Source organism: Caulobacter sp. S45, assembly GCF_009765965.1.
Lineage (GTDB): Bacteria > Pseudomonadota > Alphaproteobacteria > Caulobacterales > Caulobacteraceae > CAHJWH01.
On the sequence record NZ_LMUL01000010.1, the window covers coordinates 233,294 to 289,584 of the forward strand.

Genomic DNA, 56,291 nt, shown 5'->3' on the forward strand with positions numbered 1-56,291 from the left:
GACGGGACGATGCTGGTGCTCCAGGGCGGAGGAACCTTGGATATGGCGGCCGAACCCTATCCGCCGCCTAGCCATTGAGCTGGGCGCACGCTCCATCCACCAACGTCGCTCTAATCCTAGGCCGCCGGCGCGAGATCGAAGCCGTCTTGGTCGAAGACTTCGAGCCTGCCCGGCCTCGGCAGAGACACATCGCCTTCCAGACGCGCCAGAAGGTAGGCCACCGCCAGCACCATGTCGGCGGCGTCATAGGGCTTGGGGAGCGAGGCGATCGCCACGGTTTTGGCTGAGCTGGCCCGGCTTACCTGCCCGCTGATCAGCAGGACCGGAATCCCCAGAGCCTTCAGATGCGCCGAGAGTTCGATGCCGTCGTCACGCCCGGCGAGCCGGATGTTGACCAACGCCAGATCCGGCTTTTCAGCCTTGGCGACTTCGAGCGCCTCGACGTGACGGTCTGTCAGATCGAGGACCTTGTATCCCGCGTCCTGCAGCTCGTCCCGGAGAAGTATCGCCACCAGGGCCTCGTCCTCGACAATCATCAGGGTCTTGGCCGTCTTGCCATCTTGCCGCGCGCTCATGATCGTTCCTCTGTTCGTCGGCCTATTGAAGCAAGCGGTGGACCGGCCGTCGCGAGCCGCTCGCTCGCCGTTTCAGGGTCATCCTCCACCAGGGCGATCCGAGTGTGTTTGATGGAAACCTGGGTCCCGGGGTGCTTCGGCGTGACTTCGACCGAGGCGTTCAACTGCCCAGCCAGGGCTTGGACGATGCTCGTACCCAGACCTGCCCGCAGCGGCGTGCCTAGCGACATGCCGACGCCGTCGTCGCGTACGCACAGGATCCAGTTGGGCCCATGGAAATTGTAGTCGACGGTGATCTTTCCGGGCCGCCCATCGGGAAAGGCGTGTTTGAGCGCGTTGATCACCAGTTCGGTCACGATCAGGCCAAGGCTGACGGAGGTCCTGGCTTCGATCACGCCGTCGCCGCCCTCGACGGTCAATGAGATCTGATCGATCTCACCGATCATCGAGGCCGAGATGTTTTCGCAAAGGCTGGTGAAGTAGGTCTGCACCTCCACATCGCCGTCCTCTGAGGTGGACAGCAGCCGCTCGAGGGCGGCCACGGACATCACCCTATGGTGGGCGTCCTTGAGATGGCCGCGGGTCTCGTCCGACGTGGTCTTTCGCGCGTTCTGCAGCAACACGCTGGCGATGATCTGCAGGCTGTTGGCGACCCGATGGCGGACCTCCTGCAACAGCACGCTGTTCTCAAGCAGCGCCTCCCCCTTCAGCGCCGCATCGGCCCTCGCTTCCGTCACATCCGACACGGCGACGAGGATGCGCGTCTGTTCAAGATCCAGATAGGTCAGCCGCCGGGCCTGGACAATCAGGTGGCGAACCGGCTGCCGGGGGCGTTTGAGATCGATGTCTCGGGCGCCGAGCGCGCCCTGGCCCGACACGGTCGCTGTCATCAAGGATCGCAGTGCGGGACTGTCCCATCTGACCGCGTCCAGGGCGTAGAGGGGGTGACCCGTTATTTCAGCCACATCGGCGCCGAAGACGTCACAGAACGACGTGCTTGCCGCGATGACCGTGAGTTGCCCGTCCAGGAGCAACAGCGGCGCAGGCGACGACGTCACAACCGCGAAGGTCAGACTTAGGGCCACATCTTCGGAGCTATGGTCTTGGGCGGGCATGGCGAGCCTTCGGGAAAACCGGCGGCTCGCGGTGCGAAAGCCAAGGGCCGGGTAGTCGCGAGGGTCGGAATAAGTGTCAAACGACGCTCTCGGGATCGGTCGCGTAAATCTAGAACGGTCGCCGGCCCGCGAAGTTGCGCCGTTGATCTACATCGCCACGCGCGAACCTCAGCTTAGGCCTCGTTGGAGGATGGCGTCATTCCGCCTGAATTGGGTGGGATGTCGGGAGGCTCGGTTCGGTCCTTGCCGCAATCATGGATTGATCGCGGCGCGGGCGGGGCGAGCGGAGCTTGGCTGATCCCTCCGGGCGCGGTTCGGGGCGACGGCCGTCGATCCAACCCGAGGGAAACCTATCGCATGTCGCTCAAGATCATCGCCGTCGCGGCCATGGCCTGCTGTCTGGCCGCCGCCGGCGCCGCCCAGGCCCAGGTCATGCACTTCTCAGCGGCCCTCAAGGGCGCCGACGAGGTCCCCGCCAACGACAGCGCCGGGCAGGGCGCGCTGACCGCCGACCTGGACACCGCCAGCAAGACCCTGACCTATCACGCCACCTATTCCGGCCTGACCGGCCCGGCCACCGCCGCCCACTTCCACGGCCCCGCCGATCCGGGCGTCAACGCCGGGGTGATGGTTCCGGTGAACAACGTGGCCAACCCGATCTCGGGTACGGCGACCCTGAACGAGTCCGAGATCGCCGACCTGACGGCGGGCAAGTGGTACTTCAACATCCACACCAAGGCCCATCCCGGCGGCGAAATCCGCGGCCAGGTGATGGCGGCCCAGTAACATCGACCCCTACGCCGCCGCTTCGGGTTGCGGAGCGGCGGCGTAGGGACCTGATCGGGGGCGCGGACGGAACGCCCGCGTCGCCCCGCCGTTGCGTCTGGGACCTCAGGGTCTGGGACTTGAGGGTTGGGGCGCGCGGCGATGAAGATGTTCGGGACTGTCATCCTGCTGGCGGTGGCGGCGGGCCTTTCGGGGTGCCACGGCTATGGCCCGCTGGGCGAGCCCCCGACCGGGGTCGCGGGGCTGAAGGCGGCCGAGCGCCAGCACGAGACCGCCAAGATCGGCAAACCAGGGATCACCCCGCGCGGCGGCGGCTCGGCCATCGCCCCCACCGGCCCGGACGGCGATCCCACCGCCGGCCCCACCGACAGCATCGGCCCGCACTAGGCCGCCGTAATGGATGCGGAATGCGGCGCTGGACGCTTCAAATCGCCACAATAGTGCAAGACATTGTTGAGCAATCCATGGTAGATATAGATTAGCTGCGCCATTGTCCTCCGCCGGCCGTTTCCTGGTTCCGGATAGGACGAACCCCCCGGTGCAGTCGGTCAATCGACTGGGATGGAGAGGCCGAGCCTCTCCTCCCCTTCTTGGCCGCGTCTCCCCGGTTTTCGTCTCGCGCTGTTCATCGTCGGGCGTAAAGGCGACGCATATCGCGCGGGCGGACGCAGGGCGGTAGGAGGGGGTATGAACGCCCTGACCGCCTTTGGCCTGTTCGCCGTCTCCGCCATGCTGGTCTGCTATGCGCTGGACAGCCGGTCGCATTGGTGGACGTTGGGGTTCGCCGGTGCATGTATGCTGGGCTCGACCTATGGCTTCCTCCAGGGCGCCTGGCCGTTCGGCCTGGTCGAGGGGGTCTGGAGCCTGGTGGCCCTGGCCAGCTGGCGGCGACGCAGCCGTCTCGGCGCGGGGACGGGCGGCGGGCCGGATGAGGGTGGAGGACCGATGAAGCTCAGCCCCGGCGACTTCCCCCTGCATGTGCGTGGCCGCTTCCTCCATGCGCGCGACGACCGCTTCCTGTTCACCGCCCCCGACGAGCAGGCCGCCGCCGATCTGGTCGAGCGGCTGAACCGCGACGAGGCGGGACGCAAGGGCCGGCCGCGCTGGCTGCGCAACCGCACCGTCAAGGCACGGGCCGGGGGCTAGGGCTCCGCCCACACGCCCCCTGCTTTGCATGCGCCCCGCATCCCTGGAGCCGCTTCGGGCGTTTCATGGCCTCATGATAAGAGGACAAAAAATGAAACGGACCCTTCTGGCCATCGGTGCGGCCGCCGTCCTGGGCTTCCCGCTCGCCGCTTCCGCCCATACCCACGTCCAGCCCGACGAGGCCGGCATGCCGGCGCAGGCGGTCGCCCCGGGCGTGCGGGGGAACTTCACCCTGAAGCAGCGCGAGGAATGGCTCTCCCACCGCATCGACAAGGCCAAGGACGACGGCTCCATCGACGGGCGTGAGGCGGATCGGGTACGCCACGAACTCGACCGCATCAAGCACGACGAGGACCACTATCGCGGCCATCACGACGGCGACCAGCTGACCGACAACGAGACCGCCGAACTGGAAGCGCGCCTCGATCAACTGGCCGACAAGATCCACTGGCTGCACGACAACGGCTTCCAGCGGCCCTGGTAGCGGGCGTCGGCCGGGCGGGTAGGGTGCAGTCGCCTTTCCCGCCCGGCGGCGATCTGAACGGCCCGGCAGGGTTCTGCGGCTTATTCGGTGAGCCTTTGGCGCGGCGCGGCGTTTGATCGAGAGGGGAGACCTCTCATGCTGTTCGCCATCGCCGCCTATTTCGGACCCGACGCCGAGGTCCAGCGACAGAAGATCCACGAGCGCTACAACGAACACCTGCGCCAGCGGACCGACCGCGTGCATCTCGCCGGCCCGCTGTACGACGCCAACGGCGAGCGGACGGGGGTGCTGCTGATCATCGAGGCGGTGGACTTCCCGGCGGCGCAGGAGTTCCTGCGCGTCAGCCCCTATACCGAGGCCGGCCTGTATAGCCGCACCGAGGTCAGCGAGTTCCGGCCCGAGGTGGGTTTCCCGCGCTAGGCCGGGCTAGTTTTCGAGCGCCCGGCTGCCGCCGCCGTGCTCCTCGGCGAACAGGTCCGCCTCCCGCAGGCGGTGGGCGACGTGGTGCAGCAGCGAGGCGCCGTCGTGGGGCCCGTCGCTGCGCGACAGGGCGGTGTCCATCACCACAGCCTTCAGGGCGGTGATGAAGCCGGGGTCCCGCAGCGCCAGCAGGCCGATCACCGCGTCGAGCAGACGCTCCTGCGCCAACAGGCGCACATCCGCGTCGGGAGTTGAGGTTTCGGACATGGACGTCTCCCGCTTGGCTTGGCGTGCAGTGGTGACGGGCGGAACGGTCGAAATAAAGGCCATGGCGCACCGGGACGGGGCGCAGAGGCGCTGCGTGCTTCGAGACGCGGCTTTCGCCGCGCCTCAGCATGACGAAGGTTTCTGCGACCCACCAAGGCCCGTCATCCTGAGGAGCCCCGAAGGGGCGTCTCGAAGGACGCACATCCCAACACTCAACGTTAAGGACAGCCAAAAAGAAAAGGGCGGCGGCCCTTTCGAGCCGCCGCCCCCTGTCGGAGACAATTTCCGGACGCTTAGAAGTCGGCGGTGATGCCGAAGAAGAAGGTCCGGCCCAGCGAGTCGTAGATGCCGGGGAAGGTGTTGCCGTTGGCGACGCCGCCGCTGGCCGCAGGGAAGGTCACGGAGTCGACGATCGGCGGGTCCTTGTCGGCCAGGTTGGCGACGCCCATGCGGGCGGTCAGGCCGTCCTTGATCCGCCAGGTGCCGGAGAAGTCGACGTAGTTGTAGGCGGGAATGTTGGCGTCGATGGCGTCCTGGGTGGCCTTGTGCAGGAAGGTGTTGGTCGAATTGCCGTCGAAGCTGGTGCCGCCGACGTAGCGCCACGCCAGCGACAGGGTGAACGGATAGGGCGGGTTCCAGGTCAGGCGGACGCGGTGACGCCAGTGCGGGATCGGCTCGCCGCAGACATCGCTGCCGTACAGGCCCGCGCAGTTGTAGGTGCCGCCGCCGCTGACAGGCTGGTGGGTGAACTCGGTGGTGTAGGTGCCCATCAGCGAGAGGTCGTAGGAACCCGTATTGGGCACGTTGAAGTAGTCGGTCGGGCGGAAGTGGTAGCTCGACGCGACGTCGACGCCCTCGGTGCGCAGGAAGCCGGTATTGATCTTGGTGGCCACCACGTAACCCTGGCTGCCGAAGATCGTCCCCGCGGCCGGGTCTCGATGGAACAGGCTACAGAAGACCGGGCTGCCGGTGGCGATGCACTGGGTCACCGTCACGTTGCCGCCGCCGACGCCGGTGGAGATGATGTTGCTCACCTTGATGTCGAACCAGTCGACGGTCAGGGTGAAGCCCCGGAAGAAGGTCGGCGTGAACACCGCGCCGGCGGTGAAGGTGTCGCCCACTTCCGGCTGGAGGTGGGTGTTGCCGCCGTTCAGCTCGGTACACTGGCCGGACGGGCACTGGATGATGTTGCCGTACTGGCCCGCGGTGACCCCGCTGCGTTCGCACTGGGCCAGGGTGGCGGTGGGCGCCGCGCCGGCGCAGGGGTCGCTGCCCGAGAACAGGCCGGGGGCCTGGGCGGCGAACAGTTCGTTCACGTTCGGCGCGCGGACGGCGCGGGCGTAGCCGCCCCGGAAGGTCAGGTCGCGCAACGGCTGGTAGTTCAGCTGGGCTTCGTAGGTGTCGGTGCGGCCCGCCGAGGAATACTGCGAGAAGCGGTAGGCGCCGTCGAACGACAGGCTCTTGATCAGGGGCTTGTCCTGGACCAACGGCACGCGGGCTTCGCCGAACAGTTCGTACACGTCGAAGGTGCCGGCGTTGCTGATGGTGGCGCCGCCCTGGCCGGCGAGATCGCCGGTGCTGAACTCCTGGTCGGTGTTCAGCGACAGGTTCTCACGACGATATTCCGTACCGAACGCGACGCCGATCCCGTCCGTGGCGAACGGGCTGCGGATGCCGTACTGGCCGAAGTCGCCGGTGACCGAGGCGCTGGCCACCTGTTCCACGGTGTCGCCGGTCTCGAAGGCCGGGGCGTAGACATAGGCCAGGGAAGCCGGGTTCAGGCCGGTGGCGCTGAAGATGTTCAGCGGCACGCAGCCCGCAGCCCCGCTCATGCAGGTCCCGTTCGGGTTCACCAGCAGGGCGTTCTGGGTCTTGGTGGTGGAGACGTCGTTCTTGTACTCCTCGGCCTTGATCGAGGTGCCGTACTGCAGATAGGCGTCGTAGCTCCAGCCCGGCGCGATCTCACCCTTGGCGCCGATGTCGATCTTGTAGTCGGTGTGGCGCAGGTCGGCGATGCGGGGCTGGGCGCCGTTGTTGATGAAGCGGTAGGCCGCGTTGAGCCGGGCCAGGTTCGCGGTGCCGGCGAGGCTTCCGCACAGGGCCTGGGCTTGGGCCGCCGACAGGAGGGGGTTGTTACAGTTCACCGCGAAGGTGCTGTTCCCCGGCGAGGCGGTGCCGGAGAACAGACCGCTTTGCGCGATCTGCGCGTTGGTCTGGTCGTCGGCGAACATGAAGTCCGAATACAGGTCGACGTGGTCGTTCACCCGGTAATGGGCGAAGTAGCCGGCGGTATAACGGTCGTCGTTGCGCTGGATGTAGTTCAGCGGGGAGGTGTTGTAGGACAGCAGGCTGGTATAGGGCACGAAGGCGGCGCTGCCGTTGGGGTTGTCCGACAGCGTGCCGGTGTTGACGCCCAGGCTGGCCAGGCTGGCGGCGCCGCCGCTCCCCGCGGGGTTGGCGAGGAGCCCCCCGCTGGGGTTCGTCAGCGAGGTCACCTGGAAGTGGCCGAAGTTGGTGTTGCTGGAGCCGGTGCAGGTGTGGGTGTCGGCCACGCCCGGTGTGTTGGTGATGACGCTGGTGATCGAGCAGGCGCTGTAGGAGCGGCTGCTTTCCACGACCGGCTGGGTGTTGCGATACTCCATGTAGGCGGTGACGTTGCCCTTGTCGTCGGGGGTGTTGGCGCCGAAGATCGCCGTGATGTCCATGTTGCGGCCATCGAGGTTGCCGCCCGGATAGGTGACTTTGGCCCCGGGGGTGACGGCGTTGAACGACGAGATCGCGCTGTCGACCGAGCTGTTGGCGCCGTTGGTGTGCTGGGCGAAGCCGCCCTGCGCGTCGATGCGCACACCCTGGAAGTCTTTCTTCATGATGAAGTTGACGACGCCGGAGATGGCGTCCGAGCCGTAGATGGCCGAAGCGCCGCCGGTGGTGACTTCGACCCGGTCGACCAACTGGGTCGGGATGTTGTTCAGGTCGGCGGCGGGGCTGCCGGGGTCGCCCGGCATCAGGCGGCGACCGTCCACCAGCACCAGGGTGCGGTTGGTGCCGATGTTGCGCAGGTTGACCGTGGCGGTGCCGTTGGAGCCGTTGGAGACCGACTGGCTCTGGGCCGCGTAGACCTGCGGCAGGCCGTTGAGCAGGTTCTCGATGTTGGTGGCGCCCTGGAGCTTGATCTCCTGGTCGTTGACCACGGCGAGCGGGCTGGTGCTGGTCAGGCCCTTCTGCGCGATGCGAGAGCCGGTGACCACCACTTCCTTGGTGGAGTTGGCGTCGGGCACGCCGGCGACCGGCGCCGCGGTTTCGACCGCGCCCGTGGGCGTCGGCGTGGTGTTCTGCGCCGTTTGGATCGCCTGTGCGGAGGCGTTGCTGGCGGTCATCGACAGAGCGGCGGCCCCGAACATGATCGTGGAAGCGAGCAGTCGCTCGCGCATGACGTTGGTCTTCAAGATGATCCCCTCTCGTCTCCACCGGTTGGCCGGTGTCGTCCCCGTATTTGCTGGCTCGTATTCCCGAATCCACGCCTCCCGTCCGCTCTCAGCGGCGAACTGGACACGCAGATCTGCTCAAGCGTCGATGAAGCCAAAGCACCGCGAGGTGCAATGGTCGCCTAACGTCTGGACGTCTCAAAAATGAGCGCCTGAGTTTGATCACAGACAAGGTGACGAACGTCATCACGCCATACGGTCGCGGGCGAGTTCTTCTGAGTGGAGTGATTAGATAATGTGCAAACGCGCGCAATTCAGGGCGGAAATGGGTTGAACTTATCGATCCGAGATCATGATCCCCGCTCCGGGGAGAATGTGGAGTCGACCGCAAAGCCGCCCAGATTCGGACGCATCGCCGCCGCCCGCCAGGCCCCGCGAGACTACGGAACGCTCAGCTATCGCTCGTCCCCCCGGGGATTCGGCCCTCCGCGGGATCGCTCCTGTCTTGGTCGAGCCGGGTGTTTCGCCGCGCATACAAATTGGAAACGTCAGACTGCAACTTCTGCGGTATAGTCTTGCAAGCAAGTTGAGTTTGCGAGGCGTCGGTCATGAAGACAGGTATCCAGGCCTTGATGGGCGCCGTGCTGGCTCTGTCGCCCGCCGTGGCGACGGCGCAGGTGTTCTACGGCTCGCCCGGTGGACTCGTCGGGGTGGGCTCGGGGAACGACTGCCCCCGTCTAGGCTTTCGCAGCGCCCATCCCAGGACGGTGTACGACCAGACCTCGCATGAGCACGTCACCATCGCCGGGGGCTGCGTCAGCGGCTACATCAAGGCGGTGAACGACGACACCGGCCAGAAATGGCGGGTGGATTTCTACCCGGCCGGCATCTTCGTCGGCGTCGACGAAGACGGCGACCATTGGCGCTACGACCCCCACGCCAAGCTGTTCATCAACCTGAAGACCGGCCGCTCGTGCCCACGGTCGGCGCCCCGCCACGTCTGCGGGGCCGACGCATCCTAGTCCGTCCCGCCGCGTCGGTCGGCCGTCGTACAGTCCGTCCCAATAGAATCGGTGTCTCCTAGGCGCGCGCCCGGCTGGACGTGCGATAAAACGCTTCCGTCGCATGGCTATGCTGCACTGCAATGCGTATATGTTGCATGTGCGAATGCCGCGCGTTGGAAAGGCCGATCGACATGAGCCTGGGAGACACGGTGGCGGAATTGGCCCTGCGTCGGCGCCGTCTGGCCGAGCAGGAGCTGCGGCCAAGCCATCTGCACGAGGTGACGGACTTCGGTCCCAACCCCGGCGCGCTGCGCATGCTGATCCATACCCCCGACCTGCTGCCCGCGAGGGCGGCCCTGGTGGTCGTGCTGCACGGATGCGCGCAGACGGCGGAGGCCTATGCCGAGGGGGCCGGCTGGCTGACCCTGGCGGATCGCTACGGCTTCGTGGTGCTGGCGCCCCAGCAGACCCGCTCGAACAACCCCAACCTCTGCTTCAACTGGTTCCAGTCCGGCGACGTGGCGCGGGACGCGGGCGAGGCGGCCTCGATCCACGAGATGATCGGCTGCGCGGTCGCCGACCACGGCCTGGACATCCGGCGGGTGTTCGTCACCGGCCTGTCGGCGGGCGGAGCCATGGCCAACGTCATGCTGGCCGCCTATCCCGAGACGTTTGCGGCCGGCGCGATCATCGCCGGCATCCCCTATGGATCGGCGTCCAACATGCAGGAGGCGTTCGGCGCGATGGGCAATGCGACGCGTCGCACGCCCGAGGCCTGGGGCGACGCCGTGCGCGCCGCCTCTGCCCATGCCGGTCGCTGGCCACGGGTCTCGATCTGGCAGGGCGACAGCGACACCACGGTGCGCCCGGGCGTCGCCGACGAGCTGGTCAGCCAGTGGCTCGACGTCCATGGTCTGGACGACGCGGGCGGAGAAGAGGTCGATCTGGGCGACGGGCGCCGCCGTATCGCCTGGCGCGGGGCGGACGGGCAGGCGGCGGTGGAGTTGAACCGCATCGCCGGCATGGCCCATGGGACGCCCGTGGGCGCGGCGGTGCTGGACGGCGACGGGGTCGACGGGTGCGGGACGCCTGGGCCCTACCTGCTCGAGGTCGGGATCTCCTCCAGCCTGGAGATCGCCCAGGCCTGGGGTCTGGCTTCGGGGGGGCTGGCTTCGGACGCTCTCGCCGCGAAGGGATCGGGCGCGCGGGCGGCCAAGACGACTGGCTCCAAGACGACTCGGGGAGCGGTTGCGGATAAGCCGGCTCCGTCGAACGACGAAGGCGCGCCAGTCGGCGGCATCTGGGCGGGCTGGGGTCTGGAAGCGGGTTCGGGGGGCGAGGTCGGGAAGGTCATCACCGACGCCCTGCGCAGCGCGGGCCTGCTGAAATAACGCGGCGGCCTGGATAGCTGGCGGAAGTCTCGACGCGGCGTCCGGTCAGGGCGCGGCGGAGAGGGTGCTCGTCCAGCCGTCCGGGAAACCCAGGCGACTGGACGAGCCGATCAATCAGATCGCCTTGAGTTGGGCGGCAGACATCTTGCCGCTGCGTTGATCGCGTTCCAGTTCGTAGGAGAGCTTTTGGCCCTCGTTGATGGAACCGATCCCCGAACGCTCAACGGCGGAAACGTGTACGAACACGTCTTGGGCGCCGTCGTCGGGTTGAATGAATCCAAACCCCTTGGTCGGGTTGAACCACTTCACAACACCGGTAGCCATATGGATATATCTTTCAGTTCGAGAACACTCGATCCGCAATCGGTCGAGCGATCGGATGGGCGATGAGGATGGCGACGGACTCGGAAGCTCGATCCAAAGAGCGAACGTGGAGAACTACCGAACCAAAACGGCATTCGATCCGAACGAGATGCCATAGTCGGGGGCTGATGACAAGCATGAACCGGTCACGGCTTTGTTATGGCGCTGCTCTCGGACGTCTCTGGCCGGTCGAAGAAACGGGGTCGCAAGCCGACTATAGGGCATGTGTTGCGACGCAACATGCAAGGATGGGCGCCTCGGCATAAGAGCAGCCAACTCCCGAGCACTTGAATTGTTCCTTGATCATCTTGATACTTGTGAGGCGGCGTTAACCAGCCTCGACGGCCGTCGGCGCGCGTGGGAAAAGGCGGCGATGGCCCGTCGTTTCCGCTCTCCATTTCCGTGTCCCGGTCTGGGCGTGCTGGCGATGGGCGCAGTGCTTTTCGCGGCCGGGTTGGGGCAGGCGGCGGTCATGGGCACGCCGACCGACGTGACCTTCAAGTCATTGAATTGCGACATAAACCTGGTTCCGGACTTCGCGGCGGGAACGGTGGCTGGCGTCGAGCGCCTGCGGTTCGAGAGCTTGGCGGACGGGGTGCGGACGCTGGCGTTCACACCCGATCCGCTGGCGGTGAACGCGGTGCTGGCGGACGGGACGCCGGTCTCCAACGCCATCGAGGGCGAGCGGCGGGTGTTCCATCTGGCCCGGCCCCTGCGCAAGGGCGAGGTGGCCACCCTGGTGATGAGCTTCGCCGGCCGGCCCAAGCGGGACGTGGCCTTCGACGCCGACGAGATCCACACCAATTTCTTCACCTGCGAAGTCATGATCTGCGACGACGCGCGTCCGGGCGACCGGGCCACGCTGTCGTTCGCCCTGACCCTGCCCGTGGGCATGGACGCCGTCGCCCCGGGCCGGTTGGTGTCGCGTGGGCCGGCGGGCGAGGGGCGGGAGGTCTGGCGCTGGCGCGAGGACCGGACCTATCCCAGCTATCTCTACGGCTTCGCGGCGGGGCGCTATTCCCGCGCGCGGCTGGACGCGACGGGCGCCCTGTCGGTGCTCTATCGGAACGAGACGCCCGAGCGGGTCAAGGCCATGTTCGCCGACACCGCGCGGATGATCGCCTTCTATGAGTCCAAGGCGGGCGTGCCCCTGCCCGAAGGTCGCTACACCCAGGTCCTGGCCAGCGACGACGCCGCCCAGGAGGACGCCGCCCTGACGATGATCGGCGAAGACAATGTCGCGCCGATCCTGAAGGACCCGCACAAGGACGGGTTGGTCGCCCACGAACTGTCCCACCAGTGGTGGGGCAACCTGATCACCTGCGCCGACTGGAAGGAGCTGTGGCTGAACGAGGGCCTGACCAGCTTCATGGTCGCGGCCTACAAGGAGCAGCGCTGGGGCCGGGCCGACTACGACCGCCAGATCGCCAGCGCCAAGGGCGACTGGGTGGCGGCCAAGGCGGCGGGTCTCGATGTGCCGTTGAGCTATGGCGGCGACTATCCCACGCTGAAGGACAAGCGCCGGATCGCCTATGGCAAGGCGGTGGTGTTCTTCGACGCGTTGCGGACCGAGCTGGGCGAGGCGGCCTTCTGGAAGGGGCTGCGCGACTACACCCGCGCCAACGCCGGGCGCAGCGTCACGGCCCGGGACCTGGAGACCGCGTTCGAGGCGGCGAGCGGGCGCGACCTGTCGCCGATGTTCCGGCAGTGGGTGTTCGGCGATCCGGCCTCGGCGTCCGGCGGACCCGCCGGCTTTTGAGATCGGGCGCGGCGGCGTAAGGACGAGCCATGGTCTCCTACGACGTCGCCGTTGTCGGGCTGGGCGCCATGGGCGCGGCCAGCCTCTACGCTCTCAGCCAGCGGGGCTGTCGCGCGGTCGGGTTCGACCGCTATGCGCCCGGCCACGATCGCGGCTCCTCGCACGGAGAGAGCCGCATCATCCGCATGGCCTATTTCGAGGACCCCGCCTATGTGCCGCTGGTGCGGCTGGCCTATGAGGGCTGGCGGCGGCTGGAGGCCCATACCGGCCAGCGGGTGCTGACCCGCACCGGCATCCTGGAGGCCGGGATCGCGGGCTCGGCGAGCGTGGAAAGTTCGCTTCGCTCGGCGGTGCAGCACGACATCGCCCACGAGGTTCTGACCCCACGCCAGGCGGTGGCGCGGTTCCCGGCCTTCGACCTGCCCTCCGACTGGGACTGCCTGTTCCAGGCCGACGCCGGGGTGCTGGAGCCGGAGAAGGCGGTGCGGCTGCTGGTGGACGCGGCCGAGGCGTTGGGCGCGACGGTCCACACCCAGGCGCGCGTGCGCCGGGTGACGCCCAAGGGCGAGGGTGTGCTGGTCGAGCTGGAGGACGGCCAAACCGTCGAGGCGGGCGCCGCCATTATCGCCGCCGGCCCGTGGATCGGCGAATTGGTCCCCGAGCTGAAGCCGCACCTGACCCTGACCCGCCAGACCCAGACCTGGTTCGCCCCGACCGCGCCCGCCCTGGTGACGCCCGACCGGATGCCGGCCTTCCTGCTCGATACCGGCGAGGCGATGATCTACGGCCTGCCGGATATCTGCGGCAGCGGCGTCAAGGCAGGGCTGCACGGTCCCGAAGGCGTGCTGGACGATGCGGACGCCCCGCGCGCCGCCGCCAGCGCGACCGAGACGGCGGCGCTGCGACGCGTGCTGGAACGCCTCGTGCCGGCGGCGGCGGGTGCGGTGCGGCGGTCGACCTCTTGCGTCTATACCCGCACGCCGGATGAGCACTTCGTCCTGGGTCTGCACCCTGAGGCGGCCCAAATCGTGCTGGCCTCGCCCTGTTCGGGGCATGGCTTCAAGTTCGCCAGCCTCATCGGCGAGGTCCTGGCCGACCTGGCCACGACCCGGACCACCGACAAACCCATCGCGCTGTTCCGGCCCGACCGGTTCCTTGGCGCGGCCGGCCTAGCCTAGCGCGGCCTCCAGCGCCTGCAGCCAGGGGCGGAACGGCTGGGCGCGGCCGATGCTGCGGGTGTGGATGGGCGCGCGGACCTGATCGCGGCTGGCCGAGGTCACGCGCCGCTCGGTCTGGTGGAAGCGCAGGCAGCGCTCGTCCCAGGGCAGGCCGCAGAAATCCAGGATCGCGCGCACCTGGGCCTCGGGCTCGCGCACCAGCGCCTCGTAGTCGATCTCCAGCACGCTTTCGGCCGGCAGGGTCCCGCGCCAGTGGGCTGTCAGCCGACGGTACAGGCCGTAGTAGTGGCCCAGCTCGGTTAGGTCGTAGCTGTATTCGTGCCCGCGCGTGAACAGCAGCGAGTAGATCGACAGGCAGGTGTCCAGCGGATCGCGGCGGCAGTGGATCATCCGCGCGCCCGGCAGGATCAGGGGGATCAGGCCGGCGTACAGGAAGTTGGACGGCGTCTTGTCGACGAGGCGCGCGGTCGACGGCGCGTTCGCCCCCAGCCGTTCCAGATAGCGCCGCCCCAGGGCGGGGAAGGCGTCGGCGGGCAGGGCCGGCGCGCGGGCGATCAGGTCTTCGGTCTGCACCAGATCGGCCAGGTGGGCGCTTTCGCCGGCGCCGTGGACGGCGGGGTGGGAGGCCAGGATCTGCTCGACCAGGGTGGTGCCGGATCGGGGCATGCCGAAGACCAGGATGGGTCGCGGATCGGCGTCGACCGGCGGACGCCTGCGTGACAGCAGGGGGGCGCTGAAGGTGTCGGCGATCGCGGCGAGGTGGGCCGCCTCGTGTTCGGGGTCGTAGTCGATGGTCGTGCGCTTCAGCCCAGCGCCGACATGCAGGCGGGCGAAGGCGCGCGGGCCGTCGCCGAGGTCGAGATAGGCCTTGCCCAGCGCGAAGCCGAGATGCAGCCGGTCGCGCGGCGTAGCCTCAGGCCGGTCGGCCAGCCCCTCCATCCGCGCCAGGTCCGGGTGGCCGGCCGAATAGCGGCTGAGGTTGGCGCGCGCGTACCAGGCGTCGATCAGCTCGGGCTGCAGGCGCAGCGCCTCGTCCAGCTCCGCCAGCGCCTCGGCCTTGCGGCCCAGTTCCGCCAGCAGGAGCGCGTGGTGGGCGATCAGCAGGGCCGGCTCGGCCACGGCCTGCCGGGCGAGGGCGAAGGCGTCCAGCGCCTCCTGCGTCCGGTCGAGGCCCTGGAGGGCGAGGGCGCGGGTGTGGAGCGCCGCCCCGTTCCCCGGTGCGAGGCCGAGCGCGCGGTCGCTGTCGTCCAGGGCCGCGTCCGAGCGGGCGAGCCGGCATAGCATCAGGCTGCGCCGGACCAGCGCGTCGACCTGGTCCGGGGCCAGGGCCACCGCCTGGTCCAGGTGGTCGAGCGCCGCCAGATCGCGGCCGAGGACGCTCTCGAACTCCGCCGCCAGCAGGCGCGCGCCGATCATGGCGGGCGCGGTCGCCAGGATCGCCTCCACCATCGCCAGCCCCTCCCGGTCGCGGCCCCGGCGACGCAGCAGGATGGCGAGGTTGAGCTGGATGCCCGCGACCTCCGATAACTGGCGCAGCGCGAGCCGGTAATGGGTCTCGGCCAGGTCAAGCTCGCCGAGGCGCTGCAGGACCAAGGCGAGGTTGTTGTGCGCGATGGCGAAGTCGGGATCGATCCCGATCGCGCGCTCGAAACAGGGTCGGCTGTCGGCCAGGGCCGCGCGGTTGACCAGGATCGTGCCGAGCAGGTCCCACGCCGGGGCGTTGTCCGGGTCGCGCGCCAGGGCGGCGGCGACGACCGCCTCGGCCTCCGCCGCGCGGCCGTGGCGGAGCAGGATCTCGCCATGGTGGGCGTGGTGGATCGTGCGCGACTCGGGGTGCGCGCACGCCCGGGCGATCAGGTCCAGCGCGGCCTCGGCCTCGCCCCGCTGGAAGGCCGCGATCGCCAGGACGTACAGGGTCGCGGCGTCCGCGTCTTGGAGGGGGGGCATGTCCGTCACGCGGTCGCGGCCTAGAACAGGCTGGACAGGTGGGTGTGGCGAAGCTCGTGGTCGCCGACCAGGAAGCTGTACCGACCGGTCTGCGCCTGCCGCCGAAGCCGGGGGAAGTCTATCCCCTGCGCATCGATCTCCTCGCGGGCCGCCTCGATGAAGTCTGGCGCGTGGTCCTCGATGAAGCCCTGGGTGAGCAGGCCGACGGACAGGTCTTTGCGCGTCTCGCCCAGCCGCATCCGCGCGTTCAGCCGCATCGCCTCTGCATGATGGTCCGGCGTGTCCAGGCCGAGGAAGCGGAAGATGTGCTCGGTCGTCTCGACCAGCTCCCCGTCCTCGATCAGCAGGGCTCGCGGGCCGAGCGCGAGGGCGGACTGGCGGGATTGGGCCTCCAGCGCGCACAGGCCATAGGCGCAGTCCGCCAGCACCTCGAACGCGCCCTCCAGGGTGGTGGCCGCGTCCATCTCGGCCAGATGATGCACCGACCAGTCGACCAGGATGTTGGAGACGCACAGCTCGGTGAGGTCGCGGCGCAGTAGGATGAACTGCGCCCTGGGGTAGAGCCTGGCCAGGAAGGCCATGGTGGCGGGGGCGTTGTAGCGGATTTCCTTGAAGCCCCAGCGCTGGCCGGCGTCCAGGCCCCGGCGGAAGGCCGACGACAGGGTCTGGCGGCAGAGGTCGTGATAGTCCTGGCGCTGGAGCGGGTTGGTCCAGGGATTGTAATCGAACATCACCTCGACGCGCTTGCTGGCGAACATCGAGATCTGGTCGGGCGTCATGTCGTCCCGGCCGCCCCGGTAGATTTCCGAGATCTGGTCCAGCTCCACCAGCTTGTTGATGAAGCCGCCGTGCTCGCCCCAGATGACCAGTTGCGGGTGGGTGTTCAGCAGGCGTTGCAGGAAGGTGCTGCGCGAACGGTGCGCGCCGCAGACGAAGACCGGCTCATCCTGTTCGGGATCGAGGTCCGCAATCATTGGGAAGCTTGCGGTCCGCGCGGCTTGCGCGGCGGCGGTCGCCGCAGGCTCGCGGCCAGCGTGGGGTCCACAAACCATCTGGACGCCATGCCGCTCTGGAGGACGGCGGCGCCCAGGATCTGCAGACGACTGGACATGGCGCGTCTGCCGTCTTCCGCCATCCGTTCACACAGTCCTGTACCAAGCTTACCGCTGCTTCTTACAGGTCATATAGTTCGCCATGATTTCCCGATTGATTCGGAACCGTAACCTTTACCTGGGATGTGGGCGTTTTCTGGTCGACACCTCGATCAGGGTGCGATCTCCTCCAGCCGGCGGCCCTGGGTCTCGACCATGAACAGGGCGGCCAGGCCGCCGAAGACGGCGACGCCGCAGAACATCAGGAACACGCCGCCGGTCCCGCCCTTGCTCAGCAGGGCGCCGACCAGGGCCGGTCCCACCGCCGAGGCCAGCCGCAACCACGAGGTGGCGATGCCGGTGCTCATCGCGCGCATCCGGGTCGGATAGATCTCCGGGGTGTAGAGGTAGAGCACCGCCGCCACCGAGCCGATCACCCCGTAGGCCGCGGTCGCCATCGCGGCGGTGAACACGAACGACTGGTGTGGGACCAGCGCCAGGGCCGCCATCAGCGCGGCGCCCAGCGCGAAGGCCGCCACCGTCCACTTTCGCCGGCCGATGCGGTCGATGCAGAAGGCGCAGGCCAGCAGCACGATCACTTGGGCCACATTGGTCAGCGAGGCGATGTGCAGGGCCGCGCCCAGCTTCAGCTTGTAGTGCAGGTGGTACAGCGTCGGCAGCCAGTTGTTCAGGCTGTTGGAGACGAAGAAGGCGCTGGCCCACAGCGCCCAGGCGACCAGGGTGCGCACCCGGTAGAACGGCGACAGCAGCTCGGTCCAGCGCGTCCGCTTCGCGACGGGCGGCTCGATCGCGGCGGGGACGGGGGCGGCCGGCGTGGGAGCCACCGAGGCGCCGTTGCGCCGCCCGCTCGCCTCCATGTCGGCGACGATGCGCTCCGCCTCGTCCAGCCGCCCGCGCCCGATCAGCCAGCGCGGCGATTCCGGCAGGCGTGCGATCAGCACGGCGACGATCAGGCCGGGCACGCCCGCGATCAGGAACAGGCTACGCCAGCCGAACGCCGGCACCACGAAGGCGGCGACCTGGCCGGTGGCCATCAGCCCGATGGGGAACAGCAGCTCGTAGAGCATGAAGAACCGGCCCCGGCCGGGGGCGCGGGACAGCTCGCTGATATAGGCGGCGGCCACCGGCATCTCGCCGCCGACCCCGATCCCCTGGATCAGCCGGCAGGCCAGCAGCAGCGGGAAGCTGCCCACCGCCCCGCAGGCCAGGCTCATCACCGACATGATGGCGGTGGCGATGGCGGCGCTGGAGGTGCGTCCGCGCGTCTCGGCCATGCGGCTGAACAGCAGGGCGCCGACGAGCTGGCCGATATAGCTGGAGCCGATCAGCCAGCCGATCTGCAACGGCTTGAGGTGCCACAGCCCCACCAGGATCGGCAGGACGAAGGCCAGCGACAGGGCGTCGAAGGCGTCCAGGAAGGTGGCGCTGCCCATGACCACCCGGCCGCGGATGTGCCAGCGCGAGAAGGCCAGGGCCTCGATCCGGGCGATCAGGGCCGCCGCACGCGTGGACGTCGGACCGGGCCCGTCCGCCGAAAGCACGGCGCCCGGCGATGCGATCGCCGGGCCCAGGGTGGAAACCTCCAAAGTCATCCCGTTCCTTCCCTACGTCCTCGTCTGCGCCGCGCCGGCCTTGGCGACCGGTCGTATGGAGGCGTCCCGGCGCGACGCGGCGCCGGGACGCTTGGATGGCCCGATCAGGCGGCCTTGACCGGCTCCTGCACCTTGGCCGTCGCCTCCGCCTCGGTGGCGGCCAGGGGGACGTGCCAGGCGTCGTAGCCGTAGAGCCAGGAGGTGTCGTGGTCGCCGCCGCTCATCCAGGTGTTGGCGCTGGAGATGGCCTGGATCTTGGAGACGCGGGGCTTGCGGTTGGCTTCGTACAGCTTGAACGCGGGAGACAGCTCCATGTTGCTGGCCTGCAGGCAGCGGGCGAGCACGGCGGCGTCCTCGATCGAGGTGGCCGCGCCCTGGGCCATGTATGGGGTCATCGGGTGGCAGGAGTCGCCCAGCAGCACGGCGTGGCCGTCGCTCCAGCGCGCCAGGGGTTCGCGTTCGAGGATGGCCCACTTGTGGCAGTCGGGGCAGGCGTTCAGCACCATCTGCACCTCGGGATGGAAGCCGGCGAAGGCTTCGCGCAGTTCGTGGACGTCGCCCTTGGCCGACCAGGATTCGGTGGTGATCCAGTCCGCCGGCTCCGGCACGCTGGTGACGAAGTAGAGCGAGCTGCGGTCCTTGGCGGTGTAGTAGATGACGATGTGGCGGTCGATCCCCCACCACTTGGTGCGCGAGGGCCTGATCTCGCCGCCGTTCATCAGGGCTGAGTCGAACACCGCGCGATAGGCGATGCGGCCCTTGTGCAGGGGCGCGTCCGGCCCGACGATGATGTCGCGGACCAGGGAGTGCACCCCGTCGGCGCCCACCACCGCGTCGTGCTCGGCCCGGGTCCCGTCGGCGAAGTCGAGCGTCACGCGGCCGTCGGACTGTTCGAGGCCGCTCAGCTTCTTGTTCAGGTGGATGATCTCGCGCGGCAGCACCGAGAGCAGGGCGTCGTGCAGGTCGGCGCGGTGCATGCACAGGAACGGCGCGCCGTAGAGGCTTTCCGGCATCGGCAGCTCGCGCTTGACCTCGCCGGTGTCCCAGACCCGGTTCAGGTGGGAATAGGGCTCGAAGGCGATCTGGCGCAGCTTGTCCAGCACCCCGATCCCCTTCAGCACGTGGCAGGAGTTGGGCAGCATCTGGATGCCGGCGCCGACGCGGGCGAACTGGTGGGCCTGTTCGTAGACGGTCACGTCCACGCCGACCTGGCGCAGGGTCGCGGCGGCGGCGAGGCCGCCCATGCCTGCGCCGACGACGGCGATCGAAGGGGTGGTCTTGGCCATGAAGGTCCTCCGTCGGCCCGACAGCCTGTCGCTGTCTTCGGCCCGCTTGTGTTCGAAGGAGGCTAGGCTTCCCTAAATGGTATGTAAAATATCCATTTTGTTCATTATATGAACTTTTGAGATATAAGGAGATGAGGTGGAGCTTCGGCATCTGCGCTATTTCGTGGCCGTGGCGGAGGCGGGCGGGGTTTCGCGCGCGGCGGCTCGCCTGGGCATCCAGCAGCCGCCCCTGGGCCAGCAAATCCGCGCCCTCGAGCAGGAGCTGGGCCTGGACCTGTTCGACCGGGCGCCCAAGCGGATCGTGCTGAACGCCGCCGGCGACGTGTTCCTGGAAGACGCGCGCCGCATCCTGTCGGAAGTGGACACTATGGTGGAGCACGTCCGCCGCTTCGCGCGCGGGGAGCAGGGCCGGGTCGCGGTGGGGTTCACCAGCTCGGCCTCGCTGCATCGGCTGACGCCGAAACTGATCCGCGCCTTCCGCCAGGCCTACCCGCAGGCCGAGATCGACGTGGAGGAGCGGGAGACCTTCGAGCTGATCCTGGGCCTGCAGCAGCGGCGCATCGACGCCGCCTTCCTGCACATCTCCGCCCAGGGGTTCCCCGATCTGCAGGATCACGTGCTGGACCAGGAGGGGCTGGTGGCCGCCATCCCCGCCGAGCACCCGCTGGCGGCCAGTCCGGGCGAGCCGCTGCCCCTGGCGGCGCTGTCGGGGCAGCGGATGGTGGTCTATCGGCGCACGGACGGCCCCGGCATCTTCGAAGGCGTGTCGGCCGGGCTGGCGGCGGCGGGGGTGGTCCCGATCGTCGTCGACGAGGTCCAGCGGCTGGTGGCCGCCCTGAACCTGGTGGCGGCGGGGCGCGGGGTGAGCCTCGTACCTGCTTCGATGCAGGTGCTGCACCCCGACGCGATCGTCTATCGCCCGCTGGCGGATGGGGCGTTGCCGCCGCTGCCGCTCTATCTGATCCACCGCAAGGAGATCGACCTGACCCTGGTGCGCAACTTCATCGACGTCGCCGTCAGTTTCAACCTGGCCTAGCCTCAGGGCGCGGCGCGATCCGAGGCGACCTCCGCGCGGTCGCCGGCGATGATCCGCCGAATGCGGTGGCGTAGGCGCATGGCGATGGCGTCCGTGGCGAACGAGGTCTCCTGACGCGCGTCCCCCCAGTCGTCGATCATCGGTTCGAGGGCCTCGAGGATGGCGGCGTCTTCGGCGACGATCTTGGCGTTCCGTTCCGAGAACAGTGTGCTGAGGTCCGCATCCTCCACATTGAAATCGCGGGTTTGGGCCAGGAAATAGTGGGTGGTGGTGTCCGTCTCCGGGGTGATCGCGTGGATGAAGTTCATCTGGCCCATAAGGCGCTTCGGAGCGCCCGACGCGTCGGCGCTGTAGGTGCGCGAGCCTATGTTGTTGACCAGCGAGACGCCGAGCAGCTCGATCGTCAGATCGGAACAGGCGTGGGAGCCCAACTCGGCGAACAGGGCCCGCATGGCCGCGTCGACCGGCGTCGGCGCGGTGCGGTGGGTCATGGCGAAGCGATCCGGCGTGTCGGTGATCTCGGCGTCCCTGAACACGTCCGCCTGGCAGCCGCCGAGGGTGGCTGGATGGACGACGTTGATGTGCTCCTCGTCGAACAGGTTTTCGATCAGCAGCTGGGCGCGGGCTCCAAGGCGGAACGGGTGGCTCAGGTCCGTCCGCCAACCCGCGCGTCCCAGACCCAGGGACATCGAATCCGGCAGGAGGGATGGGTCGGCGCGATCCGCCTCGCCCGGCCAGATCCACACGCACGGGCCAACGACGACGACAGGATAGCGCCTCAGTCCGAAACCGGGCGGGACGCGATCCTGGCGTGGAACGGCGACGCAGGTCCCCTGATGATCGAAGCGGGCGCCGTGATAGGGACACGAGATCAGGTCCTGCGTGATCTCCGCCCGCGCCAGCGGCATCCAGCGATGGGGACAGACGCCGGAGAGCGCCGCCACCTTGTCGTCGGTGGTGCGGAACAGGATCACGTCCTGGTTCAGGATGCGGCGCGCGACCGGGGTGTGGCCGATCTCGGTCGTCCAGGCGGCGAGATACCACTGGTTTCGGGCGAACAGCGGACCGTCGTGAAAGGGATAGCCCTTCATCGGAGCGCCATTCGCCGCTGAAATGTCCCCGGCGGCGAGGTCACGACCGGAAGCGATCCCTGCAAGCCCTTACGGCCGCTCAGGATTGCGTTGGCCGCAGCCGGTCGACCAGCGCGCCCGCTTGCAGCACCTCGACGGCGATGCACTCGGGCCAGTCGTTCAGCAACTGGCGGGCGTAGGCCACGGCCTCCGCATCGCTGGGCAGATTGCGGTTTCTGACCAGGGGCTCGCCCTCTGGACGATCGACGCGGAAGACGAAGGGTTTCATCCGCTCTTCATAGCATAGCTCGGCGGGATCGGGGATCGGCTTTGGGTGCGCGGCATGATCACGCGCCTCTGGGCCGCGCCGGATCAGGCCGGCTCCTTGGCTCCGGCGGCGCGGCGGATGGCGATGGTGCGTTCGAGTTCGTCGCGCGCTTCAAGCACCTTGCGCCGGATGTCGATGGGGAGGTCCGGCCGGCGGCTCAGATAGGCGTCGACCTCGGCCAGGGCGTCCGGGCTCCGCTGTCCACGCACGAAGGCGTTGATCCACGAGGGAAGGAAGAAGATCCGCCGGTTGGCGCGAATCCACTCCAGCCGCTCCAGCGCCGGGCGCAGGAAGGCGCGGGTCAGGCCGGTCTGGTCGGGGTCGTTGAAGGCGGCGAGGCTGGCCGAGACCCATTCCTCGTTCAGGCTGGGATCGTCCAGATAGCGGTGGAAATAGTCGCGCTTGATCGCCGCGTCGGGCGTGGCGGCGCGGGCGATGAAGGCGCTGCGTCCCGCTTCCGGGGTGGCGTCGTGCTTCATCTCGGTCGCGTAGAGCGCCTCGGCGCCGGGGTCGCCCACCGCCAGCAGGCGTTCGACGATGTTCCATCGGGTGAGCTGCTTCACCGGCGCGCCGTCGAACAGCCGCGTTCCGGACAGATCGTCGTGCAGCAGGGCGCGGGCGGCCGGGGTGCGCGCGGTGGAGACCAGCGCGTCCAGGCTGTCCTTGCGCAGGCCGTAGGCGAGGGCGCCGTCCTGGGTCCGGGCGGCGAGCGCCTGCTCCCAGGGCGGGAACAGCCGCGCGGCGTTGGCCTCGGACACGTAGCGCACCAAGGCTATGGAGGCGCGATTGAGGATCAGGCTGGCGATCTGCTCGTCCTGTTCGTGGGGCAGGGCGGCCAGGGCGATCTCGGCGAAGCGGGCCGGCGGCAGGCGGGTCTCGCGCACCAGGTCCCACAGGGCGCCCCAGAGCATGGCCCGGAGCAGCCCGTCCCGCGCCTCGCCGACGTGGGCGGCGATCCAGGCGGCGCTACGCGCGTCGGGCAGGAACAGGCCGTAGCCGTAGTCGCCGTCGTTGGCCCAGACATAGTCCGGAACGGGCAGGCCCACGGCCCCGGCGACGGTGGCGGTGTCGCCCTCGAAGCTCGCCGGCAGCACCACGTCGGGCCGGTCGCGGTAGCCCAGCCGCACCTGCACCTTCATCGGCCACCATCCGCCCGGATCGTTCGGCAGGGCCCGCACGGGGCTCTGCGCCAGGGTCAGGCGGGACACCTTGTCCCCGCGCGTCTCCAGCCGCGTCTCCACCCGTGGCATGCCGGCCCGCAGGATGTACTGGTCGCCGAACGCTTTGAGCGAAACGCCGGAGGTGGTCTCGACGGCGGAGAGCAGGTCGCGCCAGGTCGCATTGGCGTAGGCGTGCCGGGTCAGGAACAGATGCAGGCCTCTGCGGAAGCCGTCGTCGCCGGCGAGGAAGGCCAGCTGCTTTATGATCGAGGGGGCCTTGTTGTAGACGATCGGGCCGTAATTGCTCTTGGCCTCGTCGAGATTGGCCAGGGGTTGCCAGACCGAGTTGGTCCCGCGCGTGGAATCGGCGGCGTAGGCCACGGGCTTGTTGCGGATATAGAAGGTCTTCCAGGCTTCGCTCTGCGGCTGCAACTCGGCCTGGATGCGGGCGGACATGTAGGTGGCGAAACCCTCCTTTAGCCACAGGTCGTCGAACCACCGCATGGTGACCAGGTCGCCGAACCACTGGTGGCTGACCTCGTGGTAGATGGTGGCGTCGCGCCCAAGTCTTTGCGTGAGCGTCGGCGGTTCGCGGAAGATAAAGCTGTTCTCGTTGTAGAAGATCTCGCCCACATGCTCCATCCCGCCGAACGGGAAGGCGGGGGCCAGCACGGCGTCCAGCTTGCTGAACGGGAAGGGGACGCCGAACCAGGTCTCCAGCCAATGCGCCGCGTCGCGGTTGGCCTTGATGATGGTGTCCGCATCCACCTCTTTGCGGCGGGACTTGCGGGCGTAGAGGGTGATCGGCCGCTGTCCGGTCGGCGCCGATCCCCACTCGGTCCAGGGGCCGGCGGCGAAGGCGGCCAGGTAGGTGGGGATCGGCTCGGTGCGGGCGAAGGTCCAGGTGGTCGAACCCGCCGCCGTGTCGCGGGCCTCGACACGGGCGTTCGCCACCACAGTCCATTCCGCGGGCGCGCGGATACGCCAGCGGATGCGCGCCTTCAGGTCGGGCTGGTCGAAACAGGGGAACAGCAGGTTGGCGTCCGAGGGCACCAGCAGGGTGTAGAGGTAGGTGCTCGCATCGCTGCGGTCGTCGAACCGGATGATGGCCGCGCCGGTCGGCGCGATCGGCGTGGTGAACCGCGCCTCGACCAGGTTCACGCCGCCCTTCAGGCGATGCGCCGGGAGCCGCAGGTGTCCGTCCCGCCACTCGAGATTCGCGACGGCGCTGGCGTTCGTCCGCACGGCGTCCAGGGTCGGGCCGCGATAGTCGACCACCAGGTCGCCCGCATCGCGCCGACGCCTGAAGGCGATGCGCACGGCGCCGGCGGCCATGTCCGGCCGGGTCAGGTCCAGGTCGAGGTCATAGTGGACATCGGCCAGGGTCGTGGCCCGGGAAAGCGCCAGTTCGTGCGCGATCCCCGGCTGCATCAGACGGCCTGTGGCGGTCTGCGGGGCGGCGTGTCTGGCCGATGTGTTCGGCCGGGGCGACGCGGCCTGGGCGGCCGACGATCCGAACGCGGCCGCCATGCTCGCGCCCAGGAAGCCTCGACGGTTGCTGTGATCCAATGTCTGGCTTCCGGATAGGGACGAGCTAGGCCGTTCTCGGTCAATTCCCGGAAGCCGGCAACGGGAATATCGCGCCCGTCCCCGCCGTCCGTCAGGCGTCCGCGACAGCCTGTTTGCGGGCCTCGGCTCCCCCCAGGGCGGCGGCGAGGGTTCGTTGCTCCAGGATGTGTATCGTCGCGTCTCGAACATCGAGGAAGGCGTGGCGGAGAAGGCAGTTCGTCTCGTCGGGACAGTCCTCGCAGCTCTGATAGAAGTTCAGGCTGACGCAGGGCAGCATGGCGAGGGGACCGTCCGTCGCGCGGACCACATCGGCGAAGCTGATCTGGTCGGCCGGACGCGAGAGCGTGTATCCGCCCTGCGCCCCGCGACGCCCCTCGACCAGCCCCGCTCGCCGCAGGTCCGACATGATCGCTTCCAGGAATTTGCGGGAGATCGACTCGTCCCGCGCGATGGCGCTGACCTGGCGCGCGCCCCCATGCCGGGCGATATCGAGCAGCGCCTTGAGAGCGTAGCGGCCGCGTTGAGAGAGCATATGGCGTTTTTCGTGCGATCGGCGGGGGCCTGCCTGGGCCGTCGCTCAGCTGTAGAGCGGCGCGGTCGCGGCGGCAACGGCGCCTAGCTCGCCCTCACCCAACCAAAGCCTTGCGATCCGTGTAGAGCCAGCGCTGGCCGGCTTCGAGCCGCCAAGCCCGCAGGCCGCCTTCGAGGTTGAAGACGCGAGTATAGCCCAGCTTCTGCAAGCTTTCAGTGGCGAGCGCGCCCCGATTGCCGCCGGCGCAGTAAAGTACGAGCGGGGTGTCCTTGTCGCTCAAGACTTCGGAGATGGTGTATTCCAGCTGGCCGCGGCTCAGGTGGATGGCGGAGGCGAGCGGCGGGTTTTGCAGCAACTCGACGTCGTCGCGGACATCGATGAGCAGGGCCCCGCGCGCGATCTCCAGGCGTGCATCGTCAGGTGTCAGTTCGGTGATCCGCGTGCGCGCGTCGGCGGCCAGGCGTCGGATGTCGGTATAGTCGTACGCAGGCATGAGACGCCTCGGCTTCAACTCTCAAGGGCGCAGTCACAGTCTCCAGAAGAAGACGCCACGGGCAATTCTGGACGCCTACCCAGAGGGGCCATGCATTCCTTTCGATAGGCGACGATCTCATCGGTGCGGTGGATTGGCAAATCAGGGTCTCTCATCCGCAGATCAGAAGATTTGAAAGCTCGACCGCGCGCATTCCACATTCGTCGCCGACCTCGTTGTGCGGTTCAGGGCGGGGATAAGGGATCGAGCCAAAATCCCACCATTGTTATAGGAATTGAGCGGCGGGCCAGATTTTCTCGGTTTCCGCCGCCCGGCTTCGGCGCGAGCAATGCTGCCTCGGCTCGATCGAGCGCCAGCTTTGGAAGCGACCATGCCAGTATTTGGACCCCTCAGCGTCAGTCGTCAGGGATATGGCGCCATGGGCTTGTCCAGCGTCTACGGGCGCGCCGAAGACGAAGCCTCGATCAAGACCCTGCATAGGGCGATAGACCTCGGCATAACCTTCTTCGACACCGCGACCGGCTATGGATCGGGCCACAACGAGGCGCTTCTGGGCCGGGCCCTGCGGGACCGGCGAGACGGGCTGGTGGTGGCCAGCAAGTTCATCCATCGCCCCCACGGCTCGGACGCGCCGCCGATCCGAGCCCGGGACGCCGTCGAGGCGAGCCTGAAGCGGCTCGGGCTGGATCACATCGACCTCTACTATCTGCACCGGGTCGATCCCTCGATCCCGATCGAGGAGTCCGTCGGCGAGCTCGGCCGGCTGCAGGGCGAGGGCAAGATCGGCGGCGTCGGGGTTTCGGAGGCGAGCGCCGACGGCCTGCGACGCGCCCATGGCGTGCACCCGCTGACCGCCTTGCAGAGCGAATACTCGCTGTGGACCCGCGATGTCGAAGTCGAGATCCTGCCGACGGCGCGCGAGCTTGGAATAGGCTTCGTCGCCTACAGCCCGCTCGGCCGCGGGTTCCTGGCGGGTTCCCAGGTGGTGGACGCCGACGACCGTCGTCACGTCCATCCCCGGTTCAAGCCCGAGGCGGTCGCCGCCAACGGCCGGCGGCGCGAGGTGATCGCGGCCGTGGCGCAGCGGTTGGGCGCGACCACCGCCCAGGTCAGCCTGGCCTGGGTGCTGTCCAAGGGCGTCGTCCCCATTCCCGGCACCCGCCACATCGCCCACCTGGAAGCCAACTGGGCCGCCAACGACCTCGCGCTCGATGCCGCCAGCGCGGCGGAGCTGGAGGCGGCCTTCCCCCTCGGCTCCACCGTGGGTGAGCGCTACCCGGCCGAGCAACTGAAGCTGGTGCCGGCGCAGCCCGTCGCCGCCTGATCCCAGATCGAAATTTCACCAAGAGGATTTGCCATGAGCGCCGTCGAGGCCCTGCGGGGCGACATCCGGGCTGAAGACCCGCACAGCTACGCTCGCATCTCCGTCGATCCGGTCACGCCGGTCATCGGCGCGGAGATTTCCGGCGTCGACCTCAGCCAGCCGCTGGACGCGGAGACGGCGGCGGATATTCGCAAGGCGCTGCACAACTGGCGCGTGGTGTTCTTCCGCGACCAGGATCTCACCAACGATCAGCTGAAGGCGGTGGGACGCGCCTTCGGACCCCTGACCCCGGCCCACCCAATCGCTGAGGGCCTGGACGACCATCCCGAGATCTGGGAGCGGTCGGTGGAGGACTACCGCAAGCGCCGCGTCGCCAACGACGCCGCCCCTCCCAGCCGCCAGCCGCCGCGCGACTACAAGGGCTGGCATATCGACATCACCTTCGTCGCCAATCCGAACCGCTATTCGATCCTCTACGGCGTCGAGATTCCGCGCTTCGGCGGCGACACCCTGTTCGCCAACCTGATCGAGGCCTATGCGGGGCTGTCGCCGGCGATCCGCACCCTGGTCGACGGCCTGCAATCGGTGCACCGCACCAGCAGCTACGACTCCGCAGGGAGCAGCAAGCCCCGGCGCGACGGCCGCTCGCCGGGGCCGTTCGCCTCGCTGCATCCCCTCGTACGGATTCACCCGGAGACGGGCGAGAAGCTGCTGTTCCTCAATCCCGGCACCACCAGCCACATCGTCGGCTTGAAGGAGCGCGAGAGCCAGGCGCTGATCGACCTGCTCTACGGCGAAGTGACCCGGCCGGAATACCAGGTCCGCTTCCACTGGCGGCCCGGCTCGCTGGTGATCTGGGACAACCAGGCGGTCGCCCACGCCGGTCCGATCGACTACGCCCACTTCGACCTGCCCCGCACGGTGCGCCGGATCACCGTCGCCGGCGAGCCGCCGGTCGGCCCCGATGGCTTCGTCTCCCGTCCACTGGACGGCGAACTGTTCAACGTGCTGGGCTGATGCCCCGCCGGGTGGAAACGGGCGAGGCGAGGGGCTTCGCGGGCCTGGCGGTCTTCGTCGCCGTCTCGGTGGCGCTCCTGTTCGCCTTCGCGCCCAACCGGCGACATGGGGGTCCGGGGGTGGGGCTCGCCCTGTCGGCGCCGCTGCCGGACAAGGTCCCGCCCGGGACCACGCTGGTGGTCGGCGATCCGATCACCCAGTGGGTGTTCGAGCGCAACGGCTGGGACAAGCAGCTGCCCTTCACCATCAAATGGGCCCAGATCACCGGCGGCCCGGAGGTCACCGAGGCTTTCCACGCCAGGGCGCTGGATGTCGGCCTGGGGGCCAACGTGCCGCCGATCCACGCCGTCTGGGTCGGCCTGCCGGTGAAGATCATCGCCTTCCGCGAGCGGCGCGATCCGCTGGACCACCCCTCTTATGTGCTGGGGGTTGCGCCCAAGGGCGGGGTGGACAGCCTGGCGGACCTGAAAGGCAAGCGCATCGCCTTCAGCCCAAGCCAGATCCAGAGCGAGATCGTGCTGCAGACCCTTAGGGCCGCGGGGCTGAAGACCAGCGAGGTGAGGCTGGTGGAACTGCCCTCCAGCATCGGCGGGGACGTCTACACCACCTCGCTCGCCAGCAATGTGGTGGACGTGGCGCCGCTCGGCAGTGGGATCATCTCGGAGCGGTATCTGCGCAAGTTCGCCAGCGACGGCGCCAAGACGCTCTCCCATCCGCCCTTTCGCGACGACGCGCTTGTCGCCTACACGCCCGTCGAGGTGCTGCAGAATCCGGCCAAGGCGGCGGCGCTCAAGGTCTTCGTGCGCTATTGGGGCATGGCCCAGGCCTGGGAGCAGGCCCATCCCGACGAGCTGGCCGAAGGCTACTATGTCCGGCAGCAGGGCCTGAAGCTGGCGGACGCCAGGCTGATCCTGAAGGCGGCCGGCGACATCGTCATTCCCCAGGACTGGAGGGGGGCGGTCGCCTACCAGCAGGCGGCGATCGATCTGATGGCGCCCCAGATGGGCCATCCGCGGTTCGACGCCGCCACCCTGTTCGACCACCGCTTCGAGCGGCTGGCGGGCGACGCCGCCAGCACGGAGCTCGGCGAGAGATCTCCGCCACGGACCTCCCCTCCGGCCGACAAGGCAGGTCGATCATGACCATCGATATACGCACCTTGCCGACGATCGAGGCCAACGTCCGGCGGCGACCCGCCGCGCGGACCTCGTCCGCCGTCGCCGAGCGGCGCCGCATCCCTTTGGCGCCCGGCGCGCCGCGAAGGTGGGGCTGGATCATCGGGCCGGCGCTGCTTCTGCTCTACTGGTCGGTGCTGTCGGCCACGGGCTTCCTCGACACGCGCATCCTGCCCGCGCCCTGGACGGCTGTGACCACGGCGGTCGAGCTGATCCGCGAGGGCCGGCTGCAGGAGAACCTTGCGGTGTCCGCCGGACGGGCGGCCGCGGGCCTGGTGTTCGGCGTCGCCGCCGGCGTGCTGCTGGCGCTCGTCTCTGGGCTCAACCGCCTCGGCGGCTATGTGATCGACGGCGTGGTGCAGTTGAAGCGCGGCATCCCGATCCTGGCGGTGATCCCGTTCATGGTGCTGTGGTTCGGGATCGGGGAGGGGATGAAGGTCGCCACCATCGCGATCACCGTCTTCTTCCCGATCTACCTGCACACCCACAGCGCGCTCCGCGCCATCGAGCTGAAGCAGGTGGAGCTGGCCGAGACGCTAAGGCTCAGCCGCTGGCAGTTCGTGCGCCATGTGGTGGTCCCGGCCGCCCTGCCGGGCTTCCTGACCGGCCTGCGGTTCGGCGTGACCTCCGCGTGGCTGGCGCTGGTGGTGGTCGAGCAGCTGAACGCCACCAGCGGCGTCGGCTACATGGTGACGCTGGCGCGCAACTACGCCCAGTCCGACGTGATGCTGGTGGGGCTGGTGGTCTACGCCCTGCTCGGCTTCTGCTCCGACGCCGGCGTCCGCCTGCTGGAAAAGCGCGCGCTCGGCTGGAGAAGGACGTTGGGTCAATGAGCGTCGTGGTCCGCGTGCGCGGCCTGACGCGCCGCTTCGCCGTCAAGGGCGTGCTGAACGGGCTGGACCTCGACATCCACCGGGGCGAGTTCGTCGCCCTGCTCGGTCGCAGCGGTTCGGGCAAGAGCACACTGCTGCGCGCGCTCGCCGATCTCGACCACGAGGCCGAAGGCGAGGGGGAACTGGTCACGCCCTCGCGCCTGTCGGTGGTGTTCCAGGACGCGCGCCTGCTTCCCTGGAAGCGGGTGCTGGACAATGTGATCCTCGGGCTGGAGGGGCCCGACGTGCGGGCGCGCGGCCGCAAGGCCTTGGCCGAGATGGAGCTCGACGGGCTGGAGGACGCCTGGCCGCACGAGCTGTCGGGAGGTCAGCAACAGCGGGTGGCGCTCGCGCGCTCGCTGGTGCGCCAGCCCGACCTGCTGCTGGCCGACGAGCCGTTCGGGGCGCTCGATGCGCTGACCCGCATCCGCATGCATGTGCTGCTGCGCCGCCTGTCCGACCTCTACAACCCCGCGATCCTGCTCGTCACCCACGACGTCGACGAGGCGATCGAGCTGGCCGACCGGGTGGTGGTGCTCGACGGCGGCCGTCTGATCGCCGACGTCCGAGTGGCGCTGCCGCCCGAGGGCGCCCCTCGCCGCGAAGCGTCCGCCGTGCTCCGCGGCCGGTTCCTCGGGCTCCTTGGCGTCGAGACATCCCAAGCCGCCAGCCACGAGAGAATCAAAGCATGACCGGGACACGGAAGCTGCGCCTGGGGGCGTTTTTGCAGGCCACCGGCCACCACGTCGCCGCCTGGCTGCATCCGACGGCGCAGGCGGACGCGGGCCTGAGCCTCGACCACTACAAGGCGCTCGCGCAGACCGCCGAGCGGGGCAAGTTCGATCTCGTCTTCGTGGCCGACAGTCCCGGCGGCTATTCGGATTTCACCGACCCCGAGACCTTCCGCCAGAACGCCAAGGCGGCCTATTTCGAGCCCGTGACGCTCTGGTCGGCGCTGTCGGTCGTGACAAGGCATGTCGGCTTCGTCGCCACCTCCAGCACCACCTACGAAGACCCCTACACCACGGCGCGAAAGTTCGCCTCGCTCGACTGGCTCTCCGGGGGGCGCGCGGGCTGGAACGTGGTCACTACCGGCGTCGACGTCTCGGCCAACTTCAGCCAGACCGAGCACCTCGACCATGCCAGGCGCTACGAGCGCGCGGAAGAGTACATCGACGTGGTCAAGGGCCTGTGGGACACCTACGAGGACGACGCCTTCCTGCGCGATCGCGCCTCGGGCGTTTTCCTCGACACCGGCAAGTTCCACCTGCTGGCCCATGTGGGGCCGCACTTCCAGGTGCGCGGGCCGTTGAACATCGGTCGTCCGCCGCAGGGCTATCCGGTCATCGTACAGGCGGGAGCCTCCGAACCGGGTCGCGAACTCGCCGCGCGGACCGCCGAGGTGATCTTCACCGCCAACTTGGTGATCGAGGACGCGCGCGAGTTCTACGCCGACGTGAAGGCCCGCATGACCCGGTACGGCCGCCGGCCCGACAGTCTCCTGGTCATGCCCGGCATCTTCCCGGTGCTCGGCGGCGACGAGGCCGAGGCCAAGGCCAATTACGAGGAACTTCAAGCGCTTGTGGCTCCCGAGATCGCCTGGTCGATCCTGCGCCGTCACTACCAGGGCATGGACCTTTCCGGCCTTTCCCTCGACGACAAGGCGCCGCCGCCGCCGTCGGACACTAACGGCAGCAAGAGCCGGCTGAAGCTGGTGTCGGACTTGGTCGAGCGGGAGCGCCCCACGCTGCGCCAGCTCTACCGCCAGATTTCCACCGCCCGCGGCCACCTGACCGTCGTCGGCACGCCCGAAACGATCGCCGACACCATCCAGCACTGGTTCGAGACGGGGGCTGCGGACGGCTTCAACCTCATGCCGCCGACCCTGCCGGCGGGGCTCGATGACTTCGTGGACCAGGTGGTTCCGCTGCTCCAGGCGCGAGGCTTGTTCCGCACGGAGTACGAGGGCGCGAGCCTGCGCGAGAACCTCGGGCTGACGCGACCGCCGAACAGCCTGGCGCTGCGCGACGCCCCTCGGGCGGTCAGCGCCTGATCTCGACAAAGCCGGAAGATCAGCCATGAACCAGATCGCTCCCTTCAATATCGCGGACGACATCGATCCTCGCGCCTGGGCGCGCTATCGCCAGGCCGACGGACCCGAGCCGTTAGCGTCGAATGCGACGGTGGACCTGTTGCTGGCGCATCGTTCTGTGCGCGCCTTCACCTCGGCTCCGGTTCCCGACGAGGTCCTGACCACCCTGATCGCGGCGGCTCAGTCGGCGCCGTCGTCGTCCAATCTGCAGGTCTGGTCGGTGGTGGCGGTGCGGGAGCCGGACCGCAAGGCCCGGCTGGCGCAGCTCGCCGGCGGGCAGCGCCAGATCGTGGAGGCGCCGTTGTTGCTGGTCTGGTTGATCGACTTCGATCGGCTGACCCAGCTCGCACGGCTCAGGGGCGTGGAGTGCAAGGCGCTCGACTACCTGGAGACCTTTGTGCTGGGCGCGGTGGACACCTCCCTCGCCGCGCAAAACGCATTGGTGGCCCTGGAATCGTTGGGTTACGGCGGCTGCTACATCGGCGGCATCCGCAATCATCCGGCGGAGGTGGCCGCCGAGCTCGACCTGCCGCCCAAGGTGTTCCCGCTGTTCGGCCTGACCGTGGGGCGGCCCGATCCGGAACGGCCGGCCTCGGTCAAGCCGAGACTGCCGCAGCCAGCCGTGCTGTTCCAGGAAACCTACGGCTGGACGTCGGTCCAGCGCGCCGCCGCGGAAACCTATGGCCCGGCGCTGCGCAGCTTTCAGCGCGAGCAGGGGCTCGCGGAGCGGGACTGGATCGACCAGGCCTGCGCCCGCACCCATGGCCCCGACAGCATGGCGGGACGCCACGTCCTGCGAGAGGTCCTTCAAGATCTCGGTTTCGAGTTGCGGTAGTATAGCTGCCGTGGAGTTGGTGCGGTCTTTCGAATTATAGACCGAATTATTGCGATCTGTGGTGGTGTTTTATATATTCGCATGTATAGATGTTCGTGTTGCAAGATTTTCGGCAGAAAAACTGAAGGCGAGATAAGTTTGTTGTGGTTGTGTCGTTGGCCGCCAGCATCTAATTCCTACCGACCCGAGGGGAATTGGCGAGCTAGTCTGATCGACTGTGTCCGCCACCGGGGACGAGAGGCGGACACACGATGCACTTCAAACGATTGCTACTGGGCACGGCGGCCTTGGGCGCCTGGTGTGCGGCGAGTGGGGTTCAGGCGGCGGACGCGGCTCCGGCTCCCGCTCCCGCTCCCGCAGACAACGTCGCGGCGGCGGGCGCTGCGTCTGCGCCGGCCGCGGCGGTGGACGACGTCGTCGTCACCGCCCGGCGCACGACCGAGAAGGCGCAGGACGTGCCCATCGCCCTGTCGGTGGTGACGCCCAGGACCTTGAACCAGACCGGCGCCTTCACGCTTGAGGACCTGCAAGCCTTGACGCCGAGCTTCACCGCCTATCAGTCAAACCCACGCAACTCCTCGATCGGCATCCGCGGCATCGGCGTGTCCTCAGCCTCGGATGGGCTGGACACCTCGGTCGGCGTCTATGTCGACAATGTCTATCTGGGCCGACCCGGCATGGCGCTGGAAGACCTGATCGACATCGACCAGATCGAAGTGCTCCGCGGGCCGCAGGGAACCTTGTTCGGGCGCAACTCCGCAGCCGGCGTGGTGAACGTCGCCACCAAGAAGCCGAGCTTCGACTATGGGGCCGACGCGGAAGCATCGGTGGGAAATTACGGCTACAACCAGGAACGGTTCAGTATCACCGGCCCGTTGATCGACGGTATACTGGCGTTTCGTCTGACGGCGTTCAACACCGATCGCAACGGCTACCTGCCCAACACCACCACAGGCTCGGCCGGCAACAGCGTCGGGCGCGACGGCGGACGGTTGCAGTTGCTATACACGCCGACTTCGAACCTCAGCGTCAGGTTCATCGGGGAGTTCTCCAACGAGAACGACACCTGCTGCGTGTCCTCGATCAAGACCGTGCTTCCGGGCTCGATCACCTCGGCCACGGCGCGCACCCTGACGGCCTTCGGAGAACTTGGCTATACGCCGGTCGCCAGCCTGAACAGCACAGCCAACAACTCGCCCCAGGACATGCGCACCAATCAGTACGCCCTGTCGACGGAGGTGGATTGGAACCTGGGTTGGGGCAATTTCACCTCGATCTCGGCCGAGCGGTACTGGATGTTCAACCCGCTCCAGGACAGCGACAACACCCCGCTCGACATCATCCAGGTGAACGTCGCCGATACGCACGACTGGCAGTATTCGCAGGAGTTCCGCCTGGCCTCCAATCCGGGTCGCTTCAGCTGGCAGGCGGGCGTCTACCTGTTCGACCAGAACCTGCGCGACCACTACGTCCTCAACCAGTTCGGCAGTCAGGCGGGCGCCTTCTACACCGACTACCTGCGCACCGCGACGCCCTCCGCCGCGGCGGTGTCAATCGGAACCGGCTCCCAGTATATCGGTGATACGCGCGCGGTGACCGACAGCGCCGCCGCGTTCGGCCAAGCCAACTACGAAGTCACCGATAAGCTGACCCTCACGGGTGGCTTGAGATATACCTACGACCACAAGCATGGGATCACCAACACATCCAATGTCGGCACGCCCTATACGGCGACGGCGATTCCATTCGATTACAATGTCAGCGTATCCGACGGGAACGTCTCGTGGCTGGCCAGCGCCTCCTACAAGCTGACCCGCGACAGCCTGGTCTATCTGTCCTACTCCACGGGCTATCAGTCCGCGGGCCTCAACCTGAACGCCTCCGTGGCCAACGGTACGCCCTTGGTGCTGCAACCGGAGAAGGTGAAAGACTGGGAAGTCGGGCTGAAGCAGTCCCTGTTCGAACACCGCGTGACGCTGAACCTCGACGGGTTCTGGACCGATCTGACGGGCCTGCAGGCCAACATCGTTCCGCTCAACGGCGCCAAATCCTATCTGGCCAATGTCGGCAATGTGTTGTCGCGCGGGATCGAGGCGGAACTGACCGTCACCCCGTTCACCGGCTTCACGGTCAGCGCCAATAGCTCCTACAATGACGCCCACTATTCGTCCTACACCAATGCGCCGTGCCCGATCGGAGGCGCCTCGGTCTGCAATCTGACCGGCCGGCCCGTGTACGAGGCGCCGCGCTACATCGCCAACCTGCTCGCCGAATATCGCTTCCATCTGGGCGAGCAACTGCAACCTTACATCGTGGGGCAGTATTCTTATCGATCCTTCGCCTATGGCACAGTGGACGATGGACCCTATACCCGCATCCCGGGGTATCCGCTCTTGAACGCACGGGTTGGCACGACGTTCGGGGACGGCCGATACGACATCGCGGCGTGGGTCGAGAACGGACTGAACAAGATCTACTTCCTCAATCTTAGCACGCTCTCGATCCCCGGCGCCGGCACGTTCGGGAGCGGGGGGCAAATCGGAACGCCTAGAACCTATGGCGTCACCGTGCGTGCGCACTTCTAAGCCGGGCCCAGATCAACGCCGGACGCGCGTAGCGGCTGGAGGATAAACGGGGGTCGCGTCAGTGGGGTGAGCCGGCGGAAGGCGGACTGCCGTGGCGGACCCCCGTGGCGGACCTTCGCGAGAGCAGATTCGTCATTCTGCTCGGATCGAAGGTCTGATAGGCGCCAGGGCGGGGGTCCTTATGCGGAGGGGGGATCAGGCGGCGCCTCCAGAGGCATGGCGACGCGCTTGCGCGACGGTGAGCCAGACGGCCGAAATGAGGAAGTACAAGGCGCCGAACGCCGCATACGGCGCGATATCGGTGATGCCGACGGTTGCGCTTCCGATCGCCTGTTTGATGAAGATGGCGCCGACCAGCGCCGACTGGCCCCCAGCCAGGATCATCGCCCACTGCGCGCCGATCTTCCACCGGCGCACGCCGGTGATGAGCTGGAACAGGCCGGCGAGGATGGCCCAGGACCCGAACACCGCCATCACCGCATGCAGGCCTCGCGTGAGGGCGGCGGCGACCGCGATGGTGGCGAGGGTGCTGATGGCGACATTGAACGCCTGGCTGCGATTGAGCTTCAGCCCGCCGCTGCGCTGGGCGTCGACGAAATTGGCGAGGGCGTCCCAAGCCGGATAGGCGACCAGGAGCGCGGCTGCGGCCGGCGGGGAGCTCTTGCCGACAGTGAAGGCGGCGGCGAACCAGACCACGGCGACCGCGGCGCGGGTGAAGTAATAGGACTTCAGCCAGCCGGACGCTGCGTCGCGCCCTGGCTGCGGGAATGTTTGGCTGTTCATAGCAAAGATCCTGTTTCTGCTGGGATGGCGGGAGCCGGTGAGGGGGCGCCGGACGACGGGTGGGTTCGAGTTCCCGTCGCCCGGCTCGGGATCACTCTCCCTTGGCGGCCTGTTCGATCAGGGCGGCGACCTCTTCGGGGTGCGAGACCGGCGACGCGTGGCTGGACTGCAGCGTCACGGTCGTGGCGTTCATCCGCTTGGCGAAGAAGGCCTCGGCCTGCGGCGGCACCATCAGGTCGTTGGCCGCGATCGCGTAGTAGGTCGGCTTCAGATGCCACGCCGCGACGGTGGCCGGGGCGGCGAAGGCGGCGCCGTTGATCGGACGCTGCTTCTGGGCCAGTTCCTCGCCTTGCGCGGCCGGGATGTCGCCGACGAAGACGTGGGCGTAAGCGGTTGGATCGATGGACAGGAAGCCCTTGGCGTCCGGACGAACCGCCTTCAGGCCCTCGGTCGGCGGTCCGTTGCTCGTGAGCGCCTGCAGCGTTTCTCCCTTGTCGGGCGCGAAGGCCGAGACGTAGACCAAGGCCTTGACCTTGGGGCTGTCGCCGACTTCGCCGATCACCACGCCGCCCCAGGAATGGCCGACCAGGACGGTCGCGCCCTTCTGGGCGTCCAGCACCTGGCGGGTGGCGGCGACGTCGGCGTCCAGCGAGGTCAGCGGGATGTCGACTTCGGCGACCTTGAAGCCCTTGGCGCGCAGGATGTGGGCGACCTTGTCCCAGCTGGACTTGTCGGTGAAGGCGCCGGGCACGAGCACCACATTGTGGGCGGTGGCGGCGGAAGCGGCGATGGGAGCCCCAATCGCGAGAACGGTGGCGAGCGCGGCCCCGACAGCAAGCATCTTCATTGGATTGTCCTTTCAAGACAGCGAGCAGGCCGGAAGATCGGAACATTTCCAACCGAACGGGCCTGGCGTAAAAAGAGCGACTACGGTTTCCTGTAGGAAGTGCGTATTGCCTTGTGGTTGCGCACTCGGTACGGCGTATTGATAGATCCGTCGGGACAATCTGGGCCATGACCGAACAACCGGAAAACTTGACCATTCGTCCGGAAATAGAAATCGGCAGTTCCGCGTCGACCGATCTGCTGTCCCACGTGCTGGCGCAAATCCGTCTCACGGGAGACCGGGTCTATTCCCATGCCCTCGCCCCGGAGGGCCGCTTGGAACTCGAAGCCGGGGCCGCGCACGTCTGCGTCGTGACGCAGGGCGTCCTGCACATCGAGGGCGATGAGCACCAACCGTTGGTCATCGACACGGGCGATCTGGTGATGCTGCCGCATGGCGCGGGCGGCCTGCGATTGGCGGCCTCGGGCGTCCCGGCGACCCTGGTTCTTTGCCGCTTCCGCTTCGATCCGGACAGCCTTCGGGGCATGGTGTCGGCCCTACCCAAATGCATCCATATTCGACGGGCGGAGGGCGCGGGTTGGCTTGAGGGGATCGTGCATTTCCTGATGATCGAGGCCGGCGATATCCAGCCGGGCGCCGCCCTGATGGTCTCCCGGCTGATCGACCTGGTGGTCATCCGCACCTTGCGGACCTGGATTCATCAAGGACCCGCTTCCGGATGGCTGGGCGGCCTTGCCGATGCGCGCATCGCAAGCGCGCTGAAGGCCATTCACGAGCGGCCCATGCAGCGGTGGAGCATCGAGACCCTCGCGGCCATTGCAGGCATGTCCCGCTCCAGCTTTTGCGAGCGTTTCACCGCCTTGGTGGGCCGTTCGCCGCTGCGCTACCACAACGAGTGGCGCCTGGCGCTGGCGCGGGACCTGCTGGCCAAGCGCGACGCGCGGGTCGGCGAAATCGGGCTCAGCATCGGTTACGAGTCGGAGGCCGCCTTCAGTCGCGCCTATAAGACGTTATTCGGCCACTCGCCGCGGGTCGATTACAGATTGCGAAAAGATACTGATCGATAGAGGTGATCCACTCGCCAAATCCATGATCAAACACCAAAGGTGACTATGGATATAGTTCAGTTCTGGCGACGGCCGTCGCCGCCTCGAGCTCCACGATTCCCGTCTTTCTCATTATCCGGATTTCTGCATCACTCCATGAAGGATAATGCAGATTAATCCAGGCGTTCCCCGGGCCCATATCCGACGCGGCGGCGACGGCCCGGAGAGCAGAGATGCAACTGATCACCCACATCTACATGGACGGCCGGTTCGTTGAGCCGCACGGAACCGAACTGTTCGATCTCCATAACCCGGCGACCGGGGAGGTGTTCGGTCGTGTCAGGCTGGGAGATGTCGAGGATACGCGAGCCGCCATCGCCGCCGCGAAACGGGCTTTCCCGTTATGGTCGCGAAGCACGAAGGCGGAGCGCATCGCCCTTTTGCATCGCCTTCACGAAGCGATGGAGGCCAGGAAAGCCGCCCTGCTGGATGCGATCATCCTGGAATACGGCGCCCCCATCTCCCGAGCGGCCTGGATGGCGGCGCACGCATCCAACAGCTTCCTGGACGCAGCGCGCACCCTGGAAGATTTCGACCTGACACAACGGATCGGCACGGCGGAGGTCATCATGGAGCCCGTCGGCGTGGTCGGGTTGATCACACCCTGGAACAGCGACGCCGGCTTCATCTGCAACAAACTCGCCTATGCGCTGGCGGCTGGATGCACGGTGGTGATCAAGCCCAGCGAAATGAGTGCGGCCCAGACGCAGGTCGTGCTTGAAGCGCTGCACGCGGCGGGCGCGCCTGCCGGCCTGTTCAACGTCGTCAATGGACGGGGCGAGGTTGTGGGCGCAGAAATCACCGCAAACCCCGACATATCCAAGATTTCCTTCACCGGCTCGACCGCCGTCGGCAAGGCGATCCTGCGCGCCGCCGCCGACACGCTGAAGCGCGTGACCTTGGAACTCGGCGGCAAGTCGCCCACGGTGATCCTCGACGACGCCGACTTCGCCAAGGCGATTCCTCTGGCGCTCGAGGCCGGCTTCGCGAACAGCGGTCAGGCCTGCATCGCCGGCTCTCGTATCCTCGTGCCGGCCTCGCGGCTCGATGAGGCGATCGCCGCGACGAAGATCGCCCTTGGGAACGTAAGGGCCGGCGACCCGCGCGACGCCGGTACGACCATCGGCCCGATGGTGAGTCAGGCGCAGTACGAGCGGGTCCAGCGCTACATCCGGCGCGGCGTCGAGGCCGGGGCGAGGGTCGTCGCCGGCGGCGAAGGCCATCCCGACGGGCTCGGCGGCTACTTCGTGAGGCCGACCGTCTTCGCCGATGTCACCAACGACATGACGATCGCCAGGGAGGAGATCTTCGGCCCGGTGCTGTGCCTGATGACCTATGAGGACGAGGCGCAAGCCATTTCGATCGCCAACGACACGACCTATGGGTTGCAGGCCTATGTCATCTCCTCCAACCCGGTGCGGGCGACGGCGGTGGCGCGCCAGCTCGAGGCCGGGCGTGTCGTCATAAACGGCGCGCCGCACGATCCTTCCGTGCCGTTCGGCGGGGTCAAGCAATCGGGCATTGGCCGCGAATACGGCGTCTTCGGGCTGCAAGCCTATCTCGAGCCGAAGGCCCTGCTGGGCGCCCTCCCGATGTAGCGGCTGGGTCGGCAGATCGGCAGATCGGCGGTATAGTCGTCCTGCAGCGGTCAAAGATTGGAACGGGTCATGAGCGACGAAAACCTCACCAATGCGACGGGGCAGGGCAAGTGCCCCATGGACGGCGGCAAGGTGGACGGTAACGCCGTCCTCTTCGAAATGACCAACCGGCTGTGGTGGCCGAACCAGCTCGATCTGTCGGTCCTGCATCAGAACCCGCCCGCGGGCGACCCGATGGGCGAGGCGTTCGACTATGCGCAGGCGTTCAAGGGCTTGGATCTACACGCGGTCAAGGCCGACATCTTCGCGTTGATGACCACGTCGCAGCCCTGGTGGCCGGCGGACTTCGGCCACTATGGCCCGCTGTTCATCCGCATGGCGTGGCACAGCGCGGGCACCTACCGTATCGGCGACGGCCGGGGCGGGGCGGGGGCCGGCGCGCAGCGGTTCGCCCCGCTCAACAGCTGGCCCGACAACGCCAACCTCGACAAGGCGCGCCTGCTGCTGTGGCCGATCAAGCAGAAGTACGGTCGCAAGCTGTCCTGGGCGGACCTGCTGATCCTGACCGGCAACTGCGCGCTGGAGTCCATGGGCTTCAAGACCGCCGGGTTCGGCGGTGGGCGCAAGGACGTCTGGGAGCCCGAGAACGACATCAACTGGGGCCCCGAACGCGAGTGGCTGGGCGGGGACAAGCGCTACAGCGGCGAGCGCGACCTGGCCAATCCCCTGGCCGCCGTGCAGATGGGGCTGATCTACGTCAATCCCGAGGGCCCCAATGGCGTGCCCGATCCGCTGGCCTCGGCGCGCGACATCCGCGAGACCTTCGCGCGCATGGCGATGAACGACGAGGAGACCGTCGCCCTGATCGCCGGCGGCCACACCTTCGGCAAGACCCACGGCGCGGCCGACCCGAGCCAGTATGTCGGTCCCGAGCCAGAGGGTGCGCCGATCGAGCAGCAGGGGCTCGGCTGGAAGAACACCTTCGGCGACGGCGCCGGGGTCCACGCCATCACCAGCGGGCTCGAAGTCACCTGGAGCCCGACCCCGACCCAGTGGAGCAACCACTTCTTCGACAACCTGTTCAAGTACGAGTGGGAGCTGACCAAGAGCCCGGCGGGCGCCCACCAGTGGACGCCGAAGGGCTTCGACCCGGCCGACAGCGTGCCGGACGCCCACGACGCCTCCAAGCGCCACGCGCCCGCGATGCTGACCACCGACCTCGCCCTGCGCTTCGATCCTGCCTACGAACAGATCTCGCGGCGCTTCCACGAGCATCCGGATCAGTTCGCCCACGCCTTCGCCGAGGCCTGGTACAAGCTGACCCACCGCGACATGGGTCCCCATGTCCGCCTGCTCGGGCCCGAGGCGCCGCACGAGCCGCGCCTTTGGCAGGACCCGATCCCCGCCGTCGCGCACGCCCTGATCGACGCCGCCGATATCGCGGCGCTGAAGGCGAAGGTCCTGGAGTCCGGGCTATCGATCTCGCGGTTGGTGTCGACCGCCTGGGCCTCGGCCTCGAGCTTCCGCGGTTCGGACAAGCGCGGCGGCGCCAACGGCGCCCGCATCCGCCTGGCGCCGCAGAAGGACTGGGCGGTCAACGAGCCGGGGCAGCTATCGCAGGCCCTGGCCAAGCTGGAGGCGATCCAGGCGGCGTTCAACGGCGCGCAGTCGGGCGGCAAGGCGGTGTCCCTCGCCGACCTGATCGTGCTGGGCGGCTGCGCGGCGGTCGAGGCGGCGGCGAAGAAGGCCGGTCACGCCGTGACGGTTCCGTTCACCCCGGGGCGGGCCGATGCGTCCCAGGAGCAGACCGATATCGACTCCTTCGCGCCGCTCGAGCCCAAGGTCGACGGCTTCCGCAACTATGTCGGCGGCGAACAGGCTTGGTCGGCGGAGGAGATGCTGGTCGACCGCGCGCACCTGCTGACGCTGACCGCGCCCGAGATGACGGTGCTGGTGGGCGGGCTGCGGGTGCTGGGCGCCAATGTCGGCCAGTCCAGGCTCGGCGTCTTCACCGACCGGCCGGAGACCCTGACCAACGACTTCTTCGTCAACCTGCTCAAGACCAGCTTCACGATGAAGTGGGAGGCGTCGGCGGATGGCGACGGGGTGTTCGTGGCCAAGGACCGCGCCACCGGCGAGCAGAGATGGGCCGGGAGCCGGGTCGATCTGATCTTCGGGTCGAACTCCCAGCTTCGCGCGCTGTCGGAGGCCTATGCGACCGACGACGCGGGCCCGGCCTTCGTCGCCGCCTTCGTGGCGGCCTGGACCAAGGTGATGAACCTCGACCGCTTCGATCTCGCCTGACGTTGAGGCCGGTTTCGAAGGGGCGTCCTTCGAAGCCGGCCATTCCACTATGCGGTGTGTCCGGCGGCCTGCAGGATCAGGCGTGCGATCTCGTCCGGGTGGGAGATCAGGGACAGGTGGCTGGACTTGAGTTCGATGGTCTTAGCGCCCATGCGCTTGGCCATGAAGCGTTCGAGATCCGGGTTGATCGTGCGATCTTCGGTCGAGACCGCGTAGAAGCTCGGCTTCGAGCGCCAGGCCGCATGCGTGGTCTTGCCGGCGAGCAGCGCCTTGTGGAACGGTTCCTGGACGGCGTAGAGCACCTTCGCCTTGGCTTGCGGCAGGTCGCCCGCGAAATCGCGCAGGAACGCCGCCTCGGTCAGCCGTCCCTCGTCGCCGTCGAAGACGATCCCGGCGGATGCGGGAGGGGTCGGGAACTTCTTGGCCAGCGCCGTGTAGTCCTCGCCCGCGTCCGGCGCGCGCGCCGCCACATAGACCAGGGCCGAGACCTTCGGATGCACGCCGGCTTCGGTGACGATCATCCCCGAGAAGGAATGCCCGACCAGCACGGTGGGTCCGTCCTGCCGATCCAGTACGCGCTGCGCCGAGGCCACCGCCTCGGGCAAGGTCGTCAGGGGGTTCTGCACGGCGGTAGCGTTGAGCCCAGCCGCCTGCAATCGAGCGATCACCTCGGACCAGCATGACCCGTCGGCGAACAGTCCGTGCACGAGCACGACGTTGCGCGCCCTTGCCGGAGCGGGCGTTGCGGCCATGCCGCGGGTGGAGACCAGCGACGCGGCGGCGCCGGCGATCACGGTAGCGCAGAGGCTACGCCTGTTCATCATCATGATCCATTTTCCTCTTTTGCAGGAGAGCCTGGCGGGGGTTTGAGGGACGCGGCCACCGGGGCAAGTATACCTCATCGACGCGAATCCTGTTCTTTTGCAGGCACGGGAGAGGCCGGTGTCGCGCCGGGGTGACGAAGGCTCGCCGGCTTGCTTACGCCCCACCCGGCCCAATTGCCGGCGTCAGCCACGCGCGGGCGCCCGCCAGGGTTTGGAAGTCGTCGAGCGCGCGGACGGGAAGCGTTGGATAGGCGCCGCGCATCATGTCCCTCAAGGCGCCGCCGGGACCCAGCTCGAATATGCGATCCGCGCCGCGTTCGACCAGGGCCGCCAGGGTTCCGGCCCAATCGACCGTATGCGCCAGCTGCCGGGCGAGACCGGGCGCGCCCCGAGCTAGGCTGTAGACGACGGCGCCGTCGCTCGCACCGAGGAGGGTGCGACCCTTGATGATCCTGGCTGGAACCGAGCGCGACAGCACCGCCTCGAAAGGCTCGACCGCCGAGGATAGCCGCGGCGTGTGGGACGCGACATTCACGGCCAGCGGCCGGGCGCTCGCCGCCCCGACCACCAGCGCCTGGGCGCAACATGCGGCCACATCGGCGCGCGCGCCGCCGATCACAAACAGCCGGTCGGGGTTTGCGATCGCGATCGCGCAGCGGTGGTCGGCGACCAGCGGCTCGACGGCTTTGCGATCCAGGCCGCGGATGAAGCCGAGCCCCCCGCCACCGCTGTCCGCCTGGTCCATCAGCTCGGCTCGGATCGCCGTCAGCCGAATGGTCTCCTCGGCGGACCAGAGACCCGCAACACCCCACGCGGCCATCTCGCCGACGCTGTAGCCCGCGATCAGGAGCGGGCTATCCAGTTCGAGGCAGGCCGCCGCCGCGAGCGCCCGGGTCACGCAGAGGATCTGGCCTATGCGGTTGTTGTGCAGCGTCGCCTCGTCCGCCTCGGCCACCAGCGCGCGTGGATCGGCGCCCAGCACCGAAGCCGCGGCGTCGAACACGGGCTGTGCGGCGTCGGCGCCGTCGAACAGGGCGAACATCCCGCGCGCCTGGCGCCCCTGGCCCGAGCAGAGCAAGGCCAGGCTCACGTGAGGGCCTCTCGACCAGGGTGCGCGACGGCGGCGATCTTCATCTGGGATAGAGCAGGGCGATCAGCCCGCCCAGGGTCGCCACGCTGAACACCGTGCTGGCGATCACCGTCGAGCCGGCCTCAAGGGAGGCGGTGCGATAATTGACCCCGAACAGGATGCCGAAGAACCCCGCCGGCAAGGCGGACAGGAGGATCGCCGCCTTGGCGAGGTCGGGCGGCATGGGGATCAAAAGGGTCAGGGCCCAGATCAGGGCGGGCTTGAGGACGTTGCCGGCCAGGATGGCGGCGACCACCCGCAGGTCGAACCGGAACGGCTGGGACGACAGGACGAGCCCGGTCAGGAACAGCGCGACCCCGCCGGCCGCGACGCCGATCAACTGCAGCGACGAGGCCACCAGGGCGTCGAGATGCAACCCGCTCAGCGAGACCGCCGTGCCCGCCAGAGGCGCCAGGACGATCGGCTTGAGCAGGGCTCGCGAAAGCGCCTTGCCGACCAGCGCCCGGCGCGCGCCGCCGCCTTCGTTCGGCTGGGCCAGTTCCAGGATGAACAGGGTCACCGGGGACGGCAGCATGGAGCCGGCGGCGATGGCGACCGCGACATGGACCGCGCCGGCCGGTCCCACCACGGCCAGGATGATCGGCAAGCCGGCGGCCGCGTAGTTCGGCAGCGACACCGTGAGCGCCTGGACGGCGGCCTCCTGCCGTGTCGCCTTGCCTCGGCTGCGCACCAGCCCGTACCACGCGGCGTAGAGCGCCATCATGACCAGACCCAGCACGAGGAAGAGGCTTCCTTCGCCCAGCATCTTGGCGCGCGGCGTGCTCGCGGTGGCGACGAACAGGGACGCGGGCAGAGCGAACTGCATGACCAGCGCGTTCAGCTCGCCGACATGATGGTTGTCGATCGCCCGGCGCTTACCGGCGAAATAACCCAGGCCGATCACAAAGAAGATCGGGACAAGGGCTCGCGCTATGATCTCGATCATCGCCGGCGCTCCTCGGCAACCTGCGGCCTCATGCGCCGAGCCCGTCCGCGAACAGGGCCATGGCGAGGAGATCGGCGCAGCCGCCGGGGCTGAGCCGCCGCGCCACGAACGCCTCATGGATGCTCGCCGCCCGCGCCCGCCAGTCCGCGGCGCCTACGCCGCCCTCGTCGAGGAACCGGCGGGCCTGGAGGCGGGCGAACGCCAGCCCCTGCGGGCCGCCGCGATAGAGCAGGTTGGTGTCCTCGACCGAGGCGATCAGGCTCAGGCACGCCTGGACGCGGGCGGCCTCCGCGTCGCCGGGCGCAAGGGTTCGACCCAGGCTCAGCGCCGGCAGCGCCACCTCATAGAGGGCGGGAAAGCCCGCCGCCGCCTGGGCCCGCGCGCCGCCTGCGCCGTGCCGCCGGGCGACCTCCGAGCCATGGCTGTGCAGGGCGACGGGGCCGTCGAGGATCTCGACGCCCCAGCGCGCCGCAACGATGGAGCCCAGCGTCCCGGGCGTCCGGTAGGCGTCGCGGAAACCCGCGGCGGCGCAAAGCAGGCCCATGCCGAAGATGGCGCCGCGGTGGGTGTTCACGCCGCCCGTCGTGGCCAGCATGGCGCGCTCGGCGGCCATGCCGATCACCCGCAGCGGTCCCATCGGGTCCCCCGCGGCGCCGGCCTCGGCCAGGTCCGCGAAATAGGCTTCCAGCGTCGCGGCGCTGGCGTCGAGCAGGGCCGCGTCCATGTCCTGGTGCGCACCGGTGTCCACGTGGCTGACCAGCCCGGGCTTGGGATAGGTGGCCACCTCCAGCCTCAGGCATTCGCTCGCCCAGCGGCCTGTCGCCGCCGCGTCGTGCGCTTGGCATGGCGTGGCCTTGGGCATGGTCATGGCAGGAGCTCCGCCCGATCCGCCAGGCGGACGCCATAGCGGTCTTTCGCCACCAACTCGCGCGCCGGGGAACGCCATTCCCGCCATTGCACGCCAACGCCTGCGGGGGTGACGAACTCGCCATCGATCCGCATGGGCGCGCGCTCGGCGATCTCGGCGATGCGACCGGCCAAGGCGTCGGCGGCCTCGGCCGAGTCGACCCGCCAGAGCAGGTCGAGGTCGGACTCCGCCGTGAGATAGGCGAGCCCGGTCAGGTGCTGCCAGGCCAGACTGCCGAAGCACCGCACCTGGGGGTCGAGGGCCAGCAGCGACGCGATGGTGTTTCGCCAGGCTTCCGGCGCGGCGGCCCTGGCGTCGGCGAGGGTCGGCGGCGGCGCGCTGTCGACAAGGTCCTCGGGGGCGAGACGAAGCGTCAGCCGTCGTTTTTCCCGCGCCGGCGGAAGCGGCAGGCCGAGCGGGACCGTGCCGGGGACGTCCTCGCAGACCGGCCGGCGCGCGATCAGCGGCCAGCCGCGCTGCGCCCAGGCGGCCAGGAGCGGTTCGTCGGCCAAGTCCCCGCGACCCGCCAGCATCGCGGTCCACGCCGCAGGCGCGGCGCGGACCATGTGGTGGCGTTCAAGCGGGGCAGCAGCCTCAGCCATGGGCCGTGGCCAGGGCGACGACCCTCTCGGCGATGTCCAGCGCCTTGGTTCGTCCGCCGCGCGCCTTGCCGAGCGCGCCCCGCGGGTCGCCCGCCGTCGGTTGGGCGAGCAGCGCCTCGAGCTGGCCGGACAGCGGCCGGGCCGGGTCCCACACCTCTGCGATGGCGCCGGCCAGCACCAGGTTCTCCATGCCCGGCGCGAAGACCGGCGTGGTTTTCGCCTTCTCCTGCAAGACCGCGAGCGGCAGCTTGGTCACGCGGGACATCGACGGCAGGTCCATCACCTCCGGATGCGCGCCGGGCAGCGCCACCAGCACCCCGCAGGCCAGGGCCGAGGCGATGAAGGCCCCGGCGGCGCTTCCGCCATAGAGCAGGCCGACGCTGCGGTGGCCGGCCTGTTCCGCGAACAACAGCGCCTTGGCCAGATGGGCGAGATATTCGCTGAGGCCCATCAGTTCGTCCCGCCGGCTCATCCGCTGGCTGCTGGAGTCGATCAGGAACAGGATCGGCAAGCCGTCGTCGGTCCTGGCGATGTCGAGCACCCGGCCGGCCAGGGCGATGGCCTGGTCGACGCCTAGCTCGGCCCGATGGGCGAAGCCGAGAACATGGACCACGCCGCCCTGCGGCAAGGTTCCCCGTCCGGAAAGGCTGTCGCCATCGAGCGCCACGTCATGCGCATCGCCGAACAGCGATGCGAGGATGTCATCGAGCGTCATCGGCGGTCTCCCGGTGATCGGCGGCTTGGTGGAGGAAGGCGTCAGTCGACAGTTCCGGCACGGCGTCGGCCTGGGTCAGCCCGAGTTCGCGCCATACATCGCGGCCATCCCGGTCCGCGCCAAAGCGCGTGAGCCGGCGTTCGAGCCGCGCCTGTTCGGCCGCGAGCCTTTTCCTATCGAAACCGGCGGGGCGGCCGAGCGCGACGATGGCGGCGTCGCGGAAGGCGGCGGCGTTGTCGTCGACGAAGATGTCCGCGCCGCCGATCAGGTAGCGGTGCTTGCCGCCCATCGTCCTCCAGACCAGGGCGCGATCTCGGGAGTCGAACTCCTCGACGCCCTTGTTGGTCTCGATCACCTCCGGTCCGGAGACGCTGATCCGGCCCTGTTCGGACACCACCAGCGTAGAGCAGCAGCCCGAGATCAGCCCGCCGCCGCCGTAACAGCCCGCGCGACCGCCGATCAGCCCGACGACGCGCACGCCTGCGGTCCGCGCCTCGACCAGCGCCCGGATGATCTCGGAAATCGCCAGCTCGCCGGCGTTGGCTTCCTGCAGTCGCACGCCCCCGGTGTCGAAGGCGATGACGACGTCGCGCTTCAGCGCCTTGGCGGCGCGGAGCAGGCCGGTCAGCTTGGCGCCGTGCACCTCGCCGAAGGCGCCGCCCATGAAGCGCCCCTCCTGCGCCGCGACCAGCACCGGCGCGCCGTCGATCCTGGCGCCGCCGACCACGATCCCGTCGTCGAATTGCGCGGGCAGGTCGAAGATCTTCAAGTGCGGGCTGATCTCGCGCTTCTCGGGTCCGATGAACTCCTCGAAACTGCCGGGATCGAGCAGAGCCGCGAGGCGCTCGCGGGCGCCGGCCTCGAACCAGCTCAACCGCGCATGCGGGGTGGCGGATGCAGCGTTCATGCTTGCGGCTCCTCGATCAGGCGCACGCCCTGGGCCAGGCGCAGGGAAACCGTGTCCGGCCGTGCGCCCCCGTCGTTGATGGAGATGCGTAGGCCGCCGGCCGTGCGGCGGGACGTGAAGTCGGCCATCACCGCCTCCCACAGCGGCCTGAAGCCGTGAGCGGAGGTGTTGATCTCGATCGTGCAGCGATCGGGGGCGCCTTCCCGCTCCAGCAACACTTCGAGATTGCCCGAAGCGACGACGCCGACCAGCGCTGTCTTGCGAACGCCCTTCGCGGGCGTAAGCGCGGAGAATTCGAAACGCAGGGTTTCCATGGTGCGGATCCTACCAGTTGCGGAACCGGCTCGGCGGCCGGTAAAGCCCGCCCGAAGCGAGCATGAGGTCCTTGATCGAGCGGGCGGCGAGCAGGCTGCGATTGGCGTCCAATGGATCGATGCCGAGGTCTTCCGGCCGTTGGATCACCTTGCGTTCGCGCAGCCGCTCGACCATTTTTTTGTCGCGCTGGCGGCCGACCTCGGTGAAGCCCGCCACGCCTCGGATCGCCTGCTCGTGTTCGTCCTTGTCGCGGCAGAGCAGCAGGTTGGCGATGCCTTCCTCAGTGATGATGTGGGTGGTGTCGTCGGCGTAGACCATGATGGGCGCCAGCGGCAGGCTCAGCTTCTCGGCCAGCTCCAGCGCCGACAGCTTCTCGACGAATAGCGGCGCATTGGCTTCGCCGAAGGTCTCGCCGATCTGGACCACGAGCTTGCGGCCCCGGCGCAGAGGCGCGGGCGTGTCGGGATCGGCCTCCTGGCCGGCCTGCAGCCAGGGCGCGCTTGGATGGCGACGCCCACGGGCGTCGGAGCCCATGTTGGGCGCGCCGCCGAAACCGGCGATCCGATCCGGCGTGATGGTGGACGAGTGGCCCTTGAGGTCGATCTCCAGCGTCGAGCCGATGAACAGGTCGCAGGCGTAGAGGCCGGCGGTCTGGCTGAACGCGCGATTGGAGCGCAGCGAACCGTCCGATCCGGTGAAGAAGATGTCGGAACGGGCGCGCAGGTAGTCGTCCATGCCGACTTCAGAACCGAAGCAGTGGATCTGCTCCACCCACCCGGCCTCGATCGCGGGGATCAGCGTCGGGTGGGGGTTCAGCGCCCAGTGGGTGCAGATCTTGCCCTTGAGGCCGAGCCTCTCGGCATAGGTCGGCAGCAGCAGCTCGATGGCGGCGGTGTTGAAGCCGATGCCGTGGTTCAGCCGGCGAACGCCATAGGGCTGATAGAGCCCCTTGATCGCCAGCATGGCGGTCAGGATCTGCGTCTCGGTGATCGCGGCGGGATCGCGGGTGAACAGCGGCTCGACGTAGAACGGCTTGCCGGCGTCGACGACGAAGTGGACCCGGTCGCCGGGAATGTCGACGCGCGGCACACGATCAACGATCTCGCCGACCTGGGCGATCACCAGGCCGTTGCCGAAGCTGGTGGCCTCCACGACGGTCGGCGTGTCCTCGGTGTTGGGCCCGGTATAGAGATTGCCGTCCCGGTCGGCGCTGACCGCGGCGATGAGCGCGACCTGGGGCGTCAGATCGATGAAGTAACGGGCGAAAAGCTCCAGGTAAGTGTGGATCGCCCCCAGCTCGATCTTACCGCCGAACAGCATGCGCGCGATCCGCGCCGACTGTGGGCCGGAATAGGAGAAGTCCAGCCGCCGGGCGACGCCCTTGTCGAACAGGTCCAGATGCTCGGGCAACACGACCCCGGACTGGATCATGTGCAGGTCGTGGATCTTGGCCGGATCGACCTGCGCCAGTGCGCGCGCGAGGAGGTCGGCCTGTTTTTGGTTGTCGCCCTCCAGACAGACACGATCGCCGGAGAGGATCACGGCCTCTAGGAACGCCACCAGCTTGTCCGCAGCGACGATCTTGCCGGCGGCGTGCGCCATACCATCGGCGATCCGCGCCTGACGAGCCTTGCCACGGAGATCCCACTGTTTCATCGCATCGCTCCACTGCGCCTCAACTTCCCACCCCGACCCATCCAAGGCGAGTTGAGCGGTGTTAGAAGATGCAAAGCCCGTCGTATTCGCAATTATATCAGGAATTTAATTGGATCGACGGGCTGCCGTGGAAACGTTCGATCTGAGCGATCTGTTGCAAGCTTCGCTATCGGAAAGGCCGCCGCGTCGCTCCAAGCTGCACGGGTGCGCTTCGCCTGCGGCCGCCGCCAGGAGCAGGGCGACCACTTTGCCGCACTTTCGGGCGCTTCAGGAAATCAGGGCGAGCTTCGGCACGCCCCGGAGGGCGAATTCAAAAGCCCGACGATTTCGAGGGGATACCTTCCCAGCGCTGGCTCCGCGGGTAGGATTTGAACCTACGACCAATCGGTTAACAGCCGATTGCTCTACCGCTGAGCTACCGCGGAACAGCGTGGGAAGGCGGGGGCTATAGCCCCGGTCGTCGGAGGGCGCAAGGGGGATGCGCATGGGCCGGTCGGTTCGCGTCGTTCCGCCTCGGCGATCAGCCCACCAGGGCCGAGCCGTTGCAGCGCACCCCGTCGACCCAGACGGTCGCCGTGCCGAGTTGGACGCCGGCCAGGGCCGTCAGCTGGTTGATCACGCCGTCCAGGGCTGCGCCCACGGGCTGGATCACGGGCATGAGCAACGGGCTGATAACCGAGGTCGAAATCGTGATCCCCCCCCCGCCGAGCGGGTTTACCGAGATGGAGGTGTTGCTGAGCAGAGAGGCGAGCGTGGCCTGGGCGATGTCGTTGGTGGTCACGGTCTTCATCGCCCCGTTGGCGATGTCGGTGGCGTTGAAATTGACCGTCTGCCAGGCGGCGTTCCCGCCGCCGACGCTGATGTTGGCGTAGATCGAGGCGGTCAGGAGCGGCGGCAGGTTCAACAGCAGGTCCGGGGTGAGCGTGACCGGGGTGGAGAAGTCGTTGAGCGTGGACGGGTTGGCTACCTGGGCTACAGCTACGGTTCCCAGGCTGGGCAGCACCTGGAGCGACACCGCCTGCTTGGTCGGATCGCGCGAGCAGGTCAGGGCGGATAGCTTGGCCTGCGCCGAGGCCAGCTCCACATAGGCGTCCAGGTTGACCAGGCCGTTGCCCGTGACGGAGGTGGTCGAGTTGCCCCCCAGCAGCGCGCCGAGGGGGTTGAGCAGGCCGTTCAGTACATTGACGACGGTCGATCCCACGCTGACCTGGATGTACAGGCGGGTCTGGGCGGTGCGGACGATGACGCTCTGGCTCTGGGTGATGGTCATCCAGGGCGAATTGGCGGCGCGCTGGCCGATGGCCAGGAAGGCGGTGGCCGACGCCACCCCCGGCAGCGCAGCGGTCAGGTCGAGCTGGAGCTGGCGACCGCCTTGGGCGGCGGTGAGCAGGGCGCTGACCACCGACATGGCGTTCAGCGACACCGCCGCCCCGCCGGTGGAGAAGCCGTGGTCCTGGTTGCCGTAGGGGCCGAGGTCGAACAGGGCGGAGAGCTGCACCCCCGGCGCGGACACGCTGGCGCTGGCCAGCTGGTTGACGGCTGTGGCCGCGGCGGTCTGGCCCTGGGCGTTGAGCGCGTCGCCGAGCGCCGACAGCGCGGTGGGCGTGGAGATCTGGCCCGACAGCAGGCTGTTGTAGGTCCCGGCGGTGAGGTTCAGCCGGGTGGAGAGGGCCGACAGATAGGTCAGCAGATCCACCTTGGCCCCGAGCAGGGCGTTGTAGTTCATCACCGACAGCGACACGCTGCTGCCGGTCAGGGCCGACAGCAGGGCGTTGGCCACGCCGCCGTTCACCGACGCCAGTCCCGTTCCGATGGAGAAGGCGACCAGCTGGGTGGAGGCGGCGGTGGCGGTGCGCGATATGTTGAAGGTGTTGCGGCCCAGGATCATGCCGCCGAAATACAGATGGACCGGCATGGTCAGCGTCACCCGCGCCGCGTTCGGGGCGGTGGCCGTGGCGGTAAAGCGGTTGGCGGCGGGCTGGGTCGGGTCGGGGGTGTAGACCCCGAGCGAGACGCTGGGCGTGATCGGTTGGCCGTTGCTGTCGTTGACCGCCCAGGCGTTGGCGTTGACGGTGGCCTGGGCCGCGCTCTGCGCCTGGCTCTGGGCGTTGGCGGCGCCGTTCAGGTCCTGGGCGGCGGATATGGCGGTGAGATCGGCCAGGCCCTGCAGCCGCCGCGCGCTCAGGAACACCGAGCCGACGTCCACCGCCAACGCCGTCGCCGCCATCAGGGCGGCGAAGCTGACCGCCAGCACCACCGCCGATACGCCGCGGTTGTCGCAGGACCAGCGCCCAAGCACCCCACGCCACGACGCGCAGGCGCCGGCCGGCGGACAGGGCATCAGAACCCTCCCAGCTGGACGGAGGCGCTGCGGACGATGTTGGAGGGGGGCATCGGCACGATGCCGTTGAGCGCCCAGAAGGGGCTGGTGCTCGCGTCGTAGGCGATCTGGACCGTCAGGGTGGAGTTCTGGTCGGCGTAGCTGAGCTTCAGGTTGTTGGTCACGAGATAGTTGTAGGCCTTGGCGTCATTGGCCATCGCGGTTGAGGCGAGCTGCTGGCGTTCGGTGTCGGTCAGGCCTGCGACCGCCGCGCGGGCGGAGTCGTCGGCCATCTGCTGCACCGAGTGCGACAGCATGAAGTAGCCGCCGTAGACCACGATCCCGAGCAGGAGCAGGACCAGGAGCGGGCCGATGATGGCGAACTCCACCGCCATCGAGCCCCGCTGATCCCGCCAAGCCGCGAGGCCGTGGGGGAAAGAGCTACGACGGTTCCGCCGAGGATGGCGGAACCCCGGGAACCCCCTGTGGAGGACAGCCTGAAACGGCATGCTCGGTCCTGCGGGCCAGATGTGGGCGGGCGGAAAGCCGGTGCGTAAGGAGGCAACCTAGACGCGAAGAGTTCCGTAATTTACAACTGCATGCATTTAGCGCCCGCGACAATTGCGAAAGCGTTACTCGCTAAAGTGTATCTTATTAAACTTACGCGTTTTGGGTGTGCATGGTGAATCGGCTCCCGCCCGATGGGGGCCGGAGTCGCGCACCGGGCGCCTTCGCCGCAGGCCAAGGCCCATTCTCAAGCTTCCTGCCGGTTCGCGAATCGGGGTTGAATGTAAAAGACCCTGTGACGTCGCTAGCAGTGTGCTTGCACGAGGGAGCTTCCGAAGGGCGGGCGAGGCTACCAACCCATGGCATTGGTCAGCGCGCAGACCCCCGCATCCGGCGCGACCGAACCCCTCAGCGGCTTGTTCTCGCTGAGGGACGTCTTCGTCCAGGGCTTCTACAACATCCGCATCGTCCTGGCCTGCGTGCTCGCGGGGCTGGCGCTGGGGATCGTCGGCGCCCTGTTGAGCCCCCCCCAGTTCACCGCTGACAGCTCGCTGCTGGTGCTGCCCGACCCCACCGACGTGCTTGTTCCGCAAGGCCCGTCCGGTCCCGCCGCCAACGACCAGATCCTCCGCATCGTCCAGTCCGACGTGCAGATATTGCAGAGCGACCCGGTGATCGAGGCCGCGATCCGACGGATCGGGCCCGAGAAATTGGCCGACCTGGGCGGCCTGCCGTTCCTGCACCATCACGGCGCGCGCCCGATGGCCGACACGGCGGAGCGGTTCAAGAAGGCGCTGCGGGTCAGCGCCGAGCCGACCTCCAACGTCGTCCACGTCAGCTTTACCGCATCCGACCGCAACCTGTCGGCCCAGGCGCTGGAGGCGCTGATCGCGGCGTTCGGGGATCGCCGCGCGGCCATGTTCCTGGACCCGGCCTACGGTCCCCAGGGCGAGGAGCTGCGCCGCTACGCCGCCCAGCTCCGGGGCATCGATGGCCAGATCCAGCAGCTTGGGGCCAAGAACGGGGTGATCGACATCGCCCAGGACACCCAGCTCGCCAACAACCGTCTCGACAACCTGAACCAGCGGCTGAGCCAAGCCAAGGAGCGGCTGAGCGCGGCGGACGCGGAACTGTCGGCCACCAGCCAGGGCGTCGCCGCCACCCCGGCCCGAGTGTTTCAGAGCCAGGACAGCACCAACGCCATCGCCAACGACGACGCCCGCAACACCCTGCTGCGCCTGCGCCAGGACCGCGCCCACCTGGCCGCCCAGTACACCGACAAGTGGCCGGGCCTGAAGGAAGACGACGCCAAGATCGCCGCCGCCGAGGCCCAGATGACCCAGAACGGCCGCGACCGCTACCTGACCGATCGCACCCAGCGCAATCCGGTGCTGGACCAGCTGGACAGCCGGCTGTCCAACCTGAAGATCGAGCGCCAATCCCTGGCCGAGCAGATCGCCGAGCTGGGCCGCCAGATCGGCCAGGCCCAGGGCCGCATCGGCCAGCTGCGCGACGTCTCCGGCCAGATCCACGACCTGCAGCGTCAGCGCGACGTCACCGACGGCATCTACCGCCAGCTCTCCGTCACCCAGGCCGGCGCGGCGCTGCGCGACCAGGCCCAGGGGCTGCGCGACAGCGGCTTCCGTGTGATCGAGCCGCCCGCCCCGCCGGCCAAGCCGCACAGCCTGCGCCTGACCTTCCTGATCGGCGGCCTGCTCCTGGGGATCGTGCTGGCGGTGGTGGTCAGCGGGCTGGCCATGCTGGGCCGCCAGGTGTTCATCACCCCGGGCGAGGCCAGCCGCTCGCTGCGCATCCCCAACCTCGCCCACTTCGACGCCCGCGAGAGCCATTTCCGCAGTCCCGAGGGGCGTGCGGCTGTGGGCCGGTTCGCCACCCTGCTGGTCGACACCGCGGTGGACGGCCGGCTGCTCAAGGTGATCCAGATCGCCGCCACCGAGGCGGAGGACAAGTCCGACTTCGCACTCGAGCTGGCCCGTGCGATCGCGGCGGAGCAGAGCCAGCGCACCCTGCTGGTCGATTTCGATTCCGAGGCCCGCTACGCCAAGATGATCGACAAGTCGCCGGCCGTGCGCACCCTGCCGGCGGCGAGCGCGACGCTGACGGTGGCGCGCACCAGCACGCCCAAGCTGTGGCTGGCGCTGGACGCCGGCGCCTCGCCGTTCGGCGACCCGCGCCTGCCGCTGACCGAGGTGCAGGCGAGCCTCGAGGCGATCCAGCCCCACTTCGACCGCATCCTGATCGTGGCGCGCAAGGACTTCAGCCAGTACGCCGCGCGCCGACTCTATGCGCTGGCCGACGCCAATGTGCTGGTGGTGCGCGCCGAGAAGACCCGCGCGCCCGCCGCTCGCCAGCTCAAGGAGACGGTGCTGGCCGCCGGCGGCGACATCCTGGGCTTCGTCTTCACCTTCCGTGGCTACTACATCCCGGAGAAGCTGTACCGATGGCTCTGACCCGCAGACAGACCTTGCTGCTGGGGTTCGGCCTCAGCCTGGGCACGGGCGCGCTGCTGCAGGGATGCAGCACCACGCAGGCGATCCGCCCGCGCGAGAACCGGGCGCTGGCCTTCTCGCCCTGGACCGACGCGCCGCCGCCCTATCGCCTGGGCGCCGGCGACAAGGTCAAGGTGGACTTCCTGCTGACGCCCGAGCTGGGCGAGGAGACGGTGGTCGGGCCGGACGGCTATATCTCGCTGAAGGTGGCGGGCCGGGTTCCGGCCCAGAACCTGACCCCCGCCCAGCTCCAGCTCGCCATCGCCCAGGCGGCGTCCGGCTATCTGCGCCAACCCATCGTCAGCGTGGCGGTGACCGACGCCAAGTCCGCCCGCGTGCTGGTCGGCGGCGCGGTGCAGAAGCCCGGCGTGTTCCCC

The 56,291-nt window shown here is 68.3% G+C and carries 50 protein-coding genes and 1 tRNA gene (1 of these 51 cut by a window edge); 23 read left to right on the forward strand and 28 right to left on the reverse strand.

Translation table 11 applies throughout. The annotated features are described in order from the left end of the window. Window positions 1–116: 116 nt before the first annotated feature. Window positions 117–575, reverse strand: a complete 459-nt coding sequence (locus GSQ87_RS05600; protein ID WP_158914112.1) for a response regulator — start codon at window positions 573–575, stop codon at window positions 117–119. After that, window positions 572–1,690 (reverse strand): sensor histidine kinase, encoded by a 1,119-nt coding sequence (locus GSQ87_RS05605; protein ID WP_158914114.1) that lies wholly within the window; start codon window positions 1,688–1,690, stop codon window positions 572–574. Before GSQ87_RS05605 ends, GSQ87_RS05600 begins: the two co-directional genes overlap by 4 nt. Before the next feature lie 357 nt (window positions 1,691–2,047). Here GSQ87_RS05605 and GSQ87_RS05610 point away from each other — a divergent pair, with 357 nt between their 5' ends. From GSQ87_RS05610 to GSQ87_RS05630, 5 genes are all read left to right on the forward strand, one after another. Further along, window positions 2,048–2,476, forward strand: coding sequence for a CHRD domain-containing protein (locus GSQ87_RS05610; protein WP_158914116.1), 429 nt, complete (start codon window positions 2,048–2,050; stop codon window positions 2,474–2,476). 147 nt (window positions 2,477–2,623) lie between these two features. Continuing rightward, window positions 2,624–2,863, forward strand: coding sequence for a hypothetical protein (locus GSQ87_RS05615; RefSeq protein WP_158914118.1), 240 nt, complete (start codon window positions 2,624–2,626; stop codon window positions 2,861–2,863). Window positions 2,864–3,163: 300 nt separating this feature from the next. Continuing rightward, on the forward strand, window positions 3,164–3,622 hold the full coding sequence (locus tag GSQ87_RS22425) for a hypothetical protein (protein ID WP_216839034.1): 459 nt from the start codon (window positions 3,164–3,166) through the stop codon (window positions 3,620–3,622). Between the two features lie 91 nt (window positions 3,623–3,713). Next, window positions 3,714–4,106 (forward strand): hypothetical protein, encoded by a 393-nt coding sequence (locus tag GSQ87_RS05625; protein ID WP_158914120.1) that lies wholly within the window; start codon window positions 3,714–3,716, stop codon window positions 4,104–4,106. 135 nt (window positions 4,107–4,241) lie between these two features. Continuing rightward, window positions 4,242–4,526, forward strand: a complete 285-nt coding sequence (locus GSQ87_RS05630) for a YciI family protein (protein WP_158914122.1) — start codon at window positions 4,242–4,244, stop codon at window positions 4,524–4,526. Between the two features lie 6 nt (window positions 4,527–4,532). On the opposite strand, the gene GSQ87_RS05635 is transcribed toward GSQ87_RS05630, so the two are convergent. Both GSQ87_RS05635 and GSQ87_RS05640 read right to left on the reverse strand, forming a co-directional pair. Then, entirely contained in the window at window positions 4,533–4,793 is a 261-nt protein-coding gene (locus tag GSQ87_RS05635; RefSeq protein ID WP_158914124.1) for a hypothetical protein, read from the reverse strand. A gap of 293 nt (window positions 4,794–5,086) precedes the next feature. Next, window positions 5,087–8,239 carry a TonB-dependent receptor domain-containing protein gene (locus GSQ87_RS05640; protein ID WP_158914126.1) on the reverse strand — a complete coding sequence of 1,051 codons (3,153 nt, stop codon included), beginning with the start codon at window positions 8,237–8,239 and terminating at the stop codon, window positions 5,087–5,089. A 587-nt stretch (window positions 8,240–8,826) separates the two neighbouring features. Here GSQ87_RS05640 and GSQ87_RS05645 point away from each other — a divergent pair. Beyond that, entirely contained in the window at window positions 8,827–9,240 is a 414-nt protein-coding gene (locus GSQ87_RS05645) for a hypothetical protein (RefSeq protein WP_158914127.1), read from the forward strand. Window positions 9,241–9,413: 173 nt separating this feature from the next. Further along, window positions 9,414–10,613 (forward strand): PHB depolymerase family esterase, encoded by a 1,200-nt coding sequence (locus GSQ87_RS05650; protein WP_158914129.1) that lies wholly within the window; start codon window positions 9,414–9,416, stop codon window positions 10,611–10,613. A 114-nt stretch (window positions 10,614–10,727) separates the two neighbouring features. On the opposite strand, the gene GSQ87_RS05655 is transcribed toward GSQ87_RS05650, so the two are convergent. After that, window positions 10,728–10,937 (reverse strand): cold-shock protein, encoded by a 210-nt coding sequence (locus tag GSQ87_RS05655; RefSeq protein ID WP_158914131.1) that lies wholly within the window; start codon window positions 10,935–10,937, stop codon window positions 10,728–10,730. A gap of 412 nt (window positions 10,938–11,349) precedes the next feature. Here GSQ87_RS05655 and GSQ87_RS05660 point away from each other — a divergent pair, with 412 nt between their 5' ends. Then, window positions 11,350–12,735, forward strand: coding sequence for a M1 family aminopeptidase (locus tag GSQ87_RS05660; protein ID WP_158914133.1), 1,386 nt, complete (start codon window positions 11,350–11,352; stop codon window positions 12,733–12,735). Between the two features lie 29 nt (window positions 12,736–12,764). After that, entirely contained in the window at window positions 12,765–13,913 is a 1,149-nt protein-coding gene (gene solA / locus GSQ87_RS05665) for an N-methyl-L-tryptophan oxidase (RefSeq protein ID WP_158914135.1), read from the forward strand. Here the strand turns inward: solA and GSQ87_RS05670 are convergent. The 4 genes from GSQ87_RS05670 to GSQ87_RS05685 form a co-directional block, all read right to left on the reverse strand. Then, a complete protein-coding gene (locus tag GSQ87_RS05670) occupies window positions 13,905–15,860 on the reverse strand; it encodes a tetratricopeptide repeat-containing sulfotransferase family protein (protein ID WP_158914137.1) in 1,956 nt (651 codons plus the stop codon). The two genes, solA and GSQ87_RS05670, sit on opposite strands and share 9 nt — an antisense overlap. 20 nt (window positions 15,861–15,880) lie before the next feature. Then, the gene (locus tag GSQ87_RS05675; protein ID WP_158914139.1) at window positions 15,881–16,912 is read right to left on the reverse strand and encodes a sulfotransferase; all 1,032 of its coding nucleotides are present in this window, start codon (window positions 16,910–16,912) and stop codon (window positions 15,881–15,883) included. 212 nt (window positions 16,913–17,124) lie between these two features. Then, window positions 17,125–18,564 (reverse strand): MFS transporter, encoded by a 1,440-nt coding sequence (locus tag GSQ87_RS05680; protein ID WP_158914141.1) that lies wholly within the window; start codon window positions 18,562–18,564, stop codon window positions 17,125–17,127. 104 nt (window positions 18,565–18,668) lie between these two features. Next, window positions 18,669–19,850, reverse strand: coding sequence for an FAD-dependent monooxygenase (locus tag GSQ87_RS05685; RefSeq protein WP_158914143.1), 1,182 nt, complete (start codon window positions 19,848–19,850; stop codon window positions 18,669–18,671). Window positions 19,851–19,986: 136 nt separating this feature from the next. Here GSQ87_RS05685 and GSQ87_RS05690 point away from each other — a divergent pair, with 136 nt between their 5' ends. Further along, window positions 19,987–20,886 (forward strand): LysR family transcriptional regulator, encoded by a 900-nt coding sequence (locus GSQ87_RS05690; protein ID WP_158914145.1) that lies wholly within the window; start codon window positions 19,987–19,989, stop codon window positions 20,884–20,886. Window positions 20,887–20,888: 2 nt separating this feature from the next. Here GSQ87_RS05690 and GSQ87_RS05695 read toward each other — a convergent pair whose 3' ends face one another. The 5 genes from GSQ87_RS05695 to GSQ87_RS05720 all read right to left on the reverse strand — a co-directional run bounded on the left by GSQ87_RS05695 (window position 20,889) and on the right by GSQ87_RS05720 (window position 26,038). Beyond that, complete coding sequence (locus GSQ87_RS05695; protein ID WP_158914147.1) at window positions 20,889–21,977, reverse strand: aromatic ring-hydroxylating dioxygenase subunit alpha; 1,089 nt, start codon at window positions 21,975–21,977, stop codon at window positions 20,889–20,891. A 79-nt stretch (window positions 21,978–22,056) separates the two neighbouring features. Further along, on the reverse strand, window positions 22,057–22,245 hold the full coding sequence (locus tag GSQ87_RS05700) for a hypothetical protein (RefSeq protein WP_158914149.1): 189 nt from the start codon (window positions 22,243–22,245) through the stop codon (window positions 22,057–22,059). An 83-nt stretch (window positions 22,246–22,328) separates the two neighbouring features. Then, complete coding sequence (locus GSQ87_RS05710) at window positions 22,329–24,974, reverse strand: M1 family aminopeptidase (protein ID WP_216839036.1); 2,646 nt, start codon at window positions 24,972–24,974, stop codon at window positions 22,329–22,331. 130 nt (window positions 24,975–25,104) lie between these two features. Continuing rightward, window positions 25,105–25,545 (reverse strand): Rrf2 family transcriptional regulator, encoded by a 441-nt coding sequence (locus GSQ87_RS05715; RefSeq protein WP_158914153.1) that lies wholly within the window; start codon window positions 25,543–25,545, stop codon window positions 25,105–25,107. A 94-nt stretch (window positions 25,546–25,639) separates the two neighbouring features. Further along, entirely contained in the window at window positions 25,640–26,038 is a 399-nt protein-coding gene (locus tag GSQ87_RS05720; protein WP_158914155.1) for a rhodanese-like domain-containing protein, read from the reverse strand. A 418-nt stretch (window positions 26,039–26,456) separates the two neighbouring features. On the opposite strand from GSQ87_RS05720, the gene GSQ87_RS05725 reads away from it, so the two are divergent. From GSQ87_RS05725 to GSQ87_RS05760, 8 genes are all read left to right on the forward strand, one after another. Then, window positions 26,457–27,362, forward strand: a complete 906-nt coding sequence (locus GSQ87_RS05725) for an aldo/keto reductase (protein WP_254062750.1) — start codon at window positions 26,457–26,459, stop codon at window positions 27,360–27,362. Window positions 27,363–27,395: 33 nt separating this feature from the next. Next, window positions 27,396–28,379 carry a TauD/TfdA family dioxygenase gene (locus tag GSQ87_RS05730; RefSeq protein WP_158914159.1) on the forward strand — a complete coding sequence of 328 codons (984 nt, stop codon included), beginning with the start codon at window positions 27,396–27,398 and terminating at the stop codon, window positions 28,377–28,379. Further along, complete coding sequence (locus GSQ87_RS05735; protein ID WP_158914161.1) at window positions 28,379–29,521, forward strand: ABC transporter substrate-binding protein; 1,143 nt, start codon at window positions 28,379–28,381, stop codon at window positions 29,519–29,521. The genes GSQ87_RS05730 and GSQ87_RS05735 overlap by 1 nt, the downstream gene beginning before the upstream one ends. Continuing rightward, window positions 29,518–30,387: an ABC transporter permease gene (locus GSQ87_RS05740; protein ID WP_158914163.1), complete on the forward strand. Its 870-nt coding sequence runs from the start codon at window positions 29,518–29,520 to the stop codon at window positions 30,385–30,387. Before GSQ87_RS05735 ends, GSQ87_RS05740 begins: the two co-directional genes overlap by 4 nt. Further along, window positions 30,384–31,118: an ABC transporter ATP-binding protein gene (locus tag GSQ87_RS05745; protein WP_158914165.1), complete on the forward strand. Its 735-nt coding sequence runs from the start codon at window positions 30,384–30,386 to the stop codon at window positions 31,116–31,118. The genes GSQ87_RS05740 and GSQ87_RS05745 overlap by 4 nt, the downstream gene beginning before the upstream one ends. Continuing rightward, on the forward strand, window positions 31,115–32,479 hold the full coding sequence (locus GSQ87_RS05750) for an LLM class flavin-dependent oxidoreductase (RefSeq protein ID WP_158914167.1): 1,365 nt from the start codon (window positions 31,115–31,117) through the stop codon (window positions 32,477–32,479). The genes GSQ87_RS05745 and GSQ87_RS05750 overlap by 4 nt, the downstream gene beginning before the upstream one ends. Window positions 32,480–32,504: 25 nt before the next feature. Next, a complete protein-coding gene (locus tag GSQ87_RS05755; RefSeq protein WP_158914169.1) occupies window positions 32,505–33,353 on the forward strand; it encodes a nitroreductase family protein in 849 nt (282 codons plus the stop codon). Between the two features lie 251 nt (window positions 33,354–33,604). After that, window positions 33,605–35,938, forward strand: a complete 2,334-nt coding sequence (locus GSQ87_RS05760) for a TonB-dependent receptor (RefSeq protein WP_158914171.1) — start codon at window positions 33,605–33,607, stop codon at window positions 35,936–35,938. Window positions 35,939–36,133: 195 nt separating this feature from the next. Here the strand turns inward: GSQ87_RS05760 and GSQ87_RS05765 are convergent, their stop codons facing one another. Together GSQ87_RS05765 and GSQ87_RS05770 are read right to left on the reverse strand one after the other, a co-directional pair. Next, window positions 36,134–36,721, reverse strand: coding sequence for a DUF308 domain-containing protein (locus GSQ87_RS05765; RefSeq protein ID WP_158914173.1), 588 nt, complete (start codon window positions 36,719–36,721; stop codon window positions 36,134–36,136). Window positions 36,722–36,812: 91 nt separating this feature from the next. Beyond that, a complete protein-coding gene (locus tag GSQ87_RS05770; protein WP_174241402.1) occupies window positions 36,813–37,568 on the reverse strand; it encodes an alpha/beta fold hydrolase in 756 nt (251 codons plus the stop codon). 167 nt (window positions 37,569–37,735) lie between these two features. Here GSQ87_RS05770 and GSQ87_RS05775 point away from each other — a divergent pair, with 167 nt between their 5' ends. The 3 genes from GSQ87_RS05775 (at window position 37,736) to katG (ending at window position 42,576) form a co-directional block, all read left to right on the forward strand. Further along, complete coding sequence (locus GSQ87_RS05775; RefSeq protein ID WP_158914175.1) at window positions 37,736–38,635, forward strand: AraC family transcriptional regulator; 900 nt, start codon at window positions 37,736–37,738, stop codon at window positions 38,633–38,635. A gap of 212 nt (window positions 38,636–38,847) precedes the next feature. Continuing rightward, complete coding sequence (locus GSQ87_RS05780) at window positions 38,848–40,272, forward strand: aldehyde dehydrogenase family protein (protein ID WP_158914177.1); 1,425 nt, start codon at window positions 38,848–38,850, stop codon at window positions 40,270–40,272. A gap of 69 nt (window positions 40,273–40,341) precedes the next feature. Beyond that, the gene (katG, locus tag GSQ87_RS05785; protein WP_158914179.1) at window positions 40,342–42,576 is read left to right on the forward strand and encodes a catalase/peroxidase HPI; all 2,235 of its coding nucleotides are present in this window, start codon (window positions 40,342–40,344) and stop codon (window positions 42,574–42,576) included. A gap of 47 nt (window positions 42,577–42,623) precedes the next feature. Here katG and GSQ87_RS05790 read toward each other — a convergent pair whose 3' ends face one another. The 12 genes from GSQ87_RS05790 to GSQ87_RS05845 form a co-directional block, all read right to left on the reverse strand. After that, window positions 42,624–43,397, reverse strand: coding sequence for an alpha/beta fold hydrolase (locus GSQ87_RS05790; RefSeq protein ID WP_216839038.1), 774 nt, complete (start codon window positions 43,395–43,397; stop codon window positions 42,624–42,626). A 157-nt stretch (window positions 43,398–43,554) separates the two neighbouring features. Beyond that, complete coding sequence (locus GSQ87_RS05795; protein ID WP_158914183.1) at window positions 43,555–44,490, reverse strand: acyltransferase domain-containing protein; 936 nt, start codon at window positions 44,488–44,490, stop codon at window positions 43,555–43,557. 40 nt (window positions 44,491–44,530) lie between these two features. Continuing rightward, window positions 44,531–45,475 carry an AEC family transporter gene (locus GSQ87_RS05800; RefSeq protein ID WP_158914186.1) on the reverse strand — a complete coding sequence of 315 codons (945 nt, stop codon included), beginning with the start codon at window positions 45,473–45,475 and terminating at the stop codon, window positions 44,531–44,533. Window positions 45,476–45,503: 28 nt separating this feature from the next. Further along, window positions 45,504–46,343, reverse strand: a complete 840-nt coding sequence (gene mdcB, locus GSQ87_RS05805) for a triphosphoribosyl-dephospho-CoA synthase MdcB (protein WP_158914188.1) — start codon at window positions 46,341–46,343, stop codon at window positions 45,504–45,506. Further along, window positions 46,340–46,984 (reverse strand): malonate decarboxylase holo-[acyl-carrier-protein] synthase, encoded by a 645-nt coding sequence (gene mdcG, locus GSQ87_RS05810; RefSeq protein WP_158914189.1) that lies wholly within the window; start codon window positions 46,982–46,984, stop codon window positions 46,340–46,342. The genes mdcB and mdcG overlap by 4 nt, the downstream gene beginning before the upstream one ends. Next, window positions 46,977–47,699 carry a biotin-independent malonate decarboxylase subunit gamma gene (locus GSQ87_RS05815; RefSeq protein ID WP_158914191.1) on the reverse strand — a complete coding sequence of 241 codons (723 nt, stop codon included), beginning with the start codon at window positions 47,697–47,699 and terminating at the stop codon, window positions 46,977–46,979. Before GSQ87_RS05815 ends, mdcG begins: the two co-directional genes overlap by 8 nt. Next, complete coding sequence (locus GSQ87_RS05820; RefSeq protein WP_158914193.1) at window positions 47,686–48,606, reverse strand: biotin-independent malonate decarboxylase subunit beta; 921 nt, start codon at window positions 48,604–48,606, stop codon at window positions 47,686–47,688. Before GSQ87_RS05820 ends, GSQ87_RS05815 begins: the two co-directional genes overlap by 14 nt. Then, entirely contained in the window at window positions 48,603–48,920 is a 318-nt protein-coding gene (gene mdcC, locus GSQ87_RS05825) for a malonate decarboxylase acyl carrier protein (protein ID WP_158914195.1), read from the reverse strand. The genes GSQ87_RS05820 and mdcC overlap by 4 nt, the downstream gene beginning before the upstream one ends. A gap of 10 nt (window positions 48,921–48,930) precedes the next feature. Next, complete coding sequence (gene mdcA / locus GSQ87_RS05830; RefSeq protein ID WP_158914197.1) at window positions 48,931–50,577, reverse strand: malonate decarboxylase subunit alpha; 1,647 nt, start codon at window positions 50,575–50,577, stop codon at window positions 48,931–48,933. Between the two features lie 350 nt (window positions 50,578–50,927). Then, a tRNA-Asn gene (locus tag GSQ87_RS05835) sits at window positions 50,928–51,002 on the reverse strand. A gap of 95 nt (window positions 51,003–51,097) precedes the next feature. After that, complete coding sequence (locus GSQ87_RS05840; protein ID WP_158914199.1) at window positions 51,098–52,918, reverse strand: TadG family pilus assembly protein; 1,821 nt, start codon at window positions 52,916–52,918, stop codon at window positions 51,098–51,100. Next, entirely contained in the window at window positions 52,918–53,292 is a 375-nt protein-coding gene (locus GSQ87_RS05845) for a TadE/TadG family type IV pilus assembly protein (RefSeq protein ID WP_254062751.1), read from the reverse strand. The genes GSQ87_RS05840 and GSQ87_RS05845 overlap by 1 nt, the downstream gene beginning before the upstream one ends. Window positions 53,293–53,763: 471 nt before the next feature. Between GSQ87_RS05845 and GSQ87_RS05850 the strand changes: the two genes are divergently transcribed. Together GSQ87_RS05850 and GSQ87_RS05855 are read left to right on the forward strand one after the other, a co-directional pair. Further along, a complete protein-coding gene (locus tag GSQ87_RS05850; RefSeq protein ID WP_158914203.1) occupies window positions 53,764–55,875 on the forward strand; it encodes a hypothetical protein in 2,112 nt (703 codons plus the stop codon). Further along, window positions 55,866–56,291, forward strand: partial view of a polysaccharide biosynthesis/export family protein gene (locus GSQ87_RS05855; RefSeq protein WP_158914205.1) — the 5' portion only. 321 nt of this gene lie beyond the right edge of the window; the window shows 426 of its 747 coding nt (coding positions 1–426); its start codon is at window positions 55,866–55,868; its stop codon lies off the right edge, out of view. The genes GSQ87_RS05850 and GSQ87_RS05855 overlap by 10 nt, the downstream gene beginning before the upstream one ends.

Bases quoted from the DNA above. Each gene is read 5' to 3' on its own strand.
- GSQ87_RS05600 (WP_158914112.1), bottom strand. From the start codon at position 575: ATGAGCGCGCGGCAAGATGGCAAGACGGCCAAGACCCTGATGATTGTC.
- GSQ87_RS05605 (WP_158914114.1), bottom strand. From the start codon at position 1,690: ATGCCCGCCCAAGACCATAGCTCCGAAGATGTGGCCCTAAGTCTGACC.
- GSQ87_RS05610 (WP_158914116.1), top strand. From the start codon at position 2,048: ATGTCGCTCAAGATCATCGCCGTCGCGGCCATGGCCTGCTGTCTGGCC.
- GSQ87_RS05615 (WP_158914118.1), top strand. From the start codon at position 2,624: ATGTTCGGGACTGTCATCCTGCTGGCGGTGGCGGCGGGCCTTTCGGGG.
- GSQ87_RS22425 (WP_216839034.1), top strand. From the start codon at position 3,164: ATGAACGCCCTGACCGCCTTTGGCCTGTTCGCCGTCTCCGCCATGCTG.
- GSQ87_RS05625 (WP_158914120.1), top strand. From the start codon at position 3,714: ATGAAACGGACCCTTCTGGCCATCGGTGCGGCCGCCGTCCTGGGCTTC.
- GSQ87_RS05630 (WP_158914122.1), top strand. From the start codon at position 4,242: ATGCTGTTCGCCATCGCCGCCTATTTCGGACCCGACGCCGAGGTCCAG.
- GSQ87_RS05635 (WP_158914124.1), bottom strand. From the start codon at position 4,793: ATGTCCGAAACCTCAACTCCCGACGCGGATGTGCGCCTGTTGGCGCAG.
- GSQ87_RS05645 (WP_158914127.1), top strand. From the start codon at position 8,827: ATGAAGACAGGTATCCAGGCCTTGATGGGCGCCGTGCTGGCTCTGTCG.
- GSQ87_RS05650 (WP_158914129.1), top strand. From the start codon at position 9,414: ATGAGCCTGGGAGACACGGTGGCGGAATTGGCCCTGCGTCGGCGCCGT.
- GSQ87_RS05655 (WP_158914131.1), bottom strand. From the start codon at position 10,937: ATGGCTACCGGTGTTGTGAAGTGGTTCAACCCGACCAAGGGGTTTGGA.
- GSQ87_RS05660 (WP_158914133.1), top strand. From the start codon at position 11,350: ATGGCCCGTCGTTTCCGCTCTCCATTTCCGTGTCCCGGTCTGGGCGTG.
- solA (WP_158914135.1), top strand. From the start codon at position 12,765: ATGGTCTCCTACGACGTCGCCGTTGTCGGGCTGGGCGCCATGGGCGCG.
- GSQ87_RS05670 (WP_158914137.1), bottom strand. From the start codon at position 15,860: ATGCCCCCCCTCCAAGACGCGGACGCCGCGACCCTGTACGTCCTGGCG.
- GSQ87_RS05675 (WP_158914139.1), bottom strand. From the start codon at position 16,912: ATGGTTTGTGGACCCCACGCTGGCCGCGAGCCTGCGGCGACCGCCGCC.
- GSQ87_RS05680 (WP_158914141.1), bottom strand. From the start codon at position 18,564: ATGACTTTGGAGGTTTCCACCCTGGGCCCGGCGATCGCATCGCCGGGC.
- GSQ87_RS05685 (WP_158914143.1), bottom strand. From the start codon at position 19,850: ATGGCCAAGACCACCCCTTCGATCGCCGTCGTCGGCGCAGGCATGGGC.
- GSQ87_RS05695 (WP_158914147.1), bottom strand. From the start codon at position 21,977: ATGAAGGGCTATCCCTTTCACGACGGTCCGCTGTTCGCCCGAAACCAG.
- GSQ87_RS05700 (WP_158914149.1), bottom strand. From the start codon at position 22,245: ATGAAACCCTTCGTCTTCCGCGTCGATCGTCCAGAGGGCGAGCCCCTG.
- GSQ87_RS05710 (WP_216839036.1), bottom strand. From the start codon at position 24,974: ATGGCGGCCGCGTTCGGATCGTCGGCCGCCCAGGCCGCGTCGCCCCGG.
- GSQ87_RS05715 (WP_158914153.1), bottom strand. From the start codon at position 25,545: ATGCTCTCTCAACGCGGCCGCTACGCTCTCAAGGCGCTGCTCGATATC.
- GSQ87_RS05720 (WP_158914155.1), bottom strand. From the start codon at position 26,038: ATGCCTGCGTACGACTATACCGACATCCGACGCCTGGCCGCCGACGCG.
- GSQ87_RS05725 (WP_254062750.1), top strand. From the start codon at position 26,457: ATGGGCTTGTCCAGCGTCTACGGGCGCGCCGAAGACGAAGCCTCGATC.
- GSQ87_RS05730 (WP_158914159.1), top strand. From the start codon at position 27,396: ATGAGCGCCGTCGAGGCCCTGCGGGGCGACATCCGGGCTGAAGACCCG.
- GSQ87_RS05735 (WP_158914161.1), top strand. From the start codon at position 28,379: ATGCCCCGCCGGGTGGAAACGGGCGAGGCGAGGGGCTTCGCGGGCCTG.
- GSQ87_RS05740 (WP_158914163.1), top strand. From the start codon at position 29,518: ATGACCATCGATATACGCACCTTGCCGACGATCGAGGCCAACGTCCGG.
- GSQ87_RS05745 (WP_158914165.1), top strand. From the start codon at position 30,384: ATGAGCGTCGTGGTCCGCGTGCGCGGCCTGACGCGCCGCTTCGCCGTC.
- GSQ87_RS05750 (WP_158914167.1), top strand. From the start codon at position 31,115: ATGACCGGGACACGGAAGCTGCGCCTGGGGGCGTTTTTGCAGGCCACC.
- GSQ87_RS05755 (WP_158914169.1), top strand. From the start codon at position 32,505: ATGAACCAGATCGCTCCCTTCAATATCGCGGACGACATCGATCCTCGC.
- GSQ87_RS05760 (WP_158914171.1), top strand. From the start codon at position 33,605: ATGCACTTCAAACGATTGCTACTGGGCACGGCGGCCTTGGGCGCCTGG.
- GSQ87_RS05765 (WP_158914173.1), bottom strand. From the start codon at position 36,721: ATGAACAGCCAAACATTCCCGCAGCCAGGGCGCGACGCAGCGTCCGGC.
- GSQ87_RS05770 (WP_174241402.1), bottom strand. From the start codon at position 37,568: ATGAAGATGCTTGCTGTCGGGGCCGCGCTCGCCACCGTTCTCGCGATT.
- GSQ87_RS05775 (WP_158914175.1), top strand. From the start codon at position 37,736: ATGACCGAACAACCGGAAAACTTGACCATTCGTCCGGAAATAGAAATC.
- GSQ87_RS05780 (WP_158914177.1), top strand. From the start codon at position 38,848: ATGCAACTGATCACCCACATCTACATGGACGGCCGGTTCGTTGAGCCG.
- katG (WP_158914179.1), top strand. From the start codon at position 40,342: ATGAGCGACGAAAACCTCACCAATGCGACGGGGCAGGGCAAGTGCCCC.
- GSQ87_RS05790 (WP_216839038.1), bottom strand. From the start codon at position 43,397: ATGAACAGGCGTAGCCTCTGCGCTACCGTGATCGCCGGCGCCGCCGCG.
- GSQ87_RS05800 (WP_158914186.1), bottom strand. From the start codon at position 45,475: ATGATCGAGATCATAGCGCGAGCCCTTGTCCCGATCTTCTTTGTGATC.
- mdcB (WP_158914188.1), bottom strand. From the start codon at position 46,343: ATGACCATGCCCAAGGCCACGCCATGCCAAGCGCACGACGCGGCGGCG.
- mdcG (WP_158914189.1), bottom strand. From the start codon at position 46,984: ATGGCTGAGGCTGCTGCCCCGCTTGAACGCCACCACATGGTCCGCGCC.
- GSQ87_RS05815 (WP_158914191.1), bottom strand. From the start codon at position 47,699: ATGACGCTCGATGACATCCTCGCATCGCTGTTCGGCGATGCGCATGAC.
- GSQ87_RS05820 (WP_158914193.1), bottom strand. From the start codon at position 48,606: ATGAACGCTGCATCCGCCACCCCGCATGCGCGGTTGAGCTGGTTCGAG.
- mdcC (WP_158914195.1), bottom strand. From the start codon at position 48,920: ATGGAAACCCTGCGTTTCGAATTCTCCGCGCTTACGCCCGCGAAGGGC.
- mdcA (WP_158914197.1), bottom strand. From the start codon at position 50,577: ATGAAACAGTGGGATCTCCGTGGCAAGGCTCGTCAGGCGCGGATCGCC.
- GSQ87_RS05840 (WP_158914199.1), bottom strand. From the start codon at position 52,918: ATGCCCTGTCCGCCGGCCGGCGCCTGCGCGTCGTGGCGTGGGGTGCTT.
- GSQ87_RS05845 (WP_254062751.1), bottom strand. From the start codon at position 53,292: ATGGCGGTGGAGTTCGCCATCATCGGCCCGCTCCTGGTCCTGCTCCTG.
- GSQ87_RS05850 (WP_158914203.1), top strand. From the start codon at position 53,764: ATGGCATTGGTCAGCGCGCAGACCCCCGCATCCGGCGCGACCGAACCC.